The organism is Betaproteobacteria bacterium, from assembly GCA_016194905.1.
Lineage (GTDB): Bacteria > Pseudomonadota > Gammaproteobacteria > Burkholderiales > JACQAP01 > JACQAP01.
The window spans coordinates 55,216-112,155 of sequence record JACQAP010000017.1 but is presented as its reverse complement, the minus strand read 5'-3'; the positions used below and the strand labels follow the sequence as shown (position 1 = coordinate 112,155).

Below are 56,940 nucleotides of genomic sequence, written 5' to 3'. Positions count from 1 at the left end.
ACATCGTTCTTCGTGTTCCAGTCGAAGCCGAATGTGCCGCCGATGTCGCGCACGATCCCGAATTTGTAGTCACCGCCCGTGACCTTGGCGAGGTCGACGGTATTGCGGTAGACCAGGTACGCCTCCTGCGCTCCCGTGCTGTTCGCGCCCGGATCGTTGCTGTCCGACATCAGGAAGTCGACATTGAAGAAATTCACACCGTACTTGTAGCCGCTCACGTGCTGCAAATCGATGATGCTCTTGCTGATGTCCTCGTTGTTGAACGGTTCGCGGAACTTGGTGCCGTACCGGTAGCCGATCGAGGTATCGCTCCATTCCGCCGCGACGGCGGATGTCATGCCCGCGCCAAGCACGGTTCCCAATGCCACAGCGCCGGCCACAAGTGCCGTCGCCACCTTTCGATTTATCCCGCTCATTTTGCAAACTCCCTTGAAGTCTTCGAGCCCATGAACCGCTGCCGGGAAGATCTGCATTCCGATCTATCCGGCAACGCGCAAGCACCCCATCGGAACGCGCGATTGCATCCAATAAAATGCACTGCGTGGATACTCTGCAAACCCTATGCCACCGGTCGGCAAACCGCACCGCGAGTGCGGGCAGACAGTCAAAACATGGACTTAAAAAAAATTTTGAAGCAGCATCCACGCTTCAAAATGAAGCCTGCGCGGAGCACGCGTGTTCACGAATGGTGCAATGCGGGGATTGTTGGCGGATGGAAACGAGGCAGGTGCGGAGCACGCCGGCGACCGGAAATGCGCAGCGGAATACGCATTCCCGGAAAAAGACTGTATACACTTTCCCGGCCCCGGCCGGCCGTCAGAAAACGACCGATTCGATCAGATAGCGTCCGGGTAGCGCGGCTACATCGCAGTTTTCGCTGGGACCGGCGCGCTCGACGACCAGAAAATCGCTGACGCCGCCGAGCGAGAGCAACGGATGGTGCCAGACGCCGCGGGCGTAGTTCACGCCCTGGCGGCCATTGCTCAGAAAGGCGAATGGCTCGCCGGGCCGTCCGTCCGTGCCGTCGGCCGCCACCACGATCAGAAAAGGAATCACGCCCACCGGCACGAAGGCCTGGCTACCCAGCGGGTGGCGCTCGACTTCGGACAACTGCAACGGAAAACGCACCGGCTGGCCGCGGAACACGCTGAGCGCCGTGCGGCCGCCCTGCATCGACACATCGATCTGCGCGAGGTCGTTGAAGCGCATTGCCGTGCCGTCATTGATGGCGAAGGAGCGCGAGCCATCGGTCTCGATCACGTCGCCGAAGCGCGCAAACCCCGCGCGCGTAAGCGGCCGCACCTCCAGTACCTGCGCCGCGCTCATCGCCGCCCCGCAGAGACCTGGCCCCACAGGCGCAGCCGGCTCACGCCGCCGTCGGGAATGATGTTGAAGCGCACGTGCGTGATCGCGCCGAGGCCGCTGATCTGCTCCGCGAATACGTGCACCGCGTCCATCGACAGTGGCTGTTCGGGCAGCAGCACCGGCCAGAACATGCTTTGCGTCACCAGCGCCTCGTCAGGCACGTTCTTCGCGTTGGTGGCCTGCAGCGAGCAACGATCGGGATAGTTGCCCTTGAAATGCGCGGTATCGACTTCGATCCTGCGGATGATTCCGGGCCAGCCCAGCGCGATCACGCTCCAGTCGTTGCCCGGTTCGCGCCGGCGGCGCGTTTCCCAGCCGTCGCCCATGTTCTCGCCACGCCCGGGCGCCAGCAGATTGATCGGATTGCCGAAATGCGCGTCGTTCCACGCCACCGGACGGCCGCCGTTTTCGACGGCGGCGAGGTCGTAGAGCGTGTCGCCGCCGCGCTGCGACCAGTCGCGCGCGACCTCTCCATACACGCGCAGCCGGGCAATGCCGCCGTCGGGATAAATGTTGAGCCGCACGTGGCTCCATATCCGCGGGTCGGCTATCGCCGGATAGTGATGCGTGTTGCCGGCGAGTTTGAGCGGCGCAAGCAGTTCGACCCATTCGGCATCCGCGCCGGGGTCGCCCTCCGACAGGCACGCTTCGATCGAAGCAGCGGGCGGATAGTTGCCGGTGAAATGGCTGGTGTCGATGTCGAAACCGCGTATCGCTCCCGGCAGGCCCAGGCGGATCACGCAGAAGTCGTGGCCGGGACCCCGCCGGCGGCGGGTCTCCCACCCGTCCATCCACTTGCCGTTCTCGTCGTATTTGCCGGCGACGAACACCGCGGCGGCACGTGCCAGCATGCGATCCTTCGGCGCGAAGAATTCGTCGCTTGCCGAAAGCGCCCTGGCGCCGATGCGTGGATCGGCCAGGTTCACGCATCGGCGCACGAAGTCCGGTGCGTCCGGATTCATTTGTTTGTCTGTCATGGGCCGCTCCTTGCCAGCTCCCGCTTATCCGATCAGGTCATGCAGCCGGAACCCGGCGATGCGCCCGATTTCCAGCAGGCAAGCGCTGAATTCCTGTTCCGCGGAATGCGCGAGCCGCTGTTCCAGCTGGCCGATGATCTGCGTGCGCGTCAGTCCGCGTACCGCGACAATGAACGGAAATTCGAATTTCTTCCGGTAGGCGGCATTCAATGCCTGCAGTCGTGCGAACTCTTCCGGCGTGCAGCGATCGAGGCCGGCGCCGGCTTGCTCGCTGCGCGACGCACCGGTCAGCTGCCCCGCCACCGCAAGCCTGCCCGCGAGTTCCGGATGCGCGCGAATCAATGCCAGTTGCTCCTCGTGGCCGGCGGCCGCGACAACTTCTTCCATCGCCGCGTGCAGCGCGTCGCGCGACCGGAACGGCCGCGCTTTCCATGTCCGCTCCGCAACCCAGGGCGAATGCTCGTAGATGCCGCCGAGCTGTTCAATGAATGCCTCGCGGTCCAGCGCATCGATTTGATGGATCGAAATCGTCACGCCGGCGCGAGATAAGGGTGATGCTCGGCCCAGTGGCGGGCGATTTCCACGCGCCGGCAGATCCAGACCCTGTCGTGCTTCTGCACGTGGTCGAGGAAACGCGCCAGCGCGGCGATGCGCGCGGGACGGCCCGCGAGGCGGCAATGCAGGCCGATCGACAGCATCTTCGGCGCCGACTCCCCTTCCGCGTAGAGCACGTCGAACGCATCCTTCAGATAGCTGAAGAACTGGTCGCCGCTGTTGAAGCCCTGCGCCGTGGCAAAGCGCATGTCGTTGGTGTCGAGCGCGTACGGCACGATGAGGACCGGCCTGTCCCCGACCATTTCCCAGTAGGGCAGGTCGTCGCTGTAGGAATCCGCGTCGTAGAGGAAGCCGCCGTGCTCCACGACAAGGCGCCGGGTATTCTCGCTGGTGCGCCCGGTGTACCAGCCCAGCGGGGCGACACCGGCGACGCGGCGGATCGCCTCGACCGCCAGGCTGACGTGCTCGCGTTCGGTGTTTTCGTCCACGCCGTGATAGTTGATCCAGCGCCAGCCATGGCTGGCAATTTCATGGCCGAGGGCGGCCATCGCGGCCACCGCTTCCGGATTGCGCGCCACCGCCATGCCCACCGCAAATACGGTCAGCGGCAACCGGCGCTGCTCGAACAACCGCAGCAGCCGCCACAGCCCGGCGCGGCTGCCGTACTCGTAAAGCGACTCCATGCTCATGTGCCGTGCGCCCACGAAGGGTTGCGCGCCGACGATTTCCGAGAGGAAGGTTTCCGAGGCCGGGTCGCCGTGCAGCACGCTGTTCTCCGCGCCCTCCTCATAGTTGAGCACGAACTGCAGTGCGACGCGCGCCTCGCCCGGCCATCTCGCATGCGGCGGATTGCGCCCGTAACCGATCAGGTCGCGCGGATAGCCGGGGTCAAAGCTGCCGGGTGCGTTCATGCCGTCACGCCCAGGATTTTCGCCAGGTCGATGTTCTCATCGTCGTCTTTGAGCTTGAGCTTGCGCTCGATGGCGAGCAAATGCCGGTCCATGCGCTCCGCCGCCTTGCGTGTCTCGCCTTCGACTATCAGGTCGATGAGCTCGTTATGTTCCTCGCTGGCGCAGGGTATGCTGCCGGGACTTTCGTAGAGCGCAATGATCAGCGAGCAACGCGACACGAGCTCCGTCAGGTAGCGCAGCAGGACTTTGTTGGCTGCCGCCTCGGCGAGCATGATATGGAATTCGCCGCCCAGCCGGATCCAGGCTGGGCGGTCGCCGCGATGCAATGCGGCGTCTTCCTCCTTCACCAGCTGGCGCAACCGGGCGATCTGCGGCCTCGTGGCGCGCATCACGGCCAGCGGCACAATCGCCGCCTCGACGGCGCGGCGCGCGATGAAGATCTCGCGCGTTTCCTGCGGCGTGGGACGTGCGACAATGGCGCCGCGGTTCGGGCGCAACTCGATGATGTGTTCATGCGCGAGCCGTTGCAGCGCCTTGCGCACGATGGTGCGGCTTACCTTGAACAGCTCGCAGAAAGTCGACTCGGTGAGTTTCGTGCCGGGCGGCAGGCGCTGGCTCATGACGGCGTTGAACACCGAGTCGTAAATGCGCCTGTCGGTCCCGGACAGGCCGCGCTTCGCCTTGGCTCGAACCGCCTCGGGGGCGCGGACAGACAGCTTCGCCGTTTTTTTTCCGGTCCGCCTCACGCCTTTGCTATTCTTCAGACTCATCACGGTTGCAGGGACGCCGGGTTTGTTGCGTGGCATGCATATTGCACAACCTCGCGACAATATTCAAAGTGATTGTACACGACGGGTTCCGGTCCGGCTGCGTTGCAGCCGATGCGATGCGCGGACCGGAATTGGTGCGGCAGGAGGAGCCTCCGCCCCAGCGTGGCGCATTCGGCCGGGCCGGAACGCAACGTCCGCGCTATATTATGTATACAGTTTTATGACCGAGGGCACGGCGACGCACCGTTTCCGATGGGCAAGCTCACCACGCACATTCTCGATACCGCGCATGGCCGCCCCGCGGCCGGCATGCTGATCGAACTGCGCCGCCTGCCTGCGGACGAGGTCCTGTTCTCGGGGCGCAGCGATGCGGACGGACGCTGCGGGCGGCCGCTGCTCGAAGGCGCGTCTTTCGTCCCGGGCGAATACGAACTGGTGTTCCATACGGCCGATTATTTCCGCGCGCTCGGCGTGAAGCTTCCCGATCCGCCCTTCCTCGACCGGATCGCGTTGCGTTTCGGCCTCTCCGGCATCGACCAGCACTATCACGTTCCGTTGCTGGTATCGCCGTGGAGTTACTCCACTTATCGCGGCAGCTGAACATGCCGGCCCGCCGATCCATCCGGTTCATCCTCGATGGCGAAGTTGTGCAACTCGACGACGTCGCACCGACGATGACGGTGCTGGAGTATCTGCGCGAGAAGCTCGGACGCACCGGCACCAAGGAAGGTTGCGCCGAAGGAGACTGCGGCGCCTGTACCGTGGTGATCGGTGAACCCGCCGCCGGCAAAATCAGCTATCGCGCCATCAATTCCTGCATCCGCTTCCTGCCCACGCTCGACGGCAAGGAAATCGTCACGGTGGAAAACCTGAAGTCGGCCGACGGCAAACTGCATCCGGTGCAGCAGGCGATGGTGGACTGGCATGCTTCGCAATGCGGTTTCTGCACCCCGGGTTTCGTCATGTCGCTGTTCGGCCTGTATCTGAATGAGGCGGCGCCGCAGCGCGACGATGTCGTGCGGGCGCTGTCGGGAAACCTGTGCCGCTGCACCGGTTACCGGCCGATCATCGATGCCGGTTGCCGCATGAGCGGCTATGCCGATCCGGCGTCCTGGAGCCGCGCGTATGCGCGGGATGCAAAGCGGCACGAGGCGTTGGAGGCCATCGCCGCAACCGATACCGTCTCGCTCGACGGCGGCGCCGGTTTTCGTGCGCCGGTTTCGATCGACGAACTCGCGCGGCTCTGCGAAGCCCACCCGCAGGCGTTGCTGCTCGCCGGCGGCACGGACATCGGCCTCTGGGTCACCAAGCAGCTGCGCGACCTGCCGATGCTCATTTACACCGGCAACGTCGCCGAGCTCAGGAGCGTGCGCGAGACCGGAAATGCCGTCGAAATCGGCGCAGCGGTCAGCCTCACCGACGCCTATGCCGCCATCGTTGCGCGCTATCCCATGCTGGCGGAACTCGCCGATCGCTTCGGTTCGCCCCCGGTGCGCAACTCCGGCACGCTCGGCGGCAATGTCGCCAATGGATCGCCGATCGGCGACTCCATGCCTTTCCTGCTGGTTCTCGGTGCAACCGTGAAGCTGCGCCGCGGCGGCGGCGAACGCGAGATGCCGCTCGAAGACTTCTATCTCGGCTACCAGAAGACAGCGCTGCAACCCGGCGAGTTCGTCGAAGCCGTGCGCATTCCGCTGTCACCCGCCGGGCGCCGGTTCGCCAGTTACAAGATTTCCAAACGCTTCGACCAGGACATTTCCGCGCTGTGCGGCGCCTACGCGTTCGACCTGGAGGACGGCCGCATCGCAAAGGCACGTATTGCCTACGGCGGCATGGCTGCCGTGCCGAAACGCGCAATGCACACGGAGGCGGCGCTCATCGACCAGCCGTGGTCGCGCGCCACCATGGAAGCGGCGCTTTCCGCGCTCGCGCTGGACTACGCCCCGCTGACCGACATGCGTGCCAGCGCCGAATACCGGATGCTGGTGGCGCAGAACCTGCTGCTGCGCTTCTTTGCCGAGCACAGCGGGAAACCGGTGCCGACCCGCGTGGCCGAACTCGAGGAGCATTGAGCCCATGCCCGAACTCGTTCACGTGTCCGTCGCCGGCCAACCGCTGCCGCACGAAAGCGCGCCGCTGCATGTCAGCGGCGCGGCGAACTACACCGACGACATCCCGCTCCCGGAAAATGTCCTGCATGTCGCGCTCGGCATGAGTACGGTCGCCCACGGCCGCATCAAGTCGATGGACCTTTCGGCGGTTGCCACCGCACCCGGGGTGGTGGCCATCGTCACCGCAGCCGACGTTCCCGGTTCCAACCTGATCGGCCCGGTGCTGCACGACGATCCGATCTTCGCCGAATCGCTGGTGGAATTCGCCGGCCAGTCGCTGTTCGGGGTCGCGGCAACCTCTTATGGCGCCGCGCGGCGCGCGACAAAGTTTGCGCGTGTCGAGGTCGAGGAGTTGCCGGCGATCCTCGACGTCCGCAGCGCACTCGCGGCAAAAAGTTTCGTCGTGCCCACGCACACCCTGCGCCGCGGCGAACCCGAAACGGCGATCGGCCGCGCGCGGCATCGACTGGCCGGCAGCGCGGAACTCGGCGGGCAGGAACACTTCTATCTGGAAGGCCAGGTTGCGGTGGCGCTGCCGCAGGAAGACGGCAGCATGCTGATCTACAGCTCGACGCAGCACCCGACCGAGGTGCAGCACATGGTCGCGCATGCGCTCGGCAAGAAATCGCACGAGGTCGTCGTGCAGTGCCGGCGCATGGGCGGCGGCTTCGGCGGCAAGGAAAGCCAGCCGGGACAATATGCCTGCGCCGCCGCGGTGATCGCCGCGCGCACGCGCCGGCCGGTCAAGCTGCGCCTGGATCGCGATGCCGACATGATCATGACCGGCAAGCGCCACGATTTCCTGATCGAGTACGAAGTGGGTTTCGACGACAGCGGCCGCATCGCCGGGGCGAAAATCATGCTGGCCTCGCGCTGCGGCTTTTCCGCGGACCTGTCCGGACCCGTGAACGACCGCGCGATCTGCCACGTCGACAACTGCTATTTCCTCGAGAACGTCGAAATCGTCTCGCATCGCTGCAAGACCAACACCGTGTCGAATACCGCGTTCCGCGGCTTCGGCGGTCCGCAAGGCATGGTCGCGATAGAGGCGGTGATGGACGATATCGCGCGCAATCTCGGCAAGGATCCGCTGGACGTGCGCCGCGCCAATTTCTACGGAACCGCGGAACGCAACGTCACGCCTTACGGCATGGTGGTGGAAGACAACATCATCCATCGCATCGCCGACGAACTCGAGGCAAGCAGCGACTACCGCGAGCGCCGCCGCCGCATCCGCGAATTCAATGCCGCCAGCCCGGTCCTCAGGCGCGGGATCGCGCTGACGCCGGTCAAATTCGGCATCTCGTTCAACGCCACGATCTACAACCAGGCCGGCGCGCTGGTGCACATCTACACCGACGGCAGCGTGATGGTGAACCACGGCGGCACCGAGATGGGACAGGGGCTCTACACCAAGGTCGCCCAGGTGGTGGCGAGCGAACTGCAGATCGATGTTTCGCAGATCCGCACCAGCAGCACCGATACCAGCAAGGTGCCGAACACGTCCGCAACCGCCGCCTCATCCGGTGCCGACCTGAACGGCAAGGCGGCGCAGGCTGCCTGCCAGAAACTCAAAGGCAGGCTCGCCGCCTTTGCTGCGGAGAAATTTTCCGTGCCGTCCGATGCCGTGCGCTTCGCCGCCGGCAAGGTCCTCGCCGGCGGCCACGTAATCGAGTTCGGCGAGCTGGTGCGCGAGGCTTACGCGGCGCGCATTTCGCTGTCTTCCACTGGCTACTACCGGACACCGAAGATCCATTGGGATAAAAAGACGCTTACCGGCCGGCCATTCTTCTATTTTGCCTACGGGGCCGCGGTATCCGAAGTCGCCATCGACACGCTCACCGGCGAGAGCAAGCTGCTGAGGGTGGACATCCTGCACGACGTCGGCCGCTCGCTGAACCCGGCGCTCGACATCGGCCAGGTCGAAGGCGGCTTCGTGCAGGGCATGGGCTGGCTGACCTCCGAAGAACTGGTCTGGGATGCTCGCGGGCAGTTCAGAACGCACGCGCCGTCGACCTACAAGATTCCGACCGCAGCCGACTGGCCGAAACATTTCAACGTGCGCCTGCTCGCCGACGCGCCCAATCGCGAAGACACCATCTTCCGCTCCAAGGCGGTCGGTGAACCGCCGCTGATGCTCGCAATCTCGGTGCTGTACGCGATCCGGGATGCGTGCGCGAGCTGCGAATCCGGCACGTTGCCCGTCCTGGTTGCGCCTGCCACGCCCGAATCCATTTTGCGTGCGCTGGCCTCGCTGACGAAAGCGCGAGCCGCGCAACCGCTTGCGGCCTTCGCGGGAGCCGGCGCATGAACGACCGGCTTGCCATGCCGCCGCGATTGCAACTGCGCGGCATCACCAAACGCTATCCGGCGGTGGTTGCCAACGACGGCGTCGACCTCGCGGTGCGTCCGGGCGAAATACATGCGGTGCTGGGCGAGAACGGCGCGGGAAAAAGCACGCTGATGAAAATCATCTACGGCGTGACTCACCCCGATTCGGGCGAGATGCTGTGGGAAGGCCGGCCGGTGCAAATCGCCAGCCCCGCGGAAGCGCGCAGGCTCGGCGTCGGCATGGTGTTCCAGCATTTCGCTCTGTTCGAAACCCTGACCGTCGCGGAGAATATTTCGCTCGCACTCGACGAGCGCATCCAGCCCGCGAAGCTGGCGCCGCGCATCCGCGAAGTCTCGCAGAACTACGGCCTGCCGATCGACCCGGACCGGTTGGTCCACAGCATGTCGGTGGGCGAGCGGCAGCGCGTCGAGATCGTGCGTTGCCTGCTGCAGAATCCGAAGCTGCTGATCATGGACGAGCCGACGTCGGTGCTGACGCCGCAGGCGGTGCTGAAACTGTTCGAGACCCTGCGCCGGCTCGCAGCCGAAGGCTGCAGCATCCTCTACATCAGCCACAAGCTCGACGAAATCCAGGCCTTGTGCGACAGCGCGACGGTGCTGCGCGGCGGTCGCGTGACGGGCACCGCCAGGCCGAAACGGGAAACGGCCGAGAGCCTCGCCAGGATGATGATCGGTTCCGACCTGCCCGAATGCCGGCTGCAAAGCCGCGAACCCGGCCAGGTGCTGCTGCAGATCGACCGGCTCACGCTGAAGACGCTCGATCCGTTCGGCGTCAACCTGCGCGAGATCAGCCTCACCGTGCGCAGCGGCGAAATCGTCGGCATCGCGGGCGTGTCCGGCAACGGTCAGAAGGAATTACTGGCGGCGTTGTCCGGCGAAGCGCGATCCGGAAAGCCGGAAACGATCGTGCTCGGGGAGGTTGCCGCGGGCCGCCTCGATCCCGCGCAGCGGCGCGCGATCGGGCTCGGCTTCGTGCCGGAGGAGCGTCTCGGCCGCGGCGCCGTGCCGGCGCTCAGCCTGGCCGAAAACGCGCTGCTTACCGGCAGCCATCGCAAAATGGTTAACGGCGGCATGGTCCATCACGGCCTGATCCGCCGCAAAGTCGTGCGCAGTTTCGCGCGCGACGTGATCAGCCGCTTTAAGGTGAAAAGCCGCGACGAACAGGCGGCCGCGTCCAGCCTCTCCGGCGGCAACCTGCAGAAGTTCATCGTCGGCCGTGAAACCATGCTCGATCCGCGGATCATCGTCGTCGCGCAACCGACCTGGGGCGTAGACGTCGGCGCTTCCATGTTGATCCGCCAGTCTTTGGTCGACCTGCGCGACCGGGGTGTCGCCGTGCTGGTGATTTCCGAAGAGCTCGACGAGTTGTTCATGATCTGCGACCGACTGGCCGTGATCGCCGAAGGCCGGCTGTCGTCGCCGGTGCCCTCTGCCGGAACCAGCGTCGAAAAAATCGGCGCCTGGATGGGCGGCCAGTTCGCCGATGCCGCGGAAGCCGCGCATGCTTAAGCTCGAGCCGCGGCCGGAACCCTCGATCATCATGTCTTACGCGTCGCCGCTGCTGGCGGTGGCGCTGACGCTGGTCTCCGGCTATCTGTTGTTCTCGCTGCTCGGCAAGGATCCGGCGCAGGCATTCGCGGTCTTCTTCATCAAGCCGGTGTCGACGCTCTACGGCCTGGGTGAACTCTGCCTGAAAGCCACCCCGCTGATGCTGTGCGCGCTCGGGCTCGCGCTCGGCTTTCGCGCCAACGTCTGGAACATCGGCGCCGAGGGCCAGCTCACGCTCGGCGCGATCGTCGGCGGCGGCGTGGCACTATGGCTGCACGACGTGCAAAGCGCGTGGCTGCTGCTGCCGCTGATGCTGGTCGCAGGCGCCCTCGGCGGCATGGCGTGGGCGGCGATCCCCGCCATCCTGCGCAACCGCTTTCATACCAACGAGATTCTGGTCAGCCTGATGCTGGTCTACGTCGCCAAGCTGCTTCTGTCGTGGCTGGTACATGGACCGTGGCGCGATCCGCAGGGCTATAACTTTCCGCAATCGCCGATGTTCCACGATGCCGCCATGTTGCCGCTGCTCGTCGAAGGCGTGCGCACCAATATCGCTTTCCTCATTGCCTTGGTTCTTGCCGCGGTCTCCTGGGTATTCGCCGAGAAAACCTTTGCCGGTTTTCGCTTCAAAGTAGCCGGCCTCGCGCCCGCAGCGGCGTCTTATGCGGGTTTCAGCGAGAAGCGCAACGTCTGGCTGGCGCTGATGATCGGCGGCGGCGCTGCCGGACTGGCGGGCATCGCCGAAGTCGCCGGCCCGATCGGCCAGTTGCAGCCGTCGATTTCACCGGGTTACGGATTCGCCGCGATCATCGTCGCCTTCGTCGGACGCCTGCATCCTTTCGGCGTCGTGCTCGCGAGCCTGCTCATGTCGCTGCTCTACATCGGCGGCGAAACAGCGCAAATCCAGATGGCGCTGCCTGCGGCGATCACCGGCGTGTTCCAGGGCATGCTGCTGTTCTATCTTCTCGCAGCGGACCTGTTCATCAACTTCCGTCTGCGTTGGAAAACACGGCCTCGCGGTTCGGCCGCGGCCATCCCGGTCGTGTCGAAAGAAGCGGCATGAACGCGGAGCAACTGATCCCGATTCTGGCGAGCACGGTCGGCGCGGCCACGCCGCTGGTGTATGCGAGCCTGGGCGAATTGATCGTCGAGCGCGCGGGCGTCCTCAACCTCGGCGTCGAAGGCATGATGCTGGGCGGCGCAATAGCCGGCTTCGCCGTCACCAACCAGACCGGCAGCCTCACGCTCGGCTTTGCCGCCGGCATGCTGGCGGGCATGGCGCTGGCGTTGCTGTTCGGATTTCTCACGCTGACATTGCAGACCAACCAGGTTGCCACCGGGCTCGCGCTGACCCTGTTCGGCGTCGGCCTGTCGGCTTTCGTCGGCCGCAATTTCGTCGGCACCGTGGTCGACGGACTCAAAGGCATCTCGATTCCGTGGCTCAGCGATATTCCGCTGATCGGGCCGCTGCTGTTCCGCTTCGATATGCTGGTCTACGCTTCCCTCCTCCTGTTCATCGTCATGCAATGGTTCCTGAATCGCACGCGTGCCGGATTGCTGGTGCGCGCGGTGGGCGAATCGCCGCAATCGGCGCACGCGATCGGTTATCCGGTGATCCTCATCCGCTATCTTGCCGTGCTGTTCGGCGGCGCGATGAGCGGGCTGGCCGGCGCCTACCTGTCGCAGGCGATCACGCCGATGTGGGTCGAAGGCATGACCGCCGGGCGCGGCTGGATCGCGCTGGCGCTGGTGGTGTTCGCCACCTGGAAACCGTGGCGTGTGGTGCTCGGCGCGTACCTGTTCGGCGGCGTCACCATCCTGCAACTGCATGCTCAGGGTTTCGGCGTACGCATTCCGTCCGAGTTCCTGTCGATGCTGCCGTACATCGCCACGATCGTCGTACTGGTGATCATCTGCCGCGACCCGAAGACCATCCTGCTCAACCAGCCGGTTTCGCTCGGCCGGCGCTTCCATCCTGACGCGTAATGCAAAAATCTTCAACGCAGAGGCGCAGAGAAAAAAGAGAGGCCGCAGAGGAAATGCAACGAAGGCCGGGGTTTTTACTCAGCACTCAGTACTCAGCACTCAGCACTTTGCGGCAGCTATGCAAGCATACCTACTCGATTGGCTGAACCTGCTGCTGCGCTGGTTCCACATGATCACCGGCATTGCCTGGATCGGCGCGTCGTTCTACTTCGTCTGGCTCGACAATCATCTGCTGGCGCCGAAGAACCGCGCCCTGGCCGACAAGGGCGTATCGGGCGAATTGTGGGCGGTGCATGGCGGCGGCTTCTACAACGCGCAGAAATACAAGGTGGCGCCGGCCACGCTGCCGGATCCTTTGCACTGGTTCAAATGGGAGGCCTATACCACCTGGATCTCGGGCTTCTTCCTGCTCTGCCTGATGTACTACGTCGGCGCCGAGGTCTACCTGATCGATCGCAACGTCGCCGACATCGGTAAGGCCGCCGCGATCGCAATCGGCATCGGGTCGCTGGCCGGCGGCTGGCTCATTTACGACCTGTTGTGCAAATCGCCGTTCGGGAAAACCGACGCAGTGCTGGGCGGCGTGCTGTTGGTGCTCACCGTCGCCGCGGCCTGGGGGCTGTGCCAGGTGTTCAGCGGCCGCGGCGCCTACATCCATTTCGGCGCCATGCTCGGCACCATCATGGTCGCCAACGTGTTCTTCGTCATCATTCCCGGACAGAAGGAACTGGTGCGCGCCAAGGTCGAAGGGCGCGAGCCCGATCCGATCCACGGCGTGCGCGGCAAACAGCGCTCGGTGCACAACACCTATTTCACGCTGCCGGTGCTGTTCACCATGATCAGCAGCCATTACGCGATGACCTACGGACATGCGCGCAACTGGCTGATCCTCGCGGCGATCGCCTTCGCCGGCGCAGCCATCCGCGTGTATTTCGTCTCCCGCCACAAGGGCGGCGCGTCGCCGCTGCCGGCGATAGCCGGCGTGGTCGCGCTTGCGCTCGTCGCCTTTGCGATTGCACCGGCGTTCCGCAGCACCGGCCCGGCGGCGGCAGCACCGGCGGACGAATTCGGCCGGGTCAGCGCGATCGTGCAGGCGCGCTGCGCGGCCTGCCACGCGCAGGCGCCGACCCAGCCCGGCTTCGCGATCGCGCCGAAAGGCGTCATGCTGGATACGCCCGATCGCATCGCGACCCAGGCTGTCCAGATCAATCAGCAGGTTTCGAGCCGCGTCATGCCGCTCGCCAACCTGACCGGCATGACCGACGTGGAACGCGAGACCATCGCGCAGTGGTTCGGCCACGGCGCACTGACCAAATGAATGGCGAGCTGACCCGATGAAACCACACACGCCGGCGCTGCGTGCCTATCGCGGCTCGCTGCTGCATTTTCTCGGCGATCCGGGCGACGGCGATGCAACCTCCGCCGTGCGGTATTTCGACGACGGCCTGCTCATAGTGGAAAACGGCTTGGTGAAGGCGGCGGACGACGCGCGCCTGCTGTTGCCGACATTGCCTGCGGGCGCGCAGATCGCGGATTATTCGGGCCGCCTGCTGCTGCCGGGTTTCATCGACACGCACATCCACTATCCGCAGACCGACATGATCGCGGCCTATGCCGCGCAACTGCTCGACTGGCTCGATGATCATGCGTTTCCGGCCGAGCATCGCTTCGCCGATGCGGAGCACGCGGCGGAATGCTCGCGCTTCTTTCTCGACGAACTGATGCGCAATGGCACCACCACGGCGCTGGTATTCGGCACCGTGCACCCCTGTTCGGTCGATGCTTTCTTCGCTGAGGCCGAAAAACGCAACCTGCGCATGATCGCGGGCAAGGTACTGATGGACCGCAACTGCCCGGAGTATCTGCGCGACACCCCCGACAGCGGATACCGCGATTCCGCGACCCTGATCGAGAAATGGGACGGACGCGGCCGGCTACACTACGCGATCACGCCCCGCTTCGCCGTCACCTCTTCGGAAGCCCAGCTTGAATCGGCCGGGCGGCTCGCCATCGAGCATCCCGGCGTGTTCGTCCACAGCCACGTCGCCGAGAACCTGAATGAAGTGAAGTGGGCGCGTGAATTATTTCCACAAGCGCGCAGTTATCTGGACATCTACGAGCGCTTCGGATTGCTGCGCGACCGTTCGGTGTACGCACACTGCATCCATCTCGACGACGAGGATCGCCGGCGCATGGCGCACACCGGCGCTGCCGCCGCGGTGTGCGCAACTTCGAACCTGTTTCTCGGCAGTGGGCTGTTCGATTTCGCGGCAGCGCGGCATGCCGGCATGCGCACCGGGCTCGGCACCGACGTCGGTGGTGGCACCAGCTTCAGCATGCTGCGCACGCTGGGCGAAACCTACAAGGTGGCACAGATGCGCGGCCACCGGCTCACGCCCTGGCGCGGCTTCTATCTCGCCACGCTCGGCGGCGCCAGGGCGCTCGGGCTCGGCGAGCGCATCGGTAGTTTCGCCCCCGGCCGGGAGGCCGACTTCGTCGTCCTGCGCATGGATTCCACGCCCTTGATCGCACGACGCATGAAGACCGCCCGCACGCCTGCAGAGAAACTGTTCGCGCTGATGATGCTGGGCGACGATCGCGAGGTTGGCGCGACCTACATCATGGGCAACCGCGTCTGGGGATCGCTCTAACCCTTCACCGCAAAGACGCAAAGGAAACGCAAAGGAAAACAAACGTAAGCGAGAATGAAGTTCGGGATTGATCGTTGGCTGGAAGTGGCGCTCGTACGTCCTATATGTAGTAGTCGCAATTTGGTCTTACGGCCAGTGTCCGGTTTGGCAGGCGCCACCAGCGGCTTTCTGGAAACGCGACCGTCGCTTCCCGACCCGTTTGCGACTGTCATCGCCTAGTCGCCGAGGGTCAGTTGAGTAAAATAAAGCGGTCGTGCAACGCCCGCGTTGATCTGCCGCTGCGAGCGAATGCGAGCCAGTGGTCCGGTCGAATGTGCCGTTAGCCATGGCGAAGCAGGCGCTCAGAGTCTCGCGAACTCACGCGCGAGTTCTACCGGGATTGCGTTGATACCATCCTCGGAGCCGCTCATGACGATCCCGATCAGGAGGCCACCTCTGTCGAATGCCGGAGCGCCGCCGAACCCTGGGCCGGCTTGACCCTGGATACCAACTCCGAGAGCGCTTATTCGTGTGACGGTAGAGCGAAGGACGGTCTTAGACTGCCCATGCGCGAAGCCGATCATGAGAACCTCATCACCGAGGTTAGGCCCCTTGGACGCAAACGACGCCGTCGCAACGGAGCCCCCGTCGTCGAGCTGAAGCAGTGCCAAGCCCACGGTTTTGCTGAGCTTGAGAACGGTGGCCTTTCGCTCCATAGCGGAACGATCGCCTGTGACGGTGATCTTAACTTCAGAGAAGGTTCTGGCTTCCACCGAGCCATCCAGCAAATGCGAAACGGTCAAGATGCGACCGTTCTGCGTCAGGAAGATACCTGAGCCCTCACGGACCCACGGTCTTCCATCGGCGCCGCGCCCTTCGACGCGGACGTGTGCTGTCGCGTTCAAGAGGGGTTCCATCTTTCGGATTTCTGTCTGTGCAACGCCGGATGGCTTACCGGCCTCGGCCGTGGGTCGATTCTCGCGATTCGAGGCCGGTGCGCTTTGGTCAGCCAACTTGAAGCGGTCAATTTCGTACCTAAGCGCCGGCATAACGAACTTCTCATATAGGCCTGCGGTGACGGTAGCCCCTGCCACTCCCCCGACGAGGAACGCCAACCAGTTCGCGGCGATGAACGCGCCGAGCTTCTGCCACTTCTCAACGTCGATCATCGACTAGCCCCACCTTCGCTGCCTAACAGTTATCCAGAGACCCACGGGTCTGGACGCTTATTAATAGAGACGGCTACCATATGTTTCTATCGTAATGATTGTTACCCTTCTTCTCAATGACCGGTCCGATTATTACGTTGTGAAAAGGAGACCGGGAACATATGGGCTTCGAATCGGGCAGTGGGGTATACATTGACCGCTTTGCCTGCACAACCAGACATTGACTAGCGATCAGTGTATGTCCGCAACTGGCCGGTTTTTGCCTTTCGCTCGTCGGACTAAAGTTCCAAAGAAGCGGACATCGTCTTTCAGATTAGGTCGCGACTTCCACATCTTATGCTCCTCCGCGGCGTCCGCGATGACATCCCCTGCCACGCCGCTATTTCTCTTTTCCTGCTCTGCCTTCCTTTGCGTTTCCTTTGCGCCTTCGCGCCTTTGCGGTGAAGGGTTAAACCAGCCCTGTTCATCAACGCGCACGGCGGTCGCTTACAATGGCGGGATGAAGGATTTCCTGCCCTCGCTGGAAACGCTGCGGAGCGCGGCGGCGATCGTCTACGAGACCATCGCACCGACGCCGCAATACGCGTGGCCGCTGCTGAAAGCCGCGACCGGCGCGGAAATCTGGGTCAAGCACGAAAACCACACGCCGGTGGGGGCGTTCAAGCTGCGCGGCGGACTGGTTTACTTGCGTGACTTCTCGCAGCGCAACGGCAAATCTACCGGCGTCATCAGCGCGACGCGCGGTAACCATGGCCAGTCGGTCGGATTCGCGGCGCATCAATACGGCATTGCCGCCACAATTGTGGTTCCGCATGGCAACAGCGCAGAGAAGAATGCGGCGATGCGCGCGCTTGGTGTCGAGCTGATAGAGCACGGCGAAGACTTCCAGGCGGCGCGGGAACGCGCGGCGTGGATCGCGCAACAGCGCGGGCTGCATATGGTGCCCTCCTTCCATCCGCTGCTCGTGCACGGCGTGGCGTCCTACTCGCTGGAATTACTCCGCGCAGTCCCGGATCTCGATGTCGCCTACGTTCCGATCGGGCTCGGCTCGGGCATCTGCGGCATGATCGCGGCGCGCAATGCGCTGGGCTACCGGACCGAAATCGTCGGCGTCGTTTCCGAACACGCGCCCGCCTATGCGTTGTCGTTCGAGCGGCGCCGCGCCGTCGAGCATCCGGTCACCACGCGCGTGGCCGACGGCATGGCCTGCCGCACGCCCGAACCGGAAGCGCTCGAAATCCTGTGGCGCCACCTCGCCAGGATCGTGCAGGTGACCGACGACGAAGTCGAAGAGGCGATGCGCCTGATGTACTCGGCGACGCACAATGTCGCCGAAGGCGCCGGCGCGGCGGGACTTGCCGCGGCGCTCAAGGAGCGCGACAGACTTGCCGGACGCAAAGCGGCTGTCGTTCTCAGCGGCGCGAATGTGGACCGGGACGTGTTTGCGCGCCTGCTCGCAAAAACCTGACCGCCCCTTGCCATGGAGAGGCCATGGCGCGAAGATTCTCCTGAATTCCCGATCGGACCTCGACCATGCTGATTCGACACCCGCATCTGTTTCGATTGGCCATTTTTGGCGTCATTGCCTGTGCAGTACTGATGATGCTGCCGCGCAGCGCCGCCTTCGCCGCCCCGGCGATGGCCATCTATCGCGGCGATACGCCCGCCGCCACCGGCCCCGGCCCCGGCCGCAAGATCGAATTGCGGCTGAAAGCGGATGGCACCATGAGCATGATCAGCGATTACCGGAACAACAGGGCGCCCATTGCCGAAGACGGCCGCTGGAACCCGGTCTCCGTCGAGCAGATCGACCTCATCATCGAACGCAAGGACGGCGTCGCGGTCGGCCCGAACACGCTGCACTTCGTCAAACAGGGCGACATCCTGCAGACCACCCCGGAGTCCGCCACCCAGTTTGGCAGCCAGGGCTTGCAACTGCGGCAGACGAAAGCCGCTGCTGCACCGCCGACGGCAGTACCCGTCGTCGGCACGGCGAACGCCATTGGCTCATGGAGATGGGAAGGCTTGGTTTCTTCTGTCGACAAGTTCGCGATCGAGCAACCGGAACGCTACACGCTGGAGCTGCAAGGCAGCGGCAAGGCGCTGGTACGCGCCGACTGCAATCGCGGTCAGGCGGCCTACAAGCTCAATGGCCGCGCCATCTCGATCAAGGTCTCGGGCATGACCAGAGTCGCCTGTCCGTCCGGCACGCTGTCCGAGCGATACTTGAAGGCTCTCGAGGCCGCGGTCGGCCAGCGCATCAGGGGAGACAACCTTTTCCTCGACCTGCCGGGCGAAGGCGGAACCATGAAGTTTGTGCGGGCCAGATAGGAATGCCTTTTGATCCGAAGGCTCCCGGCGGCAACACAGCGCGCAATGTGCTTGGCGGACCGCTCGGCGAGTGCGGGAGCAAGCCACTGACCGGTTTCTATCGCGACGGTTGCTGCAATACCGGACGCGACGATCACGGCGTGCATTCGGTTTGTGCGCTCATGACGAAGGAGTTCCTGGAATTTTCCCTTGCGCGCGGCAACGACCTGAGCACGCCGATGCCGGATTTCGGTTTTCCCGGATTGAAAGCCGGCGACCGCTGGTGCCTGTGCGCGGCGCGTTGGCGCGAAGCGTTCAAGGCCGGCTGCGCGCCGCGCGTCGTCCTCAACTCCACGCACGAGCGCACGCTTGACTACGTCAGCCTGGAGGATCTGAAGAAGCACGCGATCGATCTGCAATAAAACAGGGAAAGGTCAAAGCGGCGAGCGGGCTGAAGCCCCCACAGGGTTCGCCGGAGAACTTGTCCCCGTTGGCGGTCAAAATCGGCGTGCAACGACGGCCGTGGCGGAAATCGGCCCGACCGTGGTATTGTCAGCCTGCCGGCGCGTGGCGAAACGTCCCGGACCTTGCTGAAATAGAGGAGCTATGAGCATCAAGTTTCGCAGCAAAGAACTGTCTCCCGCGGAAGCGTCGTTTCTGAAATGGCAGTACGGTTTTGACGAAGAGGACGAGCCGTTCGAGCGGGCGTTGTGGCAGGCCATCATGCGGGCTTGGGATGCCGACACCGCATCGGGGTCAGGCACACGCCATCTTGAACGCCTCGGCTGTGGCGGCGCCTATCCCGAGGAAGTCGCGTTGTACGAGCGCTTCAAGTCCGAAGGCAGCGACTCGGTCTGGAACGAATTGATCCGCCGCGCCGGTCTGTCCGATCGCCGCACGGCCAAAGTCGATACGTCGATCGATCGCCGCCGCCGCGCCGCCAGCCGGGCCTGAACTGGCGCTTTCTTTTGTTCAGCGGTTCGCAGCTTCGCCTGCGGCCGCCGGTGCCTTCTTGTCCCTCCTTTGCTCGCATCTATTGCCAATCCGCCGTGCGCGCCACGGGCGTTATCACGTATTCCCATGGCGTGCAAATGGCAGCACGCAATCTATCCGGCCAGGAACTCACGCAGCACTTGCACGACCAGGCCGTGATCTTCTTCCTGCGGCAGGCCGGACACTGTCACGGTGCCGACCACGCCGACATCGCGCACGATGACCGGAAACGCACCGCCATGCGCCGCATACTGGTCGATGTCCAGCCGCGACGATTGCTCGAAGGTCGTATTCTTCGCGCGGAACTGCGTACCTACATAGAATGAACTGTGCCCATAACGATTGACGACGTTGTTTTTGCGCCGGATCCAGGCATCGTTATCGGCCGAAGTTCCGGGCAAGGCGCAGTGGAAGAGCTGCTGGCCGTTACGGCAGATGTCCACCGTGACTGATTTGCCGTCGGCCTTCGCGCGGTTCACCAGCCTCATGCCGAGCAACAGCGCATCGTCGTTGCGGAACTCGCGAAACTGAAGCTCCTGTTCCTGGGACAGCAGTTCCTCGAGCAAGCGTTCGAAATTCTCCATCCGCTTTCCTTCTGAACGAATCTGCAGCCGACTACTTCGGCGGGCCGGAAGATTGACGCACTACCAGCCTCGGTTCGACAAGACGCCGGGTCGTCGGCGCGTCGGCATTGGTCAGGCGCTCAAGTAACGCCTCGGCGGCGGATGCTCCGAGCGAACCGGGGCCCACATCCACCGTTGTCAATGGCGGATTGGTGTGCGCGGCAGCGGCAACGCCGTCGAAACCGGTAATCGCAAAATCGTGCCCGACTACGAGCCCGTGCTCCCCCAATTCGCTCATCGCGCCGAAGGCGACGACATCGTTGTAGCACACCGCCGCAGTAGGCTGCGGATTCATAGCCAGCGCCTGACGGATACCGTCGCGTCCACCCTCCCGCGTAAGCGCGATGTTGATGAACCAGTCGGGTGCAATTGGCAGATTGTGCTCCCGCATGGCCCGTTCATATCCTGCACGCCTGAAGTCGTACACCGGGCCGCCGCCGACGCGACCGAGAAAGGCGATGCGACGGTGGCCCTGCTCGACCAGATGACGGCTGGCGTCGAACGTACCGCGCTCGTTGTCGGCACCGACGAAGTTGTAACTGCCGGCCGCCGGCTCCCGTACCACGATCACCAGCGGAATGCCGGAGCGCCGCGTCCGCTCGAGCAACGCCTGCGGCGTATCGAACGCCGGGCACAGGATCACTCCCGCCGCATGATACTCATGCATGGAAGTGAGCACCCTGTCCTGAACGTCCAGCCGTTCATTCGTGTGTGCCATCAGGCTGATGTAACCCGCATCGGCCAGCCGGCGTTCCATGCCGACCAGCATTTCGGCAAAGAAAGGATTGCCAAGGTCATTGATGACGATGCCGATCATGTTCGACGATTCCCGCCGCAGGTCGGCGGCGCGCCGGTTGTAAACATAGCCAAGCGCGGCGACGCTCCTGCGCACCCGCTCCGCGGTTTCGGGCGCGATGAGCGGGCTGCTCTGGAGAACCAGAGACACGGTGGACTTGGATACGCCGGCGGCGCTGGCCACGTCGGTAATCGTGATCGACCGACGTTTTGGGCTGTTCTTTGTCTGAGTCATGGATGCGCCAGCATTATTGACAGGATTCAATCAGGGTGCCATAGTATATTCTAATTGGAACGTTCCAATTTATTCATTGGAACGTTATTACAGCCATAAAATACCGTAACTCACAGATATGGTGAGTTCGTCGGCAAATCGGGGAGGCTCGTGGGAAAGCGCATTGGCTGGGGATTGATCGGTGCCAGCACCATCGCCCGGGAATGGATGGTCGACGCGATTCGCGCCCAGTCCGGCAATGAAATAGTTGCCGTGATGAGCGCGGACTCGGCACGCGGCAAGGCCTTTGCCGAGGCAAACCGGATTGCCGCCAGCCATGTCTCCGTCGATGCCTTGCTGGCCGACCCGAAGGTAGATTCGGTCTACATCAGCACGACCAACGAACTGCACAAGTCGCAAACCCTGGCTGCCGCTGCGGCCGGCAAGCATGTGCTCTGCGAGAAACCGCTGGCGCTGACGCTGGAGGACGCCCGGGAAATGGTGGCCGCGTGCAACAGGGCCGGGGTGGTCATGGGGACCAATCATCACCTGCGCAACGCCGCCAGCCATAGAAAGATCCGTGAACTGGTCCAGTCCGGCGCGATCGGCAAGCCCCTTTTCGCACGGGTATTTCACGCCGTTTACCTGCCGCCGCACCTGCAGGGTTGGCGGCTCAACAAGCCGTCGGCCGGCGCCGGCGTGATCCTCGATATTACCGTGCATGACGCCGACACCCTGCGCTTCATCCTCGGCTCCGAGCCACTGGAGGCAGTTGCCCTGTCTCAGCAGTCCGGGATGGCAGCAGGCGGACTTGAAGACGGCGTCATGGCGACGTTGCGCTTCGACAACAGCACAGTGGCGCAGCTGCACGATGCCTTCACGGTGAAATTTGCCGGGACCGGACTGGAAATTCACGGCTCGGAGGGTTCGATCCTTGGCCGGGACGTCATGACGCAGCGGCCCATCGGCCGGGTCACGCTGCGCAACGCCCAGGGCGAAACCGATGTTCCGCTCGACCACGAAAACCTTTACGCGCGGGTGTTGCGCGCATTCGTCGGCGCCATCCGTGGCGAAGGCGCGCCGTCGGCCACTGGCGAAGACGGTGTGCGCTCGCTCGCCACGGCGCTGGCTGTGCTGGCGGCGACCCGAACCGGTCGTCGCACCGCAGTCCGATTCCAGTAGAGCTTTATCATCAATCGAACATGAACAAGGTGATCTCCGCCGAACAGGCCGCACAGCTCGTACGGGATGACGACATCGTCACCGTCAGTTCTTCCAGCGGGCTCGGCTGTCCCGACAAGGTGCTGGCGGCACTCGGCAACCGCTTTGCCGCGGAAAGTCACCCGCGCGGTCTCACCACGCTGCATCCGATCGCCGCCGGCGACATGTACGGCATCCGCGGCATCGATCATCTGGCCCGTCCCGGCATGCTGAAGAAAATTCTGGCCGGCTCCTACCCGAGCGGCCCGTCGTCGCTGCCGATGCCCGAAATCTGGCGCCTGATCGTCGAAGAGGCGATCGCTGCATACAACCTGCCGAGCGGCATTCTGTTCGACATGCACCGCGACGCAGCAGCGAAACGCCCCGGCGTGCTCACCAAGGTGGGTCTCGATACTTTCGTCGATCCTGCGCGCCAGGGCGGCGCCATGAACCAGCGCGCGGCAGCGGAACCAGTGGTGAAAAAAGTGAAATTCGCCGATGATGAATGGCTGTTTTTTCCGGCGATCGCACCGCGCGTGGCCATCTTGCGCGCCACCACCGCGGACGAGCGCGGCAATCTCTCCTTCGAACACGAAGGGGCTTTCCTCGGTGGAATGGACCAGGCTCTGGCCGCCCGCAACAGCGGCGGCGTGATCATCGCGCAAGTGAAACGCGTGGTCCGTGCCGGCTCGCTCAAGCCGCAACAGGTGCACGTACCGGGAACGCTGGTGGACTACATCGTGGTCGACCCCGAACAGATGCAGACCACGCAGACGTTTTACGACCCGGCGATCAGCGGCGAAATCGTCCGGCCCGAGAGCAGCTTCGAACTGCAGGAGTGGGGAGCGGAAAAAGTGATCGCCCGCCGGGCAGCGCTGGAGCTCGCCACTGGTTCAGCGGTCAATCTCGGCTTCGGCATTTCCGCCAACGTGCCGCGCGTGTTGCTCGAGGAAGGATTGCACGGCGACGTCACCTGGGTCATCGAACAGGGCGCGGTCGGCGGCGTGCCGCTGCTGGGTTTTGCCTTCGGCTGCGCGGCGAACGCCGACGCAATCGTCCCTTCACCCGACCAGTTCACTTATTTCCAGGGCGGCGGCTTCGATGTCGCGTTGTTGTCCTTTCTGCAGATCGACCGCGACGGCAGCGTCAACGTCTCCAAGCTCGGCGCCAAACCCTATCTGACCGCGGGCTGCGGCGGCTTCATCGACATCACCGCCCATGCGAAGCACATTGTCTTCTCCGGTTTCTTCACCGCCGGCGCCAAATTCGAGGTCGGTGACGGCAGGCTGAAGATCGCGCAGGAAGGCAGGAGCAGGAAACTGGTCGACGCAGTCGAGCACGTCACCTTCAGCGGCACCATGGCGCGCCGCCGCGGGCAAAAAATCAGCTACGTTACCGAACGCTGCGTGATCGACCTGCTCGCCGACGGTTTGACGGTGCGGGAAATCGCGCCCGGCGTGGACCTGAAGCGCGACGTGCTCGATCAGGCGGCCTTTGCGCTGAAGGTCGACCCGCAGCTCAAGGTCATGGACGCCGCGCTGTTCCGCAACGCACCGCTAAATTTAAAACTCAAGGCGCCGGCTCATGCCTGAATCACCGACAAGCCAGATAAAAATTCACATCGACGGAGCAGTCGCAACCGTCATTCTGGATCGCGCAGAGAAGCTCCATGCGCTCACGCCGGAAATGATGGGGACGCTCGCAGACATCGCTGCACGGATCGACGCCGACGCCGGGATCCGCTGTGTCATCCTGACCGCCGCCGGCGACAAGGCATTCTGCGTCGGTGCCGACATCAATGCCTGGGCGGCGCTGGAACCGCTCGACATGTGGCGTCGCTGGGTCAGGCGCGGCCACCAGGTTTTCGACCAATGGGCGCGGCTGCGCGTGCCGGTCATCGCCGCGATCAATGGCCATGCGTTCGGCGGCGGGCTCGAACTCGCCGCCGTCGCCGACATCCGCATCGCCGTCGCGTCGGCGAGATTCGGGTTGCCGGAGGCGGCCATTGCAACCTGTCCGGGCTGGTCGGGAACGCAGCGGCTCGCCGCACTGATCGGTGCCAGCCAGGTGAAGTATCTCGCGCTGACTGGTACGCGCATCGACGCGATGGAAGCATGGCGCATCGGCATCCTGCACGAGCAGGTCAAGGACAACGACGTGCTGGCGCGTGCTCGCGAACTTGCCGCCGGCATCTCCAAGCTGGCGCCGGTTTCGGTACAACTCACCAAGCAGATCATCGACGCCGGCCGGGGCGATGGCCTGGCCGCCGCCCTGGAAACGATGGCGGGCGCGCTGGCTGCGACCACCGCGGACGCCCGCGAGGGCGTCGCCAGCTTCCGCGAGAAGCGGCAACCCGAGTACCGGGGGAATTAGAAAAGTGGATGGTCGCTGCCCCGATAATTTGGCACACTTGAACCCTTAGCAGTTCACAAAACGGCAATTGTCCGGCCGGAAACGGGCATTCAATACTGATAGCAGGAGGAGAACATGCGTAGGAAATTGATTGCCACAGTTCTGGCGGGTGCGTTCGGATTCGCCGGCACCTCGTTAGCGGCCGATAATTCCGTCGAGGTCCTGCACTGGTGGACATCGGGCGGTGAAGCCGCAGCCCTCAACGTACTCAAGGCCAACCTGGAAAAGCAGGGAGTTACCTGGAACGACATGCCGGTCGCCGGTGGCGGCGGCGAGGCGGCAATGACCGCAGTGCGTGCCCGTGTCACGGCAGGCAATCCACCTACCGCGGTGCAGATGCTCGGCTTCGACATTCTGGACTGGGGCAAGCAAGGCGTGGTTGCCGACCTGAACGCAGTAGCCGCCAAGGAAGGTTGGGACAAGACGGTGCCGGCTGCTCTGCAGAAATTCTCCAAGTACAACGGCAAGTGGATCGCGGCGCCGGTCAACGTCCACTCCACCAACTGGGTTTGGGCCAACAAGGAAGTCCTGGCGAAAGCCGGCGTCACCAGTGAGCCCAAGAGCTGGGACGAATTCATCGCCGCGGCCGAAAAAGTGCAGAAGGCCGGTTTCATCGCCATCGCGCACGGCGGCCAGCCCTGGCAGGACGCCACGATATTCGACGGCGTGGTGATGTCCACCGGCGGCGTCGACTACTACCGCAAGGCCTTCATCGATCTCGATGCCAAGGCGATCAACTCGCCCACCACCGAGAAGGTCTTCCAGCGCATGTCGCAGATCCGCAAACTGGTCGACAAGGACTTCTCCGGCCGTGACTGGAATGTGGCGTCGGGCATGGTGATCAGCGGCAAGGCGGGCTTTCAGATCATGGGCGACTGGGCCAAGGGCGAGTTCCTGAACGCCAAAAAAGTGCCGGGCAAGGACTTCCTGTGCTTCCGCATGCCGGGAACCCAGGGCACGGTGTCGTTCAACTCGGACCAGTTCGTGATGTTCAAGGTGGGCAGTGACAAGGCTGCCGCCCAGGCGAAACTGGCATCGGCGATCATGGACCCCGGCTTCCAATCGGCGTTCAACGTCGTCAAGGGTTCGGTACCGGCCCGCACCGATGTGCCCGACACGGCCTTCGATGCCTGCGGCAAGAAAGGCATGAAGGACCTGGCCGAGGCCAACAAGAACAACACGCTGGTCGGCTCGATCGCGCATGGCCACGCAGTCCCGGCCTCGATCAAAAACGCCATCTATGACGTCGTCACGCGCCACTTCAACGGCCAGCTCGACGACAAGAAGGCGGTTGCCGCTCTGGCGTCCGCAGTGAAACAGTAAGCTCGCCACTTTAACGAGCCAGTTCCGTGTGAATCCCCGGGCGGCCGTTCCCGCGCCGCCCGGAATAACGGAGTTCTCCGCCCATGCGAGCCGGTGCCCTGCCCAAGCTGTTGCTCAGCCCCAGCGTCCTGCTCGTGCTGGTCTGCGTCTACGGCTACATCATGTTCACAATCTACCTTTCGTTCACGTCGTCGACACTGATGCCGTCGTACGAATGGGCGGGCACGACCAGCTACCAGCGTCTTTTCGCGCAGGAGAACTGGCACGTCGCGCTGAGCAATCTCTGGGTGTTTGCGAGTCTGTATATCGGCGTGGCCGTCGTGCTCGGGCTCGGCTTCGCTATCCTGATCGACCAGCACATCCGCGCCGAGGGTGCGTTCCGCTCCATCTTCCTCTACCCGATGGCGCTTTCGTTCATCGTCACCGGCACGGCATGGAAATGGCTGCTCGATCCGGGCGTCGGCCTCGAGCACACGATGCACGACCTTGGCTGGGAAAGCTTCGCCTTCGGCTGGATCAAGGACAGCGACATGGCGATCTACTGCGTCATCATCGCCGCGGTATGGCAGACCACGGGCTTCGTGATGGCATTGTTCCTCGCCGGGCTGCGGGGAGTGGACGCCGAGCAGATCAGTGCGGCGCGTGTCGATGGCGCGCGCACCTGGCAGATCTACCTGCATATCATCATTCCGCAGCTCGGCCCGGTATTCGTCTCGGCCTTCGTGATTCTGGCGCACATGGCGATCAAGTCGTATGACCTGGTCATCGCGCTGACCAACGGCGGGCCCGGCCGCTCGACCTGGTTGCCCTCCGTCTTCATGTATCAGTACAGCTTCACCCGCAACGAGATGGCGATCGGCGCCGCGAGTGCAGTCATGATGCTCGCGGCGATCGGGTTGGTCGTCCTGCCCTATCTCTTCAGCGAGATGCGCAAGGTGAAAAATGGCTGACCGTCGATCGACAGGCCTGAGAGCCGATCGCATCTTTCTCTACGCGGTCCTGCTGTGCCTGGCGGTGCTGTTTCTGCTGCCGGTCTATGTGATGGTGTGCAATTCAGTCAAGCCGCTGGATGAAATCCGCGGCGGCAATCTCATGGCTCTGCCGATTGTCTGGACCATCGAGCCCTGGCTTACCGCCTGGAGCACGGCACAGATCGGCGTGCAGCCCACCGGGCTGAAGCCCTATTTCGTCAACTCGTTCCTGCTGGTCGTGCCGGCAGTGGCCATCTCGACACTGATCGGCGCACTCAACGGCTATATCCTCACCCAGTTCAGATTCCGCGGCGCCAACCTGCTGTTCGCGGCCATGCTGTTTTCCGTCTTCATTCCATTCCAGATCGTGCTCATCCCGATGGCGAAGACGCTCGGCGTACTTGGTCTGGCCGGCACCGTAAAAGGCCTGGTTTTCGTCAACGTGGTCTACGGGATCGGTTTCACGACTCTGTTCTTCCGTAACTATTACGCCGCGTTCCCAAATGAGCTCATCAGGTCGGCGCGAATGGACGGCGCGGATTTTTTCGGCGTGCTGTTTCGCATCCTGCTGCCCAGCAGCGGGCCGATCATCGTGGTCACGGTCATCTGGCAGTTCACCAACATCTGGAACGAATTCCTGTTCGGCGCTTCATTCAGCGATTACAGTTCGTTCCCGATCACCGTGGCGCTGAACAATCTGGTCAACAGTTCCACCGGGGTCAAGGAGTACAACGTCCATTTCGCCGGTGCATTCATCGCGGCCATCCCGACGCTGGTCGTCTACCTGGTCTCCGGCAAATACTTCGTCCGCGGCTTGATGGCGGGTTCCGTCAAAGGGTGAATTCATGGCTACGCTGGATCTGATCAATGTGCAGAAGAGCTTCGGCCCGATAAAGATCCTCCATGACATTTCCATCAGCCTCGCCGACGGCGAATTCCTGGTGCTGGTCGGCCCGTCGGGCTGCGGGAAAAGCACGCTGATGAACATCATTGCCGGCCTGGAGGAACCGTCCGCGGGCCAGCTGCAACTGGACGGTCGCGACATCACGCCGTTGCCGCCGGCCGATCGCAACATCTCGATGGTGTTCCAGTCCTACGCGCTTTACCCGAATATGACGGTGGCCAAGAACATCGAATTCCCGCTGGCGATGCGCAAGGTCGAAAAAAGCAAGCGCGCGGAGCGTGTCAAGAGCGTCGCCAAGCTGCTGCAGATCGAGCACCTGCTCGAACGCAAGCCGCGCCAGCTATCGGGCGGCCAGCGCCAGCGCGTCGCCATCGGACGGGCCCTGGCGCGCGAGCCACGGCTCTATCTGTTCGACGAGCCCTTGTCCAACCTCGACGCCCAGTTGCGGCTGGACATGCGTACCGAAATCAAGAAGCTGCACCAGCGCCTGGGCGCGACCATCGTCTACGTCACACACGACCAGATAGAAGCCATGACGCTCGCTACGCGCATTGCCGTCATGAAAGGCGGCGTGCTGCAGCAACTGGGCACCCCTTACGAGGTCTACAACCGCCCCGCCAACACCTTCGTCGCGGGTTTCATGGGCTCGCCGCGCATGAATTTGATCAAGGCGCGACTGGCGCAGAACAGCAGTGGCCTGGCGCTGGACATCCAGACCGGGACGCGCCCGCCTGTGCGCATCGATCTGCCCGACATGCCGTCCGCGATGAGCGCCCACATCGGCAGCGAAGTGATCGCAGGCATCCGCGCCGAGGCTGTAAACCTGGCGCGCGCAGGCATGGTTGCAGGCCAGACAGAGCGTGTCTTCGATGCCCGCGTCGAAGTGATCGAACCCACCGGGGCCGACACGCTGGTGGTGCTCGATCTCGGCGGCAACGAATTCACGGTGCGGCTGGAACCCGATGTCTCGCTGAAGCCGGGACAGGATGCGCGCTTCTTCGTCGACCTCGCCAAGCTGGTGTGCTTCGACGCCAAGACCGAGAGACTGATCGCGTGAGCGTTGGGGAAAATGCTTCCTACGACGTGGTCATCATCGGTTCCGGCGTCGGCGGCGGGGCGGTCGCGCTTACGCTTGCCGCCACCGGCGCCCGCATCCTGATCCTCGAGCGCGGAGAACGCCTGCCCAGGGAAGCCGAGAACTGGAGTCCGGAGGCGGTGTTCGTCGAACAGCGCTACCGCACGCGCGAGACCTGGTACGACGGCAACGGCAAACCATTCCGCCCGGGACAGTTCTACTTCGTCGGCGGCCATACCAAGGTGTACGGCACGGCCATGTTCCGCTTCCGCGAACGCGATTTCGGAGGGATCGAGCACGCCGACGGCAAGACCATGCCGTGGCCCATCCGCTACGCCGATCTCGAGCCCTGGTACGGCGAGGCTGAAAGACTGTTCGGCGTGCACGGCAAGGCAGGCGACGATCCGACCGAACCGCCACGCTCGACGCCCTACCCGCATGCGCCGATTCCGCACGAGCCGATCATCGGCAAAGCATTCGAACGCATGCGCGCACTCGGCCTGCACCCCTTTCACATGCCCGCGGCGGTCGACCTCCATCCCGGCGGCACCTGCCTTCGCTGCGGCACCTGCGATGCTTTCCCGTGCCGTGTCGGCGCCAAGGGCGACGCCGAGACCAGGCTGATCAATCCGGCATTGAAGCATTCGAACGTTACGTTGCAGACCGGCAGCGAAGTCACCCGACTCATCGCCGAAGAAGGGGGTAAGCACATCGCTGCAGCGGAGTACCGGCGCGACGGCAACACACTGACCGTCAGCGCACGGCTGTTCGTGCTGTCGGCCGGCGCCATCAACAGCGCCGCGTTGCTGCTGCGTTCTGCCGATGCGCGTAACCCGCAAGGCCTGGCCAACTCCTCGGGTGTGGTCGGCCGCTACTACATGAATCACAACTGCACCGGGATCATGGCGTTGACACCGTTGCATGTGAACGGAACGCGTTTTCCCAAGACGCTTTCGCTGAACGATTTCTACTTCGCCAGCGGTGCGAGCGAGAAACCGCTCGGTAACTTGCAGTTGCTGGGCAAGATCCAGGAGCCGATGCTGCGCAACGCCTTGCCGCGCACACCGAAATGGCTGCGCACCTGGCTCGCACGCCACAGCGTGGATTGGTACGTGATGTCCGAAGACCTGGCGCAGCGCGACAGCGAAGTCAGGGTACGCAACGACGGCGCGATCGAGCTGCGCTGGAAGCGCAGCAACCTGCGCGCGCACCGCCGCTTCGTCGAAGTGGCGAAGAAGCTGCTGAAGGACATCGGCTTCCCGATCGTGCTGTCGAAACCATTCGGCACCGACACGCCCTCGCACCAGTGCGGCACCGCGCGCTTCGGCACCGACCCGGCGGCTTCCGCGCTGGATCCGTATTGCCGCGCGTTGGATCACGACAACCTGTACGTGGTGGACGCGAGCTTCTTTCCTTCCTCCGCCGCGCTCAACCCGGCGCTGACGATTGCAGCCCAGGCACTGCGCGTCGGCAGCCACCTGAAGGCACGCCTGCACGAATTCTGACATGGCTCAGTCCCGTCCCGTTGCCCTCGTCACTGGCGCACGTCGCGGCATCGGCGCCGCCATCGCGCTCGCGCTGGCACGCGCGGGCTTCGATATCGCAGTCACTGACATTGCGGAAGACGACGACGCGCGTGCCACGCTCGCCGCCTTGCAAGCGGCCGGCGCGAAAGCGCACTTCCTGCGCAGCGATCTGGCGGACACGGCCGATCATGCGCGCGTGGTGACAGAAGCGGTCGCGCAATGCGGCGCGATCGACTGCCTGGTCAACAATGCCGGCGTGCCCTCCCCTGCGCGCGGCGATCTGCTCGATGTCAGGCCGGAAGCGTTCGACCAAGTGCTGGACGTGAACCTGCGCGGCACTTTCTTTTTTACCCAGGCTGTCGCAAGGCACATGACCGCAACCGCTTCTCGGAATGCGCGCTCGATCATCACCGTCTCCTCGGCGAGCGCGGCACTCGCCTCGCCTGAACGCGGCGAGTACTGCATGTCGAAGGCGGGCCTGGCGATGCTGACGAAACTGTTCGCGCTGCGGCTTGCCCGGGACGGCATCCCGGTGTTCGAAGTGCGTCCCGGCGTGATCCGCACGCCGATGACGGCCGGGGTCGCCGACAAGTACGACCGGCGCATCGCCGACGGCCTGGTCCCCATGAGCCGCTGGGGTGAACCCGAAGACATCGGCGCCGCCGTGGCAGCGCTGGCAAGCGGCCATTTCCAGTTTGCCACCGGCTCGGTCATCAACCTGGATGGCGGCCTGGCCATTCCCCGCCTTTAAAAAATGTTTGACGCAAAGGCACATGACTGACACTACCTACGACTACATCATCACCGGCGGCGGCACAGCCGGGTGCGTGCTGGCGCATCGTCTGAGCGCCGATCCGCAGGTAAAAGTGTTGCTGCTAGAAGCCGGCGGTTCCGACCGCCATCCGTTCTTTCACCTGCCGGCGGGCTTCGCGAAGATGACCAAGGGCATCGCCTCCTGGGGCTGGTCCACGGTTGCGCAGAAGCATCTGAAGAACCGCGTCCTGCGTTACACGCAGGCCAAGGTCATCGGCGGCGGCTCGTCGATCAACGCGCAGATTTATACCCGCGGTGTGCCGGTCGACTACGACGCGTGGGTTCGCGACGCCGGCGCGGACGGCTGGTCGTACCGCGACGTGCTGCCTTACTTCAAGCGGGCCGAGAACAACCAGCGCTACGCCAACGAGTATCACGGTTACGGCGGGCCGCTGGGCGTATCGAATCCGATCAGCCCGCTGCCGATTTGCGAGGCCTTCTTCCAGGCCGGGCAGGAACTGGGCATCCCCTTCAATCCGGACTTCAACGGCGCGCATCAGGACGGACTTGGCTACTACCAGCTCACACAGTTCAACGCACGCCGCTCCTCCACCTCGGTGGCTTACCTGAATCCAATCCGCGATCGGCGCAACCTGACCGTGCGGCTGGGGACTCAGGCCTTGCGCGTGGTGGTGGAAAACGGACGCGCGACCGGTGTCGAGGTCGCCGCCGCAGGCTCCGCCTCGCCGCAACTCGTGCGTGCCGGGCGCGAAGTAATCGTGACGTCGGGCGCGATGGGCTCACCCAAACTCCTGATGCAGTCGGGCATCGGGCCGGCCGCCCATCTGCGTTCGGTCGGCGTGAATGTAGTGCACGATCTGCCGGGCGTCGGCGGCAATCTGCAGGACCATCTCGACCTGTTCGTCATCGCCGAATGCACCGGGGACCATACCTACGACAAGTACAACCAGCCGCACCACGCGGCGTGGGCCGGGCTTCAATATCTACTGTGGAAGAAGGGGCCGGTGGCCTCCAGCCTGTTCGAAACCGGCGGTTTCTGGTACGCCGAGAAAAGCGCGCGCTCGCCCGATATCCAGTTTCACTTGGGCCTGGGTTCCGGCATCGAAGCCGGGGTGGCGAAGATGCGCAACCCCGGCGTTACGCTGAACAGCGCCTACCTGCGCCCGCGCTCGCGCGGCACCGTACGGCTGACCAGCGCCGATCCGACCGCGGCACCGCTGATCGATCCCGACTACTGGGCCGAGCCGCGTGATCGTGAACTCGCCATCGAGGGTCTGCGCCTGGCGCGTGAGATCATGCGCCAACCCGCGCTGAAACGCTTCGTCCTGGCCGAGCGACTGCCCGGCGATGCATTGCAGACCGACGCCGACCTTTTCGAATTCGCTTGCGCGCATGCCAAGACGGACCACCATCCCGTGGGCACCTGCCGCATCGGACCGGCGAGCGACAGGGCAAGCGTGGTGACACCGGATTTGCGCGTCATCGGCCTCGAAGGCCTGCGCGTGGCCGACGCGTCGGTGATGCCCCTCATCCCGTCCTGCAATACCAACGCGCCCACCATCATGGTCGCGGAAAAAGCTGCGGACCATATTCTCGGCCGCCTTGCTTGAGGAACCGCCATGCAACTGATCCTGCCCGATGAAAACGGCGCATTGCAACCGTACAAGCTCACCCAAGCGTCCTCGCCGTTCGCCCGGGTGGCGCAGGCGCAATGGAACCGCAGCGCTTACGCGGCGGCGCATGTGGTAGTCGATCCGCTTCAGCCCTGCGATCCGTGGGACGGGCCGCCGGTGATCGATTGGCAGGCGACGCTGCGTTTCCGCGAGCATCTGTGGCGGCTGGGCTTCAAGGTCGCCGAGGCGATGGACACGGCACAGCGCGGCATGGGTCTGGACTGGCCGGGCGCGCGCGAGCTGATCCGCCGCAGCGTCGCCCATGCCAGGACCATTCCCGGCGCCGATCTCGCCTGCGGCGTCGGCACCGACCAGCTGGTCGCGAACGAACGCACCACGATCGCCGATGTAATGCACGCCTACCAAGAGCAGATCGAAGCGGTGGAAGCGGCCGGTGGACGCATCATTCTCATGGCGAGCCGCGCGCTGGCTGCCGTGGCAAAAAGCGCCGACGACTACAAGCGCGTTTACGGCGAACTGCTGCGTCAATGCAAGGACAAAGTCGTACTGCACTGGCTGGGCGAGATGTTCGACCCGGCGCTGAAAGGCTACTGGGGCACCAACGACATTGCGGCGGCAATGGACACGGTACTCGACATCGTGCGGGCGAATGCGCAGAAAATAGAAGGCATCAAGATTTCGCTGCTCGACGCGCAGTGGGAGGTCGCGATGCGCCCCAGGCTGCCAGACGGCGTCATCATGTTCACCGGCGACGATTTCAACTACGACACGCTGATCGCCGGCGACGGCAGCCATCATTCTCACGCGCTGCTCGGCATCTTCGATCCGATTGCACAGGTGGCCGCGGCGGCGCTGGCGAGGCTCGCCAGCCGCGATGCCGAAGGCTACAAGAGCATCATCGCACCGACGATTCCGCTGTCGCGCGAAATCTTTCGCGCGCCCACCCGGCACTACAAGGCCGGAGTGATCTTCATCGCCTGGCTGAACGGCCACCAGTCGCATTTCGTCGCCGCCGGGGGGCTGCAATCGGCACGCTCCGTGCGGCACTACGCGAAAGTATTCGAACTCGCAGACCGCTGTGGCGCACTCATCGATCCCGAACTCGCGGTTTCGCGCATGCGCAGCTTCCTGCGGGTACACGCCGGCATCTCATGACGACAGCGCAGCCCGGACCGCGTTTCGTCAGTGCTGGCGAAGCACTCACCGATTTGATCCGCCAGGAAGACGGCTACTGGCTGGCGCGCGCCGGCGGCGCGCCATGGAATGTGGCGCGTGTCATGGCGGGCTTCGGCATTTCGAGTGCGTTTGCCGGCAGCGTCAGCCGCGACAACTTCGGCGACGAGATTGCCGCGCTGAGCCGCGAGGCCGGACTGGACATGCGCTTCCTGCAACAGCACGACAAACCCTCGCTGCTGGCGATCGTTCATGAAACATCCCCGCCGCGGTATTACTTCATCGGCGCGGACAGCGCTGACCTCGCCTTCGATCCGCGTGTGCTTCCCCGGGATTGGATCCGTTCGGTCGAATGGGTGCACTGCGGCGGCATCAGCCTCGCGCGCGAACCGCTGTGCAGCCGGCTGATCGGCTTGCTGGAAGGCGCGAAGGCGGCGGGCGCGCGGGTGAGCTTCGATCCGAATTTCCGCAACTTGATGACACCCGCTTACGACGCGACTCTTGCCCGCGTGGCGCGCCTGGCGGATGTGATCAAGGTTTCCGATGAGGATTTGGGTGGCCTGTTCCGCACCCGGGATATGGATGGCGCATTGGCGCAGCTCCAGGCACTCAATCCACGGGCGGTCGTTATGCTTACGCGCGGCGCCGAAGGCGCGGAACTGCATGCGGACGGACGGCGTTTTCACCAGGACTGTCCGCCCGTTGAAATCGTCGATTCGGTCGGCGCGGGCGACGCCAGCATCGGCGGCTTGCTCTATAGCCTGATGCATCGACCGGATGCCGGCTGGCCGGCGCATTTGCGCCGCGCGGTGGCCGCCGGCACAGCCGCCTGTCTGCAATCCGGCGCTACGCCACCCGCGCTCGCCGCAGTCGAAAAAGTTCTCGCGAAAATGAACTGACGAAGAACATGCCCGACTTCCGCGACCCGCGCTTCCTGCTCGATCATGTCCGCCACACGATGGCTTTCTACCATCCGCGTGCGATCGATCCGCACGGCGGGTTCTTTCATTTTTTTCGGGACGACGGCAGCGTCTACGACTCGCATACCCGTCACCTGGTCAGCAGCACGCGTTTCGTTTTCAACTATGCGATGGCGTATCGCCGGTTCGGTGATGCGGCGTACCTGCGCGCCGTGGAGCATGGCACGGCTTACCTGCGTGAACGGCATCGCAATGCGTCGACCGGCGGATACGCCTGGCTGCTCGACGGCGAGCGTGTCGCCGACGCGACCAATCATTGCTACGGTCTCGCATTTGTCCTGCTGGCATATGCGCACGCATCGATGGCCGGCGTCGAACCCGCGCGCGCGTGGATCGGCGAGACGTTCGACCTGATGGAGAGAAAATTCTGGTCGCCGGCTTCCGGCCTGTACGCGGACGAAGCCGCCGCGGACTGGTCGGCGGTCTCCTCCTATCGCGGGCAGAACGCCAACATGCACGCCTGCGAAGCGATGCTGGCGGCGTTCGAAGCCACCGGACAGACGCGCTATCTCGATCGCGCGGCAAAACTGGCGCGAAACATTACGGTGAGACAAGCGGCGCTGGCAAACGGACTCATCTGGGAGCACTACCACGCCGACTGGTCGGTGGACTGGAATTACAACAAGGACGACAAGACCAATATTTTTCGTCCGTGGGGTTATCAGCCCGGGCATCTTGCCGAATGGGCCAAGCTGCTGCTGATACTGGAGCGCCACGCAGATCGGTTGACCGGCCCGGAGTGGCTGGCGCCGCGCGCGGCCGAGCTGTTCGACGCCGCAATGAAACACGCATGGGACCACAACCACGGTGGCATCGTCTATGGTTTTGCGCCGGACGGCAGCATCTGCGACGGCGACAAATATTTCTGGGTGCAGGCCGAATCGCTCGCGGCGGCGGCGCTGCTGGCAAAGCGCACTGGCGACGAAAAATACTGGCAGTGGTACGGCCGATTCTGGGACTACAGTTGGAGACACTTCGTCGATCACGAGCACGGCGCGTGGTACCGTATTCTCACGCGTGACAACCGGAAATACAGCGACGAAAAATCCCCAGCGGGAAAAACCGACTACCACACGATGGGCGCGTGCTACGAAGTGCTCAACGCGATCGGGACCTGATCGCGGTTCAGCGACGAAACAGCGCGACTGCACTACCCAGCAACAAGGCGGAAGCCCCGAGCAACAGCGCGTTCATTCCATTTTGCAGATCGCCCATCAGGCTCACCAACAGCGGGCCGAATATCTGCCCCATGCCGAAAGCGGCCGTCATCGCCGCCATCAGGTGCGAGGCGTGATCCGGCGCAAGCACGCGCGCCTCCTGCATACCGGTCATCGTCGCGACCATGAAGGTGCCGCCCACGCAGCACGCCGAGATCACGATGCCCGCCATCCCCGGCAGCAGGACGGGCATCGCAACACCGATCGCCATGACTACATGCGACGACGCCCAGATGAGTCGATTCGGCAGGTGCGCCGACAACCAGCCCGCCATCAGCGTGGAGATGAGCGCGGCACTCCCGAAAATCGGCCAGGCCCAACCGAAAACCGCCGGGTCGGGAATACTCTGTTTCGCCATGGCCGGCAGGAAGGTGCCGGGAATGATGTAACCGAAGCCGAAGATTCCGTAGCAGACGACCACGAGCATGTGCGTGCGCAGTCGCAGCGGCGAAGCGTCGGCCTTCGTCGCGGCCCGCGTTTGCGTTGCCTCGCGATAACCGGGCCAACACGAGAACGCAAGCGCCAGCGCGATGACGCCGACGGCGATCCAGGCCTGGTCGGCCGACCACGACAGATTCAGGAACAACAGACAGGATGCGCCGGTCAGCGCGGTGCCGAACCCGACGCCGCCGAACACCACGCCGCCCAACCGTCTTCTACCCAGTGTCGCAAGCTGCTCCAGGATGTAGGCAGACGCAAATACCAGGATCCACGCGCTCACCAGGCCCGCGAGCCCGCGCAACAGCAGCCAAGCGAACGGATGATGAGTCAGGCCCATGGCGCCCGTCAGCAAGGCCACCGTCACCACTGAGAAGCGCACCACAGTGACCGTCGCCGCCCGGATCCAGATCGCCGATAGCGCGCCGATGAAATAGCCGACATAGTTCGTCGACGCCAGCAAGCCGGCGATGCGTAGCGTCAGGCCATGGTCCTTCTGCATCATCGGCAGAATCGGCGTGAACGCAAAGCGGCCCACACCGATGGCGATGGCCAGCGCCAGCATGCCGGAAAACGCGAGACGCACTGCGGAGAGTCGATTCATTTCGGATTCGGGAAAACGACCAAGCGCGCATAGTAACGCGGCCCGCTGTTCTCACGTTTCAATAAGATTTTCATCGCTCAAAAAAATTCCGGGTTGCGCAGTCGCGAACCTTGGACTATAAGAGCGAACCGGCACGGCGGCTGATGCGTCGTTCCAAAACAAGAAAACCGGGGGAGCATCATGCATGATCTCGTGATTCGCGGCGGCACGCTCGTCGATGGCACCGGCTCGGGACGCCGCACAGCCGACGTCGCGGTCGACGGCGAATTCATCATTGCGGTCGGCGGAGACATCGGCCACGGACGCCGCGAAATCGATGCCAGGGGATTGCTGATTACGCCCGGCTTCGTCGACATCCACACGCATTACGATGGCCAGGCCACCTGGGACCCCTATCTGACGCCCTCGTCCTGGCATGGCGTGACCACAGTCGTGTTCGGCAACTGCGGCGTCGGCTTCGCGCCGGTGCGCAAAGGCGCCGCGCCCTATCTCATCAACCTGATGGAAGGCGTCGAGGACATCCCCGGCACCGTACTGGCCGAAGGCGTGAAGTTCGACTGGGAATCCTTTCCCGACTACCTCGATGCACTCGAAGCGGCGCCGAAGGTGATCGACGTCGGTGCACAGGTGCCGCATGCGGCGCTGCGGTTCTACGTCATGGGTGATCGCGGTACCGATCATGCCGCCCAACCGAAAGACGAAGAAATCGCAGAGATGGGGGAACTGCTCGAGCAGGCGTTGCGCGCCGGTGCGCTCGGCTTTACCACCTCGCGCACCATCAAGCATCGCGCCCGCGACGGACGCCTGACGCCGAGCCTGTCGGCGCGGGAACCCGAACTCTTCGGCCTTGCGGCGGCAATGAAACGCGCCGGCCGCGGTGTGATCGAAGTCAACTCCGATTTCGGTCCGGGCGAATTCGAAATATTGCGCGCAGCGGCGGAGATTTCCGGCCGGCTGCTGTCCGTGCTGCTGCTGCAGGTGAACAATGCACCCGACCTGTGGCGCGAGACCCGTGCGCAGATACACGCCGCCCGAGAAGCCGGCGTCGATGTGAATGGCCAGGTCGGCTGCCGCCCGATCGGCGTGATGATGGGCCTGGAAACCACCATCCATCCGTTTTCCACGCACCCCGCCTGGCTGGCACTGAATCATCTGACGCCGGCCCAGCGCGTCGAGCAATTGCAGCGCGATCCGGCTCTCCGGCGCAGGCTGGTCGAGGAACGGCCGGCAGACGAGCACACAAGGCGCATCGCCGATGCGCTTCACAGAATTTATGTCGTCGACGACACTTACGACTACGAACCGCATCCTTCCATCAGCATCGGAGCGCGGGCGCAGCCCGCGGGCACGAGCCCGTGGTCGCTGGCGCTCGAAGCGATGATGGAGCGAGACGGCAAACAGTTGCTGGTCGAAACCTTCGAGAACTACACCGAAGGCAGCCTCGACAACATCCGCGAGATGCTGGAGGATGAAGCAACCGTCATGGGCATCGCCGACGGCGGCGCCCACGTGTGCACGGTCTGCGATGCCAGTTCGCCCACCTTCCTGCTGACCCACTGGGCACGCGATCGCAAGCGCGGCGCGCAACTGCCGCTCGAATTCCTGGTGCGCAAGCAGACCCGGGATTGCGCCCTGGCCTACGGACTGAAGGATCGCGGCGTGCTCGCCGCCGGTTATCGGGCCGACCTCAATATCATCGACTTCGACAAGCTCGGCATGCGCAAGCACGAAGTCGTCTACGACCTGCCCGCGGGCGGGCGCCGGCTGATGCAGCGCGCGGACGGTTATCGCCATACTTTCGTTGCCGGCGTCGAAACGCTGTGCGACGACCGGCACACCGGCGCCATGCCCGGCAAACTGCTGCGCTGAGCGGACCATGGGCAAAGTCTTTCGCGTCGATTATCCGATCCGCTTTTCGCATTGTGATCCCGCGGGCCAGGTTTACTTTCCGCGCTTCTTCGATCTGCTGCACGACGCGATGGAGGACTGGTTCAACGTCGGGCTGCAGGAGCGTTTCTCCGACTTCCTGATGAAGCAGCAGCTCGGTACGCCGACGGTCGGCACGCAGTGCGACTTCCTCAGCCCGGCGCGTTTCGGCGACACGCTCGTCATCGAGCTGTCGATTCTCCGGCTCGGCAACAGCTCGATCGAACTCGGTTTCACTGCCAGCATCGACGGACGCGCCTGCCTGAAATGCCGCCATACCATCTGCATTTTCTCCAAGCAGACCTTGAAGGCCGTACCGATTCCGGAAACGCTGCGCATTCGCATGCAGGATTACGTGGTTGCGGCCAACTAACCCCCCGGGGGCCGCCGCCTTCGCGGCTATGACATGGAACTTTCCCATTCACGACCTGCCTTACGCGTATGACGATTCACGCATCGGATCGTTGCCATTCCGGTTGCGCTCCAAGCCGATTATTTTTCGAACGCCCACGCTTCGAGTCGGCGCATCGCCGGGGTGATTCACAAGAGGAGAATGCGATGAATACCGATATCTGGAAGATCACTGCCCTGACGCTGTTCCTCGCCCTTTTGCTGGCCGGCGCACCGATGTCGTTTGCCGCAGAGAGTCCGAGCGGCAAGACCACCGGCAAGGACGTTTCGCAAAAAATCGACGAGACAGCGCATGCGATCAAAAACTATTCCGCGGAGCAGCGCGACGAAGCATTGAAGAACGCGAAAAGCGTTCTCGCGGACGCCGATGCGCACATCGATCATTTCGAAAGCGAGATGAGCAGGAACTGGGACAAGATGAATGCGTCGGCGCGCAAGCATGCGCGGGAAACGATGAAGACGCTGCGCCAGCAGCGCCAGGATCTGTCCCAGAGCTACGGCGAGCTGAAGCGCGGTTCCGCAAACGCCTGGGATGAGGTAAAAGGCGGCTTCGCGAAGAGTTACGACGCGCTACGCGACTCCTTCTCGAAGGCGGCGAAGGAATTCTGAACTTCGGGCAGCAGGCGCGAAAAAAGCCCGGGAAACCGGGCTTTTTTCGTCCCCGTCCGCCACCGGATCCCTTTCGTCCAGCCAGCTTCCTCAAGCTATGCTAAAGTACGTGCATATGCACGTTCTTTCACCTCTTCATAAATGACCACCGCCACCACAACCGGTCGTCCGAAATCTGCGCGCGCCGCAATCGCCGCCGAGAGCGCTGCGGAAAACCCGCAACCGCTCGTCTGCACCGGGGCGCGGCTGCGTCGCCTTACGCGGCGCGTCACCGCGTTCTATGAGCACCACATGCGCGACAGCGGTCTCAAGCTTTCCCAGTATTCGCTGCTTGCGCAATTGTCCGAGGATCCGCAATCGTTGACCACGCTGGCCGACCGCATGGAAATCGATCGCACGACGCTGACCCGCAGCCTGCAACCGTTGCTGGAACAAGGCTGGGTTGCGGAGTCGTCGGGTACCGATGCGCGGCAGCGCCTGTTCGTGCGCACTGCAAGCGGGACCCGCACCCGCAACGCGGCACGCAAGTATTGGCGGCAGGCCCAACTCGCGCTCGAACAGCACCTTGGCCAGGGTTTCGTCGCCAACTTCCATGCGCGGCTCGATCAGGCCTTGTCGCGCCTCAAACCCGCTTTGCCGGAGGACAACTGATCATGACCACCCGCTCCGAGATTCGGGTTTCCTACTGGACCATTACGCTCGTTGCAGCGTTGCTGCTGATGGTGACCATGGGCACGCGCCAGTCGCAGGGATTGTTCCTGTCGCCGCTGAATACCACCACGGGGCTGGGCATCGCGACCATCAGCCTGGCCATGGCGATCGGCCAGTTTATTTGGGGGCTGACGCAGCCGATTGCCGGCGCGATTGCCGACCGTTACGGCGCCGGCCGGGTTCTCGCCGGCGGCGTGTTGTTGCTGGCCGCGGCTTATGCCGTCACGCCGTTCATGACTTCGACTTCGGGGTTGATCATTGCGCTGGGCGTCCTGATGGCGGCCGGCTCCGGTGCGGGCAGCTTCTCGGTGCTGATCGGGTCCGCCTCGCGCTACCTGCCGGCGGAAAAACGCGGACTCGGCTCGGGCATCATCAACGCCGGCGGCTCGTTCGGACAATTCGTATTCGCGCCGATCACGCAGCGGCTGATCGGCGGACTCGGCTGGATGGGCGCCATGTGGTCGCTGGCGGTTCTGACGCTGGCCGCACTGCCGCTGACCAGAGTATTGCGTCGCCGTCCGGACGCGGAGCCCGTCGCCAAACAGGCGTCGGCTACGCTGGCTTCGGCGCCCGATCACGGTTTACGCAAGACAGTGCGCAATGCATTCAAGGATTCGAGTTATCTGTTATTGCACGCCGGCTTCTTCACCTGTGGATTTCACATTGCGTTCCTGATCACGCATCTGCCGGGGGAAGTGCAGCTGTGCGGCCAACCGGCCCAGGTGGCAAGCTGGTCGCTGGCGATCATCGGCCTAGCGAACATCGTCGGCAGTCTGGTTGCCGGCTGGGGCACGCAGACTTATCGCAGCAAATACATCCTGTTCTGGATGTACGCATCGCGCGCGCTGCTGATTCTCATCTATCTCGCCGCGCCGAAAACCGCGCTGACCTTCTATCTGTTCGCCACGGGCCTGGGCCTGACCTGGCTGGCGACGGTGCCGCCGACCGCTGCAGTGGTCGGCAAATTGTTCGGCGGCCGTTATATCGGCACGCTGTTCGGCCTGACCCTGCTGTCGCATCAGATCGGCGGTTTTCTCGGCGCCTGGCTGGGCGGGCTGGCGATCACGAATCTCGGCGACTATACGATCATGTGGTATGCCGACGCGGCGCTCGCGGCGCTCGCGGCATTGTGCAATCTTCCGATCCGCGAAGCCCGCATCGCGCCAAAACTGCAGCCCGCCTGACCCGTCACGGTTGCGGGGAATCGCGTAACATGCCTCGTTGCCGCCGCAGTCGGCGGGCGCGATCCGGATTCTCTTCATGGCCGAACCAGGCAACTGGGCTTTTCCGAAGGGCGTGCAACCGCAGCAGGACGAGTTGCGGTTCGACCTCGACTCGGCACTGGACGCAGTCGTGCAGTTGCGCTCGGAAATCCCCGAAGACGCCTTTACTGCTTCGATCCTCGGCACCGAGCGGGCCGGCAACGGCGTTGTCATCCGCGACGACGGCCTCGTCCTCACCATTGGCTATCTCATTACCGAAGCCCGGAGCATCTGGCTGACGACCAATAGCGGCCTGGCGGTCGCGGGTTACCCGCTGGCTTACGACCAGGCCACCGGATTCGGACTGGTGCAGCCGCTCGGCCGTCTCGGCGTGTCTGCGCTGCCACGCGGCAGCGCAACCTCTTGCGCAATCGGAGACGACGTCATCGTCATCGGCCACGGCGGGCGCGCGCATGCATTGACAGCGAAGATCATCGCCAAACGCGAATTCGCCGGTTACTGGGAGTATGTGCTCGACGAAGCATTGTTCACCGCGCCAGCGCATCCGCAGTGGGGAGGCACGGCAGTACTGGGAGACGACGGCCGGCTGCTCGGCATCGGCTCGCTGCTCGTGGAAGAGGTACTCGACGGCAAGCAGGCGCAGGGCAACATGATCGTGCCGATCGACCTGCTCGAACCGATTCTGGACGACATGATGAAGCTGGGGCGCTCGAGCCGTGCGCCGCGTCCCTGGCTGGGAATGTATGCGACGGAGGCGAGCGGCCAGATCGTTGTCGGCGGACTGGCCAAGGACGGCCCGGCGCATCGCGCGGGCATACGCCAGGGCGACATGGTGCTCGAAGTCGCCGGCCAGCGTGTTTCATCGCTGGCGGATCTGTTCCGCAGAATCTGGCGGCTCGGTGCCGCCGGCACGGCAATTCCGCTGACGCTGGCTCGCGAAGGCTCGCTGCTCAACGTGCGTCTGCAATCGGTCGACCGCAACGACTTCCTGAAGAAGCCCTCGCTGCATTAGCCGAAGCCGAACTTCGCGGGGAGCCAGAGCGAGAACGCCGGCACGAACACGAGCACCAGCAGCGCAACGAACAGTACCGCGAGATACTTCGCCATCGGCCGCACCACGTCCTTCAGCTCGGTGCCGGTGATGGAGCAGGTCGCGAACAAACCCAGGCCGACCGGCGGGGAAAACAGCCCCAACCCCATCGCCACCACCATGACGGTACCGAAGTGCAGCGGGGAGACGCCGAGCTGCAGCGCGATCGGGGTCAGTAGCGGACCGAAAATGATCAGCGCCGGCGCGCCCTCGAGGATCGCGCCGAAGGCAATCATCAGCAGGGTCGAGGCAAGCACGAAACCGTCCGCACCGAAGCGGTGTCCCAGCTCCATCATGAATCCGGAGAGCTGCTGCGGGATCTGCTGGATGGTCAGCGCAAAGGACACGCTCGACGCCGCCGCCACGATGAAGAGAATGCTCCCGGCCATCGAGGCCGAGCGCACGAACAGACGCAATACGCTGCGCGCGCTCAGTTCGCGAAACGCCAATCCGCCCACGATCAGCGCGTAGGCGACCGCGAAGGCGGAGACTTCAGTGGAGGTCGCCATGCCGGATGTCACGCCTTTGCCTATCATCGCGATCATGACCAAGCCGACCAGCGCGCCGCCCACCAGAGGCACCAGCTGTCTGCGTTTTTCGAATGCCGCGGCGGGATCGATGCGCGAACCGAAGGCATAGGCGACCAGCGCGAGGGCCAGTGCCATGAACGCCGCCGGCACCAGGCCGGCAATGAACAACCCGCCGATGGAGATGTTGGCGACGAAGCCCATGATGATCATGTTGATGCATGGCGGGATGGTTTCCGCCATGACCGCCGAGGCGGCCAGCAGCCCCGCGGCATCGTTCGGGTCCTGCCGCGTGCGGCGTACCGCCGGCATGATGATCCCGCCAACGGCGGCGACGTCGGCGAGCTTCGACCCGGACACGCCAGAAAAAAAAGCAGTCGCGGTGATGATGATCAGGTTCAATCCGCCGCGCACGCGCCCCATCATGCGCAACAACAGTTCGATCAGCCGCGACGACATGCCGTTCGCCTCCATCAGCAGGCCGGCCAGCACGAAGAAGGGGATCGCCAGCAATACGAAGTGATCCATGCCCGACAATACCTGCTGCGAGTACACCAGCATCGGCAGCGAGGGATCGGCCAGAAAATAAAGCAAGGCGGAAAACGCGAGCGCGAACGCGATCGGCAGGCCGGCGACGATGCTCAGCACGAAGCCGACTGCAAGCAGCATCAGTGGCGTGATCGCCTGCGCGGGCACGGCCGCATTCCATGCCCAGACTGCAGCCGCGAGCGCCACCCCGAAGACCAGCGTCCCCCAAACGGAATTGCCCGGGCCTGCCAACGCACCGGCAATGCCGAACAGCAGCATGAGCGCACTGCCGATCACGACCGGGCCGATATAGATCCATTGCGGCAGTCCGATCGGCGTGGTCTGCCCGCGCGAATCTGCAAACAGCGCGCACGAGGACAGCAACAGCGCGATCGCCACCACGACGATGATCCAGTGGCAGAGCTGGATCAGCAGCGGACGCCAGGACGCGGGAAACAGATTGCGAAAGCTGTCGATGCCGACATGCTGCACACGCGCCAGCGTCGTCGCCGCACCGAGGAAAACCTGCATGCCCATCAGGGCGCGTGCGATTTCCTCCGCCCAATCCACCGGATCGTGCAGGAAATAACGCCAGACGACCGAGCACAACACCACGAGCACGTCGCTCGCCAGCACAACGGCGGCGAAAATTTCCGTCGCGACCAGCAGCCGGCCCAATGCACGATGTGCGGAACGCGGCTTGGCGAACTGAGAGACGTAGACGGCGTGATCTTTCATTCTTCGTCGCCCGCCCTCTTCTACCGCATCCTAGCGGGCGATCGCGACCGCCTGGAACAAGGGCCTGGTGGGGGGATACTGGTTCGCAAACGCGGGCCAGAGTTGCGCTTCCATCTGTTTGCGCAATGCGTCGCGCTCGGCTTTGGCCATGGGATGGAAAGCAATCCCCAACTTCCTGAGCTCCTCGAACGCCGCGCGCCCCTTCTCCGCCGCCTGTGCGCGTTGATACAGGCTAGCCTCCTGCGCCACCTGCAAAAAGGCCGGACGGATGTCCGCGGGAATCCTGTCGAGCCCGCGCTTGCCGATCACGGCGACCATAGGCGGGAACAGATGCTCGGTCAGGAAACAGTGCCGCGTAACCTCGTAGAGCTTGGTGGCGAGCACGGTCGAGGCGTCGTGTTCGAAGCCATCGACCACCCCCGTTTGCACCGCGGTGTAGAGTTCGTTGAACGGAATCGGCGTCGGCACCGCGCCCATCAGCTTGAAGGTGTCGATGAAGGCGCTCGTCGGCAACATACGCAGCTTCACGCCTTTCAGCTCCGCCAGTGATTTCACCGGCGCCTTGGTATAAACGCTGCGCGCCGCGAAATGCGATCCCCACCCCATGACCATGCAGCCGGTGCGGCCGTGCAGGATCGCAGCGAGGCTCGCGCCGACGCCGCCATCGAGCGCCCTGGCCATGTGCGCGTAGCTGTCGAACACATAGCCTAGGTCCAGCATGCCGAATTCCGGCGCGACGGTCGCCCAGATCGAGGAACCCGTCAGCATGATGTCGATCGATCCGACCTTGACCTGTTGCACCACATCGGCTTCCTTGCCGAGCTGGCTGTTCGGAAAAAAATCAGCCGCAATCCTGGAACCCACCGCGGATTTCAGGTTGGCGGCGAAGCGCTGGTACCAGATGTAATGCGCGGAATTCTGGTCGGCAGTGAGTGAGGAGGAGATGCGCAAGGCAATTGCACTCTGCGCGCGCGCACGCACCGGAATGCCCGCGGAAACAGACGCAGCCGCTACGGAAGCGACTGCAAGAAAGCGGCGACGCGATGCCGGTAGGGTCATGTTCTTTTCTCCGTGATGGACGGGTACTTCGTGCCTAGTGCCTAGTGCCTAGTGCCTAGTGCCTAGTATTGGATGGCCGTCGTTTCATTCTGGTTCGCGCCTCTCACTAGACACCAACCACTTCTCTTTCCTGTCCCCTGCTTTTGCCGAGCAGCATGAGCGCAATCGCCATGTTCACGACATTCCACGCGATGCCGTTGATGAACGCCACCCGGTACGAACCGGTCAGGTCGAAGATCACGCCGGACATCCAGCCGCCCAGCGCCATGCCCAGCATCGTTGCGGTGAGCACGATGCCGATGCGCGCGCCGGCCTCCTTCGGCGAAAAGTACTCGCGGATGATGATGGCGTAGGACGGCACGATGCCCCCCTGGAACAAGCCGAACAAGGCCGAGATTGCATATAGCGAAGCGAGCCCGTCGAACGGCAGGAACAGCAGCAGCGCGAAGCACTGCATGCTCGATCCGATCAGCAGCGTGCGCAGCCCGCCGATGCGGTCCGAAATCAAGCCGAAGACAAGGCGGCTGACGATGCCGCATCCGAGCAGCAGCGACAGCATCTGCGCGCCACGGGCGGCGCCGTATCCGAGGTCGCCGCAGTAGGCAACCAGGTGCACCTGCGGCATGGACATCGCGACGCAACAGCATACGCCGGCAACGATCAGCATGTTCTGCAATGCCTGCGGCGATAGTCCCAACGGACGGCTGCGCCTCGTCAGGTCGCGCGTATTCGTGGATTCGGCGTCGGGTTCCGTCGGCGCTCGCCTGCGCAGCGTGAGCACCAGCGGCAGCATGGTGGCCACGCAGAAGACCGAGATGCCGGACAAGGTCTGCCGCCATCCGCTCGTTTCGATGAAATGCTGCACGACCGGCGGCCACAGCGCTCCGGAGAGGTAGTTGCCGCTGGCAATGATGGCCACGGCAATGCCACGCCGGCGGGTGAACCAGTGCGACGTATCGGCGAGCAGCGGCGAGAAGGTCGCCGAACTGCCGAAGCCGATGAGCAGGCCGTGGGCGAGCGAGTATTGCCAGAGCGTCGAAGCCGATGCGGCGGCGGCGTACCCGAGCGCAAGACAGACGATGCCGACGATGACTGGCGGCAGGATTCCGAAACGATCGGACATCCGCCCCAGCACAATCCCGCCGACGCCGAAACCGAACATGGTCAATGTGTAGGGCAGCGAAGCATCCGCGCGCGCAACGCCGAACTCGGCCTGCACCGCCGGCAGTGCAACGACTACAGACCACATGCCGACGCCGCCGATGGTCGAAAGAAGCAGCGCCAGCACCAGCCGCGTCCACGCGTGAGTGGAATCCACCCCGCCATGCGTCGCGCCATTATTATTTTGTTGTTCGTTCCTCACCTTGAGGGATTGTGCCTGAAAAGCCGTGACGACGTGACGCGCGGGCATACCGGCTCCGCCATAATCGGGACGGTCGTGACGATGTGGCGGCGTGACGGTGTAAATAACCGGAAATTCAGGTGGATATGCCCCCTTGCCGGTTACTCCAAAACTCTGCGCACCAAATCTCGCGGTTCGTTTTATTCCACCGCGTCACGTCGTTACGACTATGGCGGAGCCGGTATGCCCGCACGTCACGCCGTCACGGCCTTTCTACACTACGTTACAAAACTCCTTCAACCGGATGCGCTCAAAAACGTTAGAGCACAAACCAGGTTCTTGTCTGGCTGAGGTTGGAAAAGGAGAGAGGTCATGAAGAAGATATCGATCGCCGTTGCGTCCATGATGGCGTTTTCCCAAGTAAACGCTCACGCATTTGAAGCATTGGCCAACGTGGTCGGGGTAGCGCCGATTACGGAACAGGTCAACCATCCGACACAACAGTGTTGGACTGAAACGCAGCAGGTCACCCAGGCTGTTCCGCAACAACGCAACTATCTCGGCGCCATCATCGGTGGCGTCGCCGGCGGTTTGCTTGGGGCCCAGGTTGGCCGCGGCAACGGCCGCGTGGCGGGCGCGGCGGTCGGTGCGGGCGTAGGCGCGGTCGCTGGCGACGCCGTCGCCAACCAGAACAGGTCCGACGGTACCGTCACCACGGCCACGCCGGTGCAGCGCTGCCGCCAGGTCGACAGTTTCCAGGCCGTGACCACCGGCTACATGGTGACGTACGAATACGACGGCCAGCGTTTCTCGACCCGGCTGCCCTACAACCCGGGTAACCAGTTGCGAGTGAACGTTGCCGTGACCCCGCGCTAAACCACGCCCCGGGAGACAGTCATGTCGTCCGATCGAACCGCGTCATCCACTCGAGTGTTGAGTGTACGGGCTGCGATCGCGGCCTTGCTTGCCCTGTCGTGCGTGGCGGGAATCCCTCGTCCCGTCCACGCCGACCAGGGTGGCCCTCGCGGACACGAGTTCCGCGAGCACGAATTCCACCGCGAGCAATTCCGCGATTCGCGCTACCACCACGATCACTACTATCCGCCACGCGGCTACCGGTTCAACGTGCTACCGCCGCATCCGCGCGTGATAGCGCACGGTGGACAGCAGTTCTATTTTTCGGGCGGAGTCTGGTATCGGCCGGTGCGCAATACTTTCATCGTAGTGCGTCCGCCGGTCGGCATCATCGTTCCGGTTCTGCCGCCGTTCTATACGCGGGTGTGGGTGGGACCTTATCCCTACTACTACGCCAATGACGTGTACTACGCGCGGGGTCCGCAGGGTTACACCGTGGTCGAACAACCGCCGGGCACGATCGCGATGACGCCACCGCCGGGCACCGTCGTTCCGCCCGACAACGCCGTCACCGAACTGGGTCCGGTCGATAACGGCGTTCAGCAAATGGCCCCTGCGCCAGCTGTCGGCACCGCGCCTCCCGCACCCGTCGCTCCTCCTCCAGCCGTGGCACAGTCCGGCGGCAACCAATTGTTCATTTATCCCCGCCAAGGGCAGAACGCCGATCAGCAGAACCGCGATCGCGGCGAATGCAACAGTTGGGCGGTGAGTCAGACCGGCCTCGATCCTGCCAACTCGGGCGGGCAGATGGATCCGGATTACCAGCGCGCGCTCAGCGCCTGCCTGGATGGGCGCGGCTATACGGTGAAGTAGCGCCGTCAGGACGAAGTTTTCGCAGAAGCAGCCAGGCCCGCGGCACGGGCCTTTGTTTTTGCCGGCCCCGGAGTGCGGGACCGGCGCCGCTCGGCGATAATACGCATCAAATGGAGGACCGTTGTCCGCATGGTGGCGATTTTCCTGCGTTCGTCACGATCCTCACGGGAGAAAAACAATGAAGCTCGAGAGAGCGGTGTGCATCGTCACCGGCTCGGCTACCGGCACCGGCGCGGCCTGCGCAATCCGGCTCGCAAAGAAGGGTTGCCGCGTCGTCGTCAACTACACCAAGAGTGAGAAAGACGCGAGGCAAACCGTCGACGCCTGCAAGACGGCCGGAGCCGAAGCCGTCATGGTCAAAGGCGACGTGGGCAACGACGCCGATTGCCGGTCCCTCGCCAAGGCCGCCCTCGACAAGTGGGGACGCATTGATGCGCTGATCAACAACGCCGGCATTACCAAGTTCGCCGCCGCTACCGATCTCGATGGCCTCGATGCGGAAGATTTCCAGCGCATTTACGCGGTAAACGTCATCGGCCCCTACCAGATGATCCGCGCCTGCGTACCGGCAATGAAGAAACAAGGCAGGGGCGCGATCGTCAACATTTCTTCCATCTCCGGCGTCATGGGCATCGGCTCGTCGACGGCCTATGTCGCATCCAAGGGTGCGCTGAACGCGATGACGCTCGCGCTCGCGCGTTCCCTCGCTCCGGAAATTCGAGTCAACGCGGTTTGTCCGGGACTGATCGAAACGCGCTGGCATCTCGACCGCTACAGCAAGGAGGAATACGTCAGGTTCAAGGCCAATTACGAGAAGACCGTGCCGCTCGCAAAGGCGGCAAGTCCCGACGACGTGGCCGAAGTCGCGGTCTGGCTGATCGAAGGCGCCGATCTGGTGACCGGCGAATCCATCCTCGTGGACGCCGGGTTGCATCTGGGCAAGTTCTGATGCGAATCGACCCGGGATCGGGCCCTCGTCTGCCGCAAGCGCGGCCTTCCACTTATCACCAAAGTAATAGGTCGTACCCCGAATGCGGAATTGCGGTACCCATGGCTTGTTGAGAACATGGCGCCCGGAAGAATGCCTTCTTCCGGGCCTCGCAACCGAGTCGACTGTGACGGCCGCGTTCCGTATCTGCCGGCAGGCAACGGTAGACCAATGACGTAGACTAACGACAAGGAGATTTGCATGCGTATATTGATTCCTGCGCTGGCAGCAGCCAGCATCCTGATGCTCTCGTTGCCGGGCTACTCGGCCGACGACGTGAAGTCAGGTGGCACTTCGACCAAGCCGGCCCGTGCTCTCGACGACGGTTCGGTGAAATCAAGTGGCGCTTCGACCAAGCCGGCCCGTGCTCTTGACGACGGCACGGTGAAGTCGAGTGGCAACACGAACAAGCCGGCCCGCGCCATCGACGAAGGTTCAGTGAAGTCGGCTGGAGCCTCGGACAAGCCTGGCCGTGCTGTGGACGACGGTTCGGTAAAGGCAGGCGGCGCTGCAACCAAACCGGCCCGCGCTGCGGACAGTGACAAGAAGGTCGCCAAGAAGAAAAAGAAGAAAGTAGAACCCCAGTAACTGAATCCGCACTAATCCGATTCAGGCGGGCAAACAAGAGAAGGCAGGGCGACCTGCCTTCTTTTTTGGATCTCTCCCGGCTGTCGGGCGGGTACAAGGCCGCATCATCGGCCTCCCGCGTCCGCGCGCAGCCTTCGCTTACTTGTCACAGCAGCCCCAGGCGCCGCGCCTCCTTGACCGCCTGAGTACGGTTGCGCGCGCCGAGGCGCCTGAACAACTCCTTCAAATGCTGCTTGATCGTCCCTTCCGTGACGCCCAGCATGTCGGCGATCCGCTTGTTGGGCATGCCCTCGGCCAGCAACGGAAGAATCTCCTGCTGTCGGGAGGTCAGGGGAGATGGTTTGTCGTCGCCCGCCGTGGATTTGGAGGCGGGAATGAACAATGCGTCGGGCAGGTAGATCTCGCCCTGCAGGATGCGTCGCAGGGCATCCATCAGCTGCTCGCTCCCGGCAAGCTTCGGAATGTAACCGCGGGCTCCGCCGTCGAGCAGCGTGTGGATGACGCGCGCATCGTTGACGCCGGAAACGATCGCAATCGGCAGATCCGGATAGCGTCGGCGGATGGCGTAGAAGCCTTCGAGTCCGTTCATGCCCGGCATCTCCAGGTCGAGCAGCAGCAGGTCGACCGGCGACTCCAGTGCCAGCTTGTCCAGTGTCGACCGAAAGTTGCTGGCCTCCAGCGGCACCACCTGGGCATCCAGCAGCCTGAGAAAAAATCCCAGCCCCTCGCGGAACATGGAATGGTCGTCGGCGTGCAGGATTTTCATGGCTTTCGCCTGGCCTTCGGTGCCGCCGGCAACGCAAAGAAAAACTCGTTGCCCCCATGCGTTCCGGCGCTGACGCCCACGTTGCCGCCCAGCTTCGAGACGATGCGCTGAACGGTGGCAAGCCCAAGACCATGCCCTGCGGCACGCTCCTGATGCAAGCGAGTGAACGGAATGAAGACGCGCTTGCGTTCCTGTTCCGACAGCGTCTGCCCGTTGTCGCGCACCCAGAAGCGCACATGCGAGCCTTGCGGCGTGCCGCCCAGCTCGATACCGGGTGGTGAACCGCCGTATTTGAGCGCATTGCTCAGCAAGTTCAGCCACACTTCTCCCACCCACGGTGCATAGCCTAACGCAAGCGGCCAAGCCTTCGGCAACTTGAGACTGGCGCGTGTGCGCGCCTGCAGGTCGGCGAGCTGGCTCAAGACCTGCTCGACCAGGGCACCCATCTCCAGCGGATGCAGTTCCACGCTCTGCTGCGCTACAGTCGACAGCAAAAGCAGGGCATCGACTGCATCACCCGTCATGGCCAACGCGCCGAACGCCTGCTGCACCAGATGCCGCTGCTCAGCGGTCAGGTCGTCGGATTTGAATTTATGCAGGATCTCCAGGAAGCGACTGGCGGCGGCCAGAGGCGTCTTCAGGCTGTGGGCAATGGTGTGGGCGTAGGCCTCCAGTTCCGCATTCTTCTGGGCCAGGTCCTCGCTCTTGGAAAGCAGTTCCTTTTGCAGACTGTGCAACTGCAGGTGGTGCTGGATCCGCGCCAGCAGCTCTTCGCGCTGAATCGGCTTGGTAATGTAATCCACGGCGCCGAGTCTGAAGCCCTCGACTTTGTGGGCGGTGTCGTCCAGCGCGGTCATGAAGATCACCGGAAGGGCAACGGTGCGCGCATTGTTCTTGAGCCGGCGGCAGACTTCGAAGCCGTCCATCTCCGGCATCGTCACGTCGAGCAGAACAAGGTCCGGCATTGCCAGTTCGATTTTCTCGAGTGCCTGCGCGCCGCTGCGAGTGAGCATCAGCTCGAAACCCTGTTCGGCGAGAAAGTCCGAAATCAGCCGCAGGTTCTGCGGCCTGTCGTCGACGATCAACAAAGTGGCCCCGCGACGTTCAGCCGTCAACGTCATCGCGACCTGTTCCAATGCAGTCCTCCAGCATCGCGACCAGACGCTCCTCCTCGAAGCCGCGAGCCAGCGCGTACAGGCGCCGGCCAAACGGGCCGTAACGTGCGTCCCGCTGCTCGAGTTCGAGCGCAATCTGCTCCACGCGCACCAACTTGCCCACGCGCGTCAGGTCGAGAAGTTCCTCGATCATGGCGCGGGGAGGGGCAATGGCATCGGTTTGCACGTCCCCGGTATCGGCGCCGGCCGCCACCCCCGCATCGGCGTAGCACCAGCTCAATGCAAGAGGACGCTGGATTGCGTCCAGCAGGTCCCTGGTCTGAAACGGTTTGCGCAGGCAGGTCACGAAAGTTTCCGGATCCGCTTCGGCACGTTCGAGGTCTGCACTGCTGGCGGAGGCGGCGACAATGAAAATGTTCTCCAGTCCGGGCGTACTGCGGATGGTGCGGGCCGCCTCCACGCCATCCATTCCCGGCATGCGCAGGTCCATCACGATCAGATGCGGGTGGTTTGCGCGGGCGCTCGCAACCGCTTCCTTTCCACCGCCGGCGAGCATCACGCCGAACCCCAGCGGTTCCAACAACTGTTGCAGCAGCCGGCGATTCTCTTCCTGGTCGTCCACGACCAGAATGGACCGGCGCGCCCCCCGATAGCCGACTACGGAATCGCTCGCCGGGATTGCATCCTGCCGTGCCTGAACCACGGGCAGTTTCACGGTGAAACGGAATTGACTGCCGCGCCCCGGCCGGCTGTCGACTCCGACATCGCCCCCCATCAGGCGCGCGAGCTCACGAGTGATGGCAAGCCCGAGCCCGACACCCGACTCCTGCTTTTGCCCCTCTTCCGCCTGCTCGAATGGCGCGAAGATGCGGGTCGTGTCCTTTGCCGAAATGCCGACGCCGGTGTCCTGCACCGACACGCGCAACTCGACTTTTCCGCTTTCCGCCGGCACACACTGCACGCCCAGCGTCACACCTCCCGAATCGGTGAACTTGATCGCGTTACCAAGCAGGTTGAGCAAAATCTGGCGCAGGCGTTTGCCGTCCGCCTCGACCATTTCCGGCAGGCCGGTGGGTGCGTCCAGAACAAAATCCAGTCCTTTCCTGTGCGCCTCGACCCGGACCATCGCCGCGATTTCCTCGAGCAACGCAGTGAGTTGAAGCGGTGCCGGATTCAGCTCCAGATGACCGGAGCGGATGCGGGACAGATCGAGCAGATCGTTGATCAGCGAGAGCAGGTAGCGGCCGCTGGTGGCGATCGTGGAAAGCGCCTCCTGGCGCGACGGTTCGGGCAGGGCGCCTCCGCGCACCAGGTCGGCGTAGCCGAGGATGGCATGCAGCGGCGTGCGCAACTCATGGCTCATGTTGGCGAGGAACTGATCCTTTGACCGGTTCGCGGCTTCCGCTTCGGCACGCGCGGCAAGAAGGGCTTTGCGCTGTGTGCTGAGCTGACGGATGTAGAACACCCCCGCCAGCAGAATTGCCGAGAACACCGCCACGGAAGTCCAGATGGCGCGGTAGTCGACCTTGTCTTCATAGCGAACAGACAGCCACTTCTGTGAAATCTCCCGCTGCTCCTCGTGGCTGATGGTAACCAGCACCTTGTCCAGGATGCCCACCAGTTCCGGCCAGTCCTTGCGTACGCCGACGGAGAAACCCAGCGGCTGCAGCGCTTTCTCGACCGCGGTGGCAATTTTCAGATTGCTGATCTGTCGATATCTGATCATGTACACGATCGGGAAAATGTCGTCCACCAGCCCGTCCGTTTTTCCGGTCGATACAGCCATCAGGCCGTCCAGCAGGTTGGAATAGGCCGTCACGTTGAAGTTCGGATACACCCTCGCCGTGAGTTGTTTCGAAGAGTGTCCCTCGACGACCGCGACCCGGTTTTCCTGGAAATCCTTCAGGCCGGAAACGAAACTGTAGTCATCGCGGGTGACGATGACGTTGACGTAGCGCAGGTAGGGCTTGGTGAAATTGAGGAACTCCTCCCGGTCCGCCGAACTCGCCACCGCGAGGACGACGTCGAGTTCCTTTTTTCGAAGCTTGTATTCCACGGTTCCGAAGTCCGGGAGCTGGGTCACCTGAAAACGGGTTCCGAGCTTGTAGCGGATGATGTCGAGATAGTCGGCGACGACTCCGACGAAATGCCCGCGGCTGTCCTGGAATTCGTAGGGCGCATAATTAGTCTCGGCACCGATGCGAATGACCGGATGCGCCGCCAGCCATTTTTTTTCCCCCGGCGTGAGATCGACAAACAGCGGCGCACTGGTCGGCTCCGCCGCCGCAATGGCGGATAAGGCGAGGCCGCCCGCCGCAAGGCAGGCTGCCGCAACCGGGGCAATCAACCGGCGCTTGCGCGCCCACAACGCTCTCACTGACACCTCTTCCTTCGAAACCACCGTGCCTGAGCGAACAGGACGGCGGTCGATGCCCGGCAACAATGGCATCCGGCTTCCCGCCAGCAGTATGTTATGGAACCGATGCACAGAGCTTTTTCCCGTCCCGGCATCCTCTGCCTCTTACACCCACATCATGCGGAATTGTCTGCCAGTTTCATCCCCTCTGGAAGGCCGGCGATCCAGTCAAGCCCATCGGGACGTTCTAGAATGCACGAGTTCTTCGCCCGCGGCCCGACTGACGACATGAGAATCCAGCTTTTCTCGGATTTGCACCTGGAGCATTCGCACCGGCATCCGCCGTTCGTGCTGCCGGCCATCAGCGCTGAGGTGGTGGTGTTGGCGGGCGACATCGACAACGGCACGCGGGCCATCGACTGGGCCGAGAAAACCTTTCCGGACCGGACTGTGCTTTACGTTCCGGGCAACCACGAGTACTACGACGCCGAACTTCAGGCGGCCGCCGCGGCATTGAAAGCGCGAGCCCAACGCAGCGCGAACGTACAGGTGCTGGACAACGACGAACTGACCATCGACGGCGTGCGCTTTCTCGGCAGCACGCTATGGACCGACTTCGAATTGTTCGGCCGGGAGAAGATGGAACCGGTCATCGCCGAGTCGCTGAAACATGTGGTGGACTTCCGCAAAATCCGCATGGGAGGCGGATGGCTTACGCCGCAACAGACAATCGAACTGCATCGAGTCGCCGTATCCTTCCTGCGGGACAGGCTGGAAAAGCCCTTTGCGGGAAAGACTGTGGTTGTCACCCACCATGCGCCTCATCCGAACAGCGTCCATCCGCGATGGGCCGGCAGCCTCGCCAATGCCGCGTTCGTATCGGACCTGACCCGGCTGATGGGAAAGTCAGCCCTGTGGTTTCACGGCCACACTCACGACAGCTTCGACTTCGCCGTCCATGGCACACGTGTGCTCGCCAACCCGATGGGTTACAGGACATCAAACTGGCGCGAACAGCGGGCTGCGGACACGCGGCTGCAGGTGACCACCGAGAACAGGTGGTTCGATCCGACGCTGGTCGTCGAGATCTGAAACCGCCTGAATTCCATTGAGAGGTGTGTTCTCGGCGTTGTTACGGCGCCCCATCATTTTCTATCTTCCGATAAGAATCCTTACCAGCTCCGGATCGCTGACCGATGCCGTCAGCAATTCTTTCGTCAGGATGGACTGGAAGCTCTGCGTCTTATCGATCATGCTGCGCGCTACGTCGGCCTGGAGGAAACGGGCGAGATGTTCCAGTTCCGCAGTGGAGAAAGTCTGCGCCATGCTGCGCGAAATGACGCCGCGCAGCGATGCCATGACAGCCGGGTCGGACAAGGCGGCCACCGCGCGCTTGTGCTGTTCGGCGGGCAGGGAATTGAGCGATTCATAGAGCTGGCGCGTCGCGATCAGGCGATAAGCCGGAAGCTCGAACAGGTGGTTGGCGGCATCCAGCCTGTTGCCCGGCGTATCCACCGTGGGCGCGGCACTGGCGAGTGCCGATACAAACATGGAGCCGGCAATAAAAAGCGTGCGAATCATGGAGCCTCCTTCCGCAAAAAAGCGGGATGTGCCGGTTTGGCAACTGCGCCACGGCGAAGTTCTGGCGCGCCCGCCGTGACGGCCGGATCGCCGTAATTCAGCGCATGACTTTTT

Annotated in this window: 54 protein-coding genes (2 of these 54 cut by a window edge); 36 read left to right on the top strand and 18 right to left on the bottom strand. The window is 63.5% G+C overall.

What is annotated here, in order from left to right; all coding sequences use genetic code 11:
- The 6 genes from HY067_10930 to HY067_10905 all read right to left on the bottom strand — a co-directional run.
- Nucleotides 1-416 carry the beginning of an outer envelope protein gene (locus HY067_10930; protein MBI3528471.1) on the bottom strand. The gene continues 448 nt to the left of window position 1, outside the view, so the window shows 416 of its 864 coding nt (coding positions 1-416); it begins with the start codon at nucleotides 414-416; its stop codon lies off the left edge, out of view.
- Between the two features lie 400 nt (nucleotides 417-816).
- Nucleotides 817-1,326, bottom strand: a complete 510-nt coding sequence (locus HY067_10925; protein MBI3528470.1) for an ureidoglycolate lyase — start codon at nucleotides 1,324-1,326, stop codon at nucleotides 817-819.
- Entirely contained in the window at nucleotides 1,323-2,342 is a 1,020-nt protein-coding gene (gene alc, locus HY067_10920) for an allantoicase (GenBank protein ID MBI3528469.1), read from the bottom strand. Before alc ends, HY067_10925 begins: the two co-directional genes overlap by 4 nt.
- Nucleotides 2,343-2,366: 24 nt before the next feature.
- Nucleotides 2,367-2,876, bottom strand: coding sequence for a 2-oxo-4-hydroxy-4-carboxy-5-ureidoimidazoline decarboxylase (gene uraD / locus HY067_10915; protein ID MBI3528468.1), 510 nt, complete (start codon nucleotides 2,874-2,876; stop codon nucleotides 2,367-2,369).
- Nucleotides 2,873-3,808 (bottom strand): allantoinase PuuE, encoded by a 936-nt coding sequence (puuE, locus tag HY067_10910; GenBank protein ID MBI3528467.1) that lies wholly within the window; start codon nucleotides 3,806-3,808, stop codon nucleotides 2,873-2,875. The genes uraD and puuE overlap by 4 nt, the downstream gene beginning before the upstream one ends.
- Nucleotides 3,805-4,614, bottom strand: a complete 810-nt coding sequence (locus HY067_10905) for a GntR family transcriptional regulator (GenBank protein ID MBI3528466.1) — start codon at nucleotides 4,612-4,614, stop codon at nucleotides 3,805-3,807. The genes puuE and HY067_10905 overlap by 4 nt, the downstream gene beginning before the upstream one ends.
- A 216-nt stretch (nucleotides 4,615-4,830) precedes the next feature.
- Between HY067_10905 and uraH the strand changes: the two genes are divergently transcribed.
- From uraH to guaD, 8 genes are all read left to right on the top strand, one after another.
- Nucleotides 4,831-5,178, top strand: a complete 348-nt coding sequence (gene uraH / locus HY067_10900) for a hydroxyisourate hydrolase (protein ID MBI3528465.1) — start codon at nucleotides 4,831-4,833, stop codon at nucleotides 5,176-5,178.
- 2 nt (nucleotides 5,179-5,180) lie between these two features.
- Complete coding sequence (xdhA, locus tag HY067_10895; GenBank protein ID MBI3528464.1) at nucleotides 5,181-6,650, top strand: xanthine dehydrogenase small subunit; 1,470 nt, start codon at nucleotides 5,181-5,183, stop codon at nucleotides 6,648-6,650.
- A gap of 4 nt (nucleotides 6,651-6,654) precedes the next feature.
- Complete coding sequence (xdhB, locus tag HY067_10890; protein ID MBI3528463.1) at nucleotides 6,655-9,000, top strand: xanthine dehydrogenase molybdopterin binding subunit; 2,346 nt, start codon at nucleotides 6,655-6,657, stop codon at nucleotides 8,998-9,000.
- Nucleotides 8,997-10,550 carry an ABC transporter ATP-binding protein gene (locus HY067_10885; protein MBI3528462.1) on the top strand — a complete coding sequence of 518 codons (1,554 nt, stop codon included), beginning with the start codon at nucleotides 8,997-8,999 and terminating at the stop codon, nucleotides 10,548-10,550. The genes xdhB and HY067_10885 overlap by 4 nt, the downstream gene beginning before the upstream one ends.
- Nucleotides 10,543-11,652, top strand: coding sequence for an ABC transporter permease (locus HY067_10880; protein MBI3528461.1), 1,110 nt, complete (start codon nucleotides 10,543-10,545; stop codon nucleotides 11,650-11,652). The genes HY067_10885 and HY067_10880 overlap by 8 nt, the downstream gene beginning before the upstream one ends.
- Nucleotides 11,649-12,575: an ABC transporter permease gene (locus tag HY067_10875; GenBank protein MBI3528460.1), complete on the top strand. Its 927-nt coding sequence runs from the start codon at nucleotides 11,649-11,651 to the stop codon at nucleotides 12,573-12,575. Before HY067_10880 ends, HY067_10875 begins: the two co-directional genes overlap by 4 nt.
- Nucleotides 12,576-12,693: 118 nt before the next feature.
- A complete protein-coding gene (locus tag HY067_10870; GenBank protein ID MBI3528459.1) occupies nucleotides 12,694-13,893 on the top strand; it encodes a urate hydroxylase PuuD in 1,200 nt (399 codons plus the stop codon).
- Nucleotides 13,894-13,909: 16 nt separating this feature from the next.
- The gene (guaD, locus tag HY067_10865) at nucleotides 13,910-15,226 is read left to right on the top strand and encodes a guanine deaminase (GenBank protein MBI3528458.1); all 1,317 of its coding nucleotides are present in this window, start codon (nucleotides 13,910-13,912) and stop codon (nucleotides 15,224-15,226) included.
- A 341-nt stretch (nucleotides 15,227-15,567) separates the two neighbouring features.
- Here the strand turns inward: guaD and HY067_10860 are convergent, their stop codons facing one another.
- A complete protein-coding gene (locus HY067_10860; protein MBI3528457.1) occupies nucleotides 15,568-16,374 on the bottom strand; it encodes a trypsin-like peptidase domain-containing protein in 807 nt (268 codons plus the stop codon).
- A 499-nt stretch (nucleotides 16,375-16,873) separates the two neighbouring features.
- Here HY067_10860 and HY067_10855 point away from each other — a divergent pair, with 499 nt between their 5' ends.
- The 4 genes from HY067_10855 (at nucleotide 16,874) to HY067_10840 (ending at nucleotide 19,638) form a co-directional block, all read left to right on the top strand.
- On the top strand, nucleotides 16,874-17,842 hold the full coding sequence (locus tag HY067_10855) for a threonine dehydratase (GenBank protein MBI3528456.1): 969 nt from the start codon (nucleotides 16,874-16,876) through the stop codon (nucleotides 17,840-17,842).
- A gap of 95 nt (nucleotides 17,843-17,937) precedes the next feature.
- Complete coding sequence (locus HY067_10850) at nucleotides 17,938-18,705, top strand: META domain-containing protein (protein ID MBI3528455.1); 768 nt, start codon at nucleotides 17,938-17,940, stop codon at nucleotides 18,703-18,705.
- Nucleotides 18,706-18,707: 2 nt separating this feature from the next.
- Nucleotides 18,708-19,106, top strand: coding sequence for a DUF2237 domain-containing protein (locus HY067_10845; protein ID MBI3528454.1), 399 nt, complete (start codon nucleotides 18,708-18,710; stop codon nucleotides 19,104-19,106).
- Between the two features lie 184 nt (nucleotides 19,107-19,290).
- Nucleotides 19,291-19,638, top strand: a complete 348-nt coding sequence (locus HY067_10840; protein MBI3528453.1) for a hypothetical protein — start codon at nucleotides 19,291-19,293, stop codon at nucleotides 19,636-19,638.
- A gap of 152 nt (nucleotides 19,639-19,790) precedes the next feature.
- On the opposite strand, the gene HY067_10835 is transcribed toward HY067_10840, so the two are convergent.
- Both HY067_10835 and HY067_10830 read right to left on the bottom strand, forming a co-directional pair.
- The gene (locus HY067_10835; GenBank protein ID MBI3528452.1) at nucleotides 19,791-20,261 is read right to left on the bottom strand and encodes a heme-degrading domain-containing protein; all 471 of its coding nucleotides are present in this window, start codon (nucleotides 20,259-20,261) and stop codon (nucleotides 19,791-19,793) included.
- A 31-nt stretch (nucleotides 20,262-20,292) separates the two neighbouring features.
- The gene (locus tag HY067_10830) at nucleotides 20,293-21,330 is read right to left on the bottom strand and encodes a LacI family DNA-binding transcriptional regulator (protein ID MBI3528451.1); all 1,038 of its coding nucleotides are present in this window, start codon (nucleotides 21,328-21,330) and stop codon (nucleotides 20,293-20,295) included.
- Nucleotides 21,331-21,480: 150 nt separating this feature from the next.
- Here HY067_10830 and HY067_10825 point away from each other — a divergent pair, with 150 nt between their 5' ends.
- From HY067_10825 to HY067_10765, 13 genes are all read left to right on the top strand, one after another.
- Nucleotides 21,481-22,491: a Gfo/Idh/MocA family oxidoreductase gene (locus tag HY067_10825; GenBank protein ID MBI3528450.1), complete on the top strand. Its 1,011-nt coding sequence runs from the start codon at nucleotides 21,481-21,483 to the stop codon at nucleotides 22,489-22,491.
- Nucleotides 22,492-22,511: 20 nt separating this feature from the next.
- Nucleotides 22,512-24,101: an acyl CoA:acetate/3-ketoacid CoA transferase gene (locus tag HY067_10820; protein ID MBI3528449.1), complete on the top strand. Its 1,590-nt coding sequence runs from the start codon at nucleotides 22,512-22,514 to the stop codon at nucleotides 24,099-24,101.
- The gene (locus HY067_10815; protein ID MBI3528448.1) at nucleotides 24,094-24,882 is read left to right on the top strand and encodes an enoyl-CoA hydratase/isomerase family protein; all 789 of its coding nucleotides are present in this window, start codon (nucleotides 24,094-24,096) and stop codon (nucleotides 24,880-24,882) included. Before HY067_10820 ends, HY067_10815 begins: the two co-directional genes overlap by 8 nt.
- Before the next feature lie 114 nt (nucleotides 24,883-24,996).
- Nucleotides 24,997-26,244 (top strand): carbohydrate ABC transporter substrate-binding protein, encoded by a 1,248-nt coding sequence (locus HY067_10810; protein MBI3528447.1) that lies wholly within the window; start codon nucleotides 24,997-24,999, stop codon nucleotides 26,242-26,244.
- A gap of 83 nt (nucleotides 26,245-26,327) precedes the next feature.
- A complete protein-coding gene (locus HY067_10805; GenBank protein ID MBI3528446.1) occupies nucleotides 26,328-27,194 on the top strand; it encodes a sugar ABC transporter permease in 867 nt (288 codons plus the stop codon).
- On the top strand, nucleotides 27,187-28,056 hold the full coding sequence (locus tag HY067_10800; protein ID MBI3528445.1) for a carbohydrate ABC transporter permease: 870 nt from the start codon (nucleotides 27,187-27,189) through the stop codon (nucleotides 28,054-28,056). Before HY067_10805 ends, HY067_10800 begins: the two co-directional genes overlap by 8 nt.
- A 4-nt stretch (nucleotides 28,057-28,060) precedes the next feature.
- Nucleotides 28,061-29,176: an ABC transporter ATP-binding protein gene (locus HY067_10795; GenBank protein ID MBI3528444.1), complete on the top strand. Its 1,116-nt coding sequence runs from the start codon at nucleotides 28,061-28,063 to the stop codon at nucleotides 29,174-29,176.
- Nucleotides 29,173-30,699: a GMC family oxidoreductase gene (locus HY067_10790; GenBank protein ID MBI3528443.1), complete on the top strand. Its 1,527-nt coding sequence runs from the start codon at nucleotides 29,173-29,175 to the stop codon at nucleotides 30,697-30,699. Before HY067_10795 ends, HY067_10790 begins: the two co-directional genes overlap by 4 nt.
- A 1-nt stretch (nucleotide 30,700) precedes the next feature.
- Nucleotides 30,701-31,471: a 3-ketoacyl-ACP reductase gene (locus HY067_10785; GenBank protein ID MBI3528442.1), complete on the top strand. Its 771-nt coding sequence runs from the start codon at nucleotides 30,701-30,703 to the stop codon at nucleotides 31,469-31,471.
- A gap of 22 nt (nucleotides 31,472-31,493) precedes the next feature.
- Nucleotides 31,494-33,104: a GMC family oxidoreductase N-terminal domain-containing protein gene (locus HY067_10780; protein MBI3528441.1), complete on the top strand. Its 1,611-nt coding sequence runs from the start codon at nucleotides 31,494-31,496 to the stop codon at nucleotides 33,102-33,104.
- A 9-nt stretch (nucleotides 33,105-33,113) separates the two neighbouring features.
- On the top strand, nucleotides 33,114-34,283 hold the full coding sequence (locus HY067_10775; GenBank protein MBI3528440.1) for a dihydrodipicolinate synthase family protein: 1,170 nt from the start codon (nucleotides 33,114-33,116) through the stop codon (nucleotides 34,281-34,283).
- Nucleotides 34,280-35,200, top strand: coding sequence for a carbohydrate kinase (locus HY067_10770; protein MBI3528439.1), 921 nt, complete (start codon nucleotides 34,280-34,282; stop codon nucleotides 35,198-35,200). Before HY067_10775 ends, HY067_10770 begins: the two co-directional genes overlap by 4 nt.
- Before the next feature lie 8 nt (nucleotides 35,201-35,208).
- A complete protein-coding gene (locus HY067_10765) occupies nucleotides 35,209-36,399 on the top strand; it encodes an AGE family epimerase/isomerase (protein ID MBI3528438.1) in 1,191 nt (396 codons plus the stop codon).
- Nucleotides 36,400-36,406: 7 nt separating this feature from the next.
- Here HY067_10765 and HY067_10760 read toward each other — a convergent pair whose 3' ends face one another.
- Complete coding sequence (locus HY067_10760) at nucleotides 36,407-37,540, bottom strand: YbfB/YjiJ family MFS transporter (protein MBI3528437.1); 1,134 nt, start codon at nucleotides 37,538-37,540, stop codon at nucleotides 36,407-36,409.
- 180 nt (nucleotides 37,541-37,720) lie between these two features.
- On the opposite strand from HY067_10760, the gene HY067_10755 reads away from it, so the two are divergent.
- The 6 genes from HY067_10755 to HY067_10730 all read left to right on the top strand — a co-directional run bounded on the left by HY067_10755 (nucleotide 37,721) and on the right by HY067_10730 (nucleotide 43,432).
- The gene (locus HY067_10755; GenBank protein MBI3528436.1) at nucleotides 37,721-39,409 is read left to right on the top strand and encodes an amidohydrolase family protein; all 1,689 of its coding nucleotides are present in this window, start codon (nucleotides 37,721-37,723) and stop codon (nucleotides 39,407-39,409) included.
- Between the two features lie 7 nt (nucleotides 39,410-39,416).
- A complete protein-coding gene (locus HY067_10750; protein MBI3528435.1) occupies nucleotides 39,417-39,839 on the top strand; it encodes an acyl-CoA thioesterase in 423 nt (140 codons plus the stop codon).
- A 185-nt stretch (nucleotides 39,840-40,024) separates the two neighbouring features.
- Entirely contained in the window at nucleotides 40,025-40,486 is a 462-nt protein-coding gene (locus HY067_10745) for a hypothetical protein (protein ID MBI3528434.1), read from the top strand.
- Nucleotides 40,487-40,627: 141 nt separating this feature from the next.
- The gene (locus HY067_10740; GenBank protein MBI3528433.1) at nucleotides 40,628-41,137 is read left to right on the top strand and encodes a winged helix-turn-helix transcriptional regulator; all 510 of its coding nucleotides are present in this window, start codon (nucleotides 40,628-40,630) and stop codon (nucleotides 41,135-41,137) included.
- Between the two features lie 2 nt (nucleotides 41,138-41,139).
- Nucleotides 41,140-42,381, top strand: coding sequence for an MFS transporter (locus HY067_10735; protein MBI3528432.1), 1,242 nt, complete (start codon nucleotides 41,140-41,142; stop codon nucleotides 42,379-42,381).
- Between the two features lie 76 nt (nucleotides 42,382-42,457).
- Nucleotides 42,458-43,432, top strand: a complete 975-nt coding sequence (locus HY067_10730; GenBank protein MBI3528431.1) for a serine protease — start codon at nucleotides 42,458-42,460, stop codon at nucleotides 43,430-43,432.
- Here HY067_10730 and HY067_10725 read toward each other — a convergent pair.
- The 3 genes from HY067_10725 to HY067_10715 all read right to left on the bottom strand — a co-directional run bounded on the left by HY067_10725 (nucleotide 43,429) and on the right by HY067_10715 (nucleotide 47,773).
- A complete protein-coding gene (locus HY067_10725) occupies nucleotides 43,429-45,303 on the bottom strand; it encodes a TRAP transporter large permease subunit (GenBank protein ID MBI3528430.1) in 1,875 nt (624 codons plus the stop codon). The genes HY067_10730 and HY067_10725 overlap by 4 nt on opposite strands.
- A gap of 30 nt (nucleotides 45,304-45,333) precedes the next feature.
- On the bottom strand, nucleotides 45,334-46,362 hold the full coding sequence (locus HY067_10720; GenBank protein MBI3528429.1) for a TRAP transporter substrate-binding protein: 1,029 nt from the start codon (nucleotides 46,360-46,362) through the stop codon (nucleotides 45,334-45,336).
- 106 nt (nucleotides 46,363-46,468) lie between these two features.
- A complete protein-coding gene (locus HY067_10715) occupies nucleotides 46,469-47,773 on the bottom strand; it encodes an MFS transporter (GenBank protein MBI3528428.1) in 1,305 nt (434 codons plus the stop codon).
- A gap of 303 nt (nucleotides 47,774-48,076) precedes the next feature.
- On the opposite strand from HY067_10715, the gene HY067_10710 reads away from it, so the two are divergent.
- The 4 genes from HY067_10710 (at nucleotide 48,077) to HY067_10695 (ending at nucleotide 51,008) form a co-directional block, all read left to right on the top strand.
- Nucleotides 48,077-48,580: a glycine zipper 2TM domain-containing protein gene (locus HY067_10710; GenBank protein MBI3528427.1), complete on the top strand. Its 504-nt coding sequence runs from the start codon at nucleotides 48,077-48,079 to the stop codon at nucleotides 48,578-48,580.
- 21 nt (nucleotides 48,581-48,601) lie between these two features.
- Entirely contained in the window at nucleotides 48,602-49,432 is an 831-nt protein-coding gene (locus HY067_10705; protein MBI3528426.1) for a hypothetical protein, read from the top strand.
- A gap of 178 nt (nucleotides 49,433-49,610) precedes the next feature.
- Entirely contained in the window at nucleotides 49,611-50,381 is a 771-nt protein-coding gene (locus HY067_10700; protein ID MBI3528425.1) for an SDR family oxidoreductase, read from the top strand.
- A 240-nt stretch (nucleotides 50,382-50,621) separates the two neighbouring features.
- Nucleotides 50,622-51,008, top strand: coding sequence for a hypothetical protein (locus HY067_10695; GenBank protein ID MBI3528424.1), 387 nt, complete (start codon nucleotides 50,622-50,624; stop codon nucleotides 51,006-51,008).
- 145 nt (nucleotides 51,009-51,153) lie between these two features.
- Here the strand turns inward: HY067_10695 and HY067_10690 are convergent, their stop codons facing one another.
- Genes HY067_10690 through HY067_10680 form a run of 3 tightly spaced genes read right to left on the bottom strand, consistent with a single transcriptional unit; the run spans nucleotide 51,154 to nucleotide 55,266 of the window.
- Nucleotides 51,154-51,774, bottom strand: a complete 621-nt coding sequence (locus HY067_10690; protein MBI3528423.1) for a response regulator transcription factor — start codon at nucleotides 51,772-51,774, stop codon at nucleotides 51,154-51,156.
- A complete protein-coding gene (locus HY067_10685; GenBank protein MBI3528422.1) occupies nucleotides 51,771-52,910 on the bottom strand; it encodes a response regulator in 1,140 nt (379 codons plus the stop codon). Before HY067_10685 ends, HY067_10690 begins: the two co-directional genes overlap by 4 nt.
- Nucleotides 52,879-55,266: a transporter substrate-binding domain-containing protein gene (locus tag HY067_10680; protein MBI3528421.1), complete on the bottom strand. Its 2,388-nt coding sequence runs from the start codon at nucleotides 55,264-55,266 to the stop codon at nucleotides 52,879-52,881. The genes HY067_10685 and HY067_10680 overlap by 32 nt, the downstream gene beginning before the upstream one ends.
- Nucleotides 55,267-55,533: 267 nt before the next feature.
- Here HY067_10680 and HY067_10675 point away from each other — a divergent pair, with 267 nt between their 5' ends.
- Nucleotides 55,534-56,337 (top strand): metallophosphoesterase family protein, encoded by an 804-nt coding sequence (locus HY067_10675; protein ID MBI3528420.1) that lies wholly within the window; start codon nucleotides 55,534-55,536, stop codon nucleotides 56,335-56,337.
- A 60-nt stretch (nucleotides 56,338-56,397) separates the two neighbouring features.
- On the opposite strand, the gene HY067_10670 is transcribed toward HY067_10675, so the two are convergent.
- Together HY067_10670 and HY067_10665 are read right to left on the bottom strand one after the other, a co-directional pair.
- Nucleotides 56,398-56,826 (bottom strand): hypothetical protein, encoded by a 429-nt coding sequence (locus HY067_10670; protein MBI3528419.1) that lies wholly within the window; start codon nucleotides 56,824-56,826, stop codon nucleotides 56,398-56,400.
- 97 nt (nucleotides 56,827-56,923) lie between these two features.
- On the bottom strand, nucleotides 56,924-56,940 hold the end of the coding sequence (locus tag HY067_10665; GenBank protein MBI3528418.1) for a hypothetical protein. Its footprint extends 340 nt past the window's final position; only the last 17 of its 357 coding nucleotides appear in the window; its start codon lies beyond the right edge, outside the window — the gene reads right to left on this strand; its stop codon occupies nucleotides 56,924-56,926.

Excerpts from the sequence above, each read along its gene's own strand:
- xdhB (MBI3528463.1), top strand. The coding sequence starts at position 6,655 with ATGCCCGAACTCGTTCACGTGTCCGTCGCCGGCCAACCGCTGCCGCAC.
- HY067_10795 (MBI3528444.1), top strand. The coding sequence starts at position 28,061 with ATGGCTACGCTGGATCTGATCAATGTGCAGAAGAGCTTCGGCCCGATA.
- HY067_10760 (MBI3528437.1), bottom strand. The coding sequence starts at position 37,540 with ATGAATCGACTCTCCGCAGTGCGTCTCGCGTTTTCCGGCATGCTGGCG.
- HY067_10855 (MBI3528456.1), top strand. The coding sequence starts at position 16,874 with ATGAAGGATTTCCTGCCCTCGCTGGAAACGCTGCGGAGCGCGGCGGCG.
- HY067_10880 (MBI3528461.1), top strand. The coding sequence starts at position 10,543 with ATGCTTAAGCTCGAGCCGCGGCCGGAACCCTCGATCATCATGTCTTAC.
- HY067_10770 (MBI3528439.1), top strand. The coding sequence starts at position 34,280 with ATGACGACAGCGCAGCCCGGACCGCGTTTCGTCAGTGCTGGCGAAGCA.
- HY067_10675 (MBI3528420.1), top strand. The coding sequence starts at position 55,534 with ATGAGAATCCAGCTTTTCTCGGATTTGCACCTGGAGCATTCGCACCGG.
- HY067_10735 (MBI3528432.1), top strand. The coding sequence starts at position 41,140 with ATGACCACCCGCTCCGAGATTCGGGTTTCCTACTGGACCATTACGCTC.
- HY067_10730 (MBI3528431.1), top strand. The coding sequence starts at position 42,458 with ATGGCCGAACCAGGCAACTGGGCTTTTCCGAAGGGCGTGCAACCGCAG.
- HY067_10925 (MBI3528470.1), bottom strand. The coding sequence starts at position 1,326 with ATGAGCGCGGCGCAGGTACTGGAGGTGCGGCCGCTTACGCGCGCGGGG.
- HY067_10870 (MBI3528459.1), top strand. The coding sequence starts at position 12,694 with ATGCAAGCATACCTACTCGATTGGCTGAACCTGCTGCTGCGCTGGTTC.
- HY067_10725 (MBI3528430.1), bottom strand. The coding sequence starts at position 45,303 with ATGAAAGATCACGCCGTCTACGTCTCTCAGTTCGCCAAGCCGCGTTCC.
- HY067_10875 (MBI3528460.1), top strand. The coding sequence starts at position 11,649 with ATGAACGCGGAGCAACTGATCCCGATTCTGGCGAGCACGGTCGGCGCG.
- HY067_10690 (MBI3528423.1), bottom strand. The coding sequence starts at position 51,774 with ATGAAAATCCTGCACGCCGACGACCATTCCATGTTCCGCGAGGGGCTG.
- HY067_10885 (MBI3528462.1), top strand. The coding sequence starts at position 8,997 with ATGAACGACCGGCTTGCCATGCCGCCGCGATTGCAACTGCGCGGCATC.
- HY067_10720 (MBI3528429.1), bottom strand. The coding sequence starts at position 46,362 with ATGACCCTACCGGCATCGCGTCGCCGCTTTCTTGCAGTCGCTTCCGTA.
- HY067_10695 (MBI3528424.1), top strand. The coding sequence starts at position 50,622 with ATGCGTATATTGATTCCTGCGCTGGCAGCAGCCAGCATCCTGATGCTC.
- HY067_10765 (MBI3528438.1), top strand. The coding sequence starts at position 35,209 with ATGCCCGACTTCCGCGACCCGCGCTTCCTGCTCGATCATGTCCGCCAC.
- HY067_10705 (MBI3528426.1), top strand. The coding sequence starts at position 48,602 with ATGTCGTCCGATCGAACCGCGTCATCCACTCGAGTGTTGAGTGTACGG.
- HY067_10670 (MBI3528419.1), bottom strand. The coding sequence starts at position 56,826 with ATGATTCGCACGCTTTTTATTGCCGGCTCCATGTTTGTATCGGCACTC.
- HY067_10860 (MBI3528457.1), bottom strand. The coding sequence starts at position 16,374 with ATGATCGACGTTGAGAAGTGGCAGAAGCTCGGCGCGTTCATCGCCGCG.
- HY067_10780 (MBI3528441.1), top strand. The coding sequence starts at position 31,494 with ATGACTGACACTACCTACGACTACATCATCACCGGCGGCGGCACAGCC.
- HY067_10715 (MBI3528428.1), bottom strand. The coding sequence starts at position 47,773 with ATGCCCGCGCGTCACGTCGTCACGGCTTTTCAGGCACAATCCCTCAAG.
- HY067_10745 (MBI3528434.1), top strand. The coding sequence starts at position 40,025 with ATGAATACCGATATCTGGAAGATCACTGCCCTGACGCTGTTCCTCGCC.
- HY067_10905 (MBI3528466.1), bottom strand. The coding sequence starts at position 4,614 with ATGCCACGCAACAAACCCGGCGTCCCTGCAACCGTGATGAGTCTGAAG.
- HY067_10785 (MBI3528442.1), top strand. The coding sequence starts at position 30,701 with ATGGCTCAGTCCCGTCCCGTTGCCCTCGTCACTGGCGCACGTCGCGGC.
- HY067_10750 (MBI3528435.1), top strand. The coding sequence starts at position 39,417 with ATGGGCAAAGTCTTTCGCGTCGATTATCCGATCCGCTTTTCGCATTGT.
- HY067_10820 (MBI3528449.1), top strand. The coding sequence starts at position 22,512 with ATGAACAAGGTGATCTCCGCCGAACAGGCCGCACAGCTCGTACGGGAT.
- HY067_10845 (MBI3528454.1), top strand. The coding sequence starts at position 18,708 with ATGCCTTTTGATCCGAAGGCTCCCGGCGGCAACACAGCGCGCAATGTG.
- HY067_10700 (MBI3528425.1), top strand. The coding sequence starts at position 49,611 with ATGAAGCTCGAGAGAGCGGTGTGCATCGTCACCGGCTCGGCTACCGGC.
- puuE (MBI3528467.1), bottom strand. The coding sequence starts at position 3,808 with ATGAACGCACCCGGCAGCTTTGACCCCGGCTATCCGCGCGACCTGATC.
- uraH (MBI3528465.1), top strand. The coding sequence starts at position 4,831 with ATGGGCAAGCTCACCACGCACATTCTCGATACCGCGCATGGCCGCCCC.
- alc (MBI3528469.1), bottom strand. The coding sequence starts at position 2,342 with ATGACAGACAAACAAATGAATCCGGACGCACCGGACTTCGTGCGCCGA.
- HY067_10830 (MBI3528451.1), bottom strand. The coding sequence starts at position 21,330 with ATGACTCAGACAAAGAACAGCCCAAAACGTCGGTCGATCACGATTACC.
- HY067_10710 (MBI3528427.1), top strand. The coding sequence starts at position 48,077 with ATGAAGAAGATATCGATCGCCGTTGCGTCCATGATGGCGTTTTCCCAA.
- HY067_10840 (MBI3528453.1), top strand. The coding sequence starts at position 19,291 with ATGAGCATCAAGTTTCGCAGCAAAGAACTGTCTCCCGCGGAAGCGTCG.
- HY067_10755 (MBI3528436.1), top strand. The coding sequence starts at position 37,721 with ATGCATGATCTCGTGATTCGCGGCGGCACGCTCGTCGATGGCACCGGC.
- HY067_10815 (MBI3528448.1), top strand. The coding sequence starts at position 24,094 with ATGCCTGAATCACCGACAAGCCAGATAAAAATTCACATCGACGGAGCA.
- HY067_10805 (MBI3528446.1), top strand. The coding sequence starts at position 26,328 with ATGCGAGCCGGTGCCCTGCCCAAGCTGTTGCTCAGCCCCAGCGTCCTG.
- HY067_10835 (MBI3528452.1), bottom strand. The coding sequence starts at position 20,261 with ATGGAGAATTTCGAACGCTTGCTCGAGGAACTGCTGTCCCAGGAACAG.
- HY067_10800 (MBI3528445.1), top strand. The coding sequence starts at position 27,187 with ATGGCTGACCGTCGATCGACAGGCCTGAGAGCCGATCGCATCTTTCTC.
- xdhA (MBI3528464.1), top strand. The coding sequence starts at position 5,181 with ATGCCGGCCCGCCGATCCATCCGGTTCATCCTCGATGGCGAAGTTGTG.
- HY067_10775 (MBI3528440.1), top strand. The coding sequence starts at position 33,114 with ATGCAACTGATCCTGCCCGATGAAAACGGCGCATTGCAACCGTACAAG.
- HY067_10740 (MBI3528433.1), top strand. The coding sequence starts at position 40,628 with ATGACCACCGCCACCACAACCGGTCGTCCGAAATCTGCGCGCGCCGCA.
- HY067_10810 (MBI3528447.1), top strand. The coding sequence starts at position 24,997 with ATGCGTAGGAAATTGATTGCCACAGTTCTGGCGGGTGCGTTCGGATTC.
- guaD (MBI3528458.1), top strand. The coding sequence starts at position 13,910 with ATGAAACCACACACGCCGGCGCTGCGTGCCTATCGCGGCTCGCTGCTG.